Genomic DNA, 57,671 nt, shown 5'->3' with positions numbered 1-57,671 from the left:
CTCCGTCGACTCGCCCGGTGAGACCGAGGACGAACGCGCGCTCATCGAGCGCGACGTCATCGGTGAGCTGCGCCGGGTCGGGCTCGACCACCCGGACGTCCGGGGCACGCTGCACCTGATCGCCAAGGCGGAGCACGACTACTCGGCCTGGATCGCGGTCACGCCGAACGAGACCAGGCCCGTGGTGGTCGCGGCGAACGCGCAGCACGGTGTGCTCGCCCTGCACGACAAGGGCTTCGTGCAGCTGCACCCGATCCGGCCGGAGAACGCGCCGGAGGTCCTCGCGATGCAGCTGCCGGACGTCCCGGCGGGCCGCGGCGCGTCGATCAACGTGCACGAGACCGAGATCAACCTGCACCAGCCCGGCAAGGCGTCGCCGTCGATCTCGCTGCGCCAGCTGCTCGCCCAGCCCCGCAACGGCACGGCGAAGCTCTACGCGGCGACGCACAACGGTGAGGAAAGGCAGCGCGCCAAGACCTTCCTCACCACCATCGACTTCGAGGACGGCCGCTGGCTCGTGGTCAAGTACACCGACCAGAACCAGCAGACGTGGGTGCACGCCACCCCGGCGTCGCGCCAGATCATCACCGACTGGCTCAAGCGCCTCACATGACGGATTTACCGTCGTATAACCGGACTGCGCCAGCGTCGTGGCTGTGAGAAAGCCATTCGCCATCGCCGCCGCACTGGCCGCGACGCTGCTGTCCGCCGGTGTCGGCACCGCCCACGCCGAGACCGTCCCCGGTTGTGCCTCCGCCAAGCAGATCGGCGGCACGGGGTACGTGAAGTACCAGGGCGCGACCATCGCGTCGGTCAAGCAGTTCGCCGGGTGCGGCAAGAACTTCGCCTACACCTGGGTCTGGGACTCCTACGCCAAGAACCACACTTACCGCGTCTCGAACTGGATCGCGGTGATCGACGGCAACGAGGAGTACCCCGGCGGCGACACCCGCAGCGGTGCGAAGCAGGAGCTGTGGGGTGCCGGGGCGACGACGCTCGACAAGTGCACCCGCGCGGTCTCCAGCGTGACGGTGCCGGGCGGCGGCTACGTCTCGGGCTGGACCGACCTGCGCTGCTGAAGTTCACCTCGGGTTTCAGAGCCGGCCAGAACCGGCGACTAGAAACCGCGCATGACCTTCGACCGTCGTACGTTGTTCAAGGCAGGCGCACTCGGTACGGCCGCGGCGCTGGTGCCCTCGGGCATCAGCCTCGCGAAGTCCGACCGCCCGATCCTCACCCACGGCGTGCAGTCCGGTGACGTCACCTGGGACGGCGGCATCGTGTGGACGCGCGCGGACCGCCCCTCGCGGATGCTCGTCGAGGTGTCCCACGACCCGGAGTTCCGCCACTCGCGCCGCCTCCGCGGTCCGCTGCTCACCCCCGAGACGGGTGGCACCGGGCAGGTCAGGGTGTCGAACCTGCTGCCCGGCCGCCCCGCCCACTACCGCGTCACGGCCGAGGACCTGCACGGGCGCACCTGCAGCGCGCCCGTCACGGGCAGCTTCACCACCGCCCCGCTCGGCCGCGACGACGTGCGGTTCGTGTGGTCCGGTGACGTCGCGGGCCAGGGCTGGGGCATCAACCCGGACATCGGCGGCATGCCGATCTTCAAGGCGATGGCGGACCGCAGGCCGGACTTCTTCATCCACAGCGGTGACAGCGTCTACTCCGACGGTCCGATGCAGGAGAGCGTGACGCTCCCGGACGGCCGGATCTGGCGCAACGTCGTCACGCCGGAGAAGTCCAAGGTGGCCGAGACCCTCGACGAGTACCGCGGCCAGTTCGCCTACAACCTCCTCGACGACAACGTGAAGCGCTTCGCCTCCCAGGTGCCGGTCTTCGCGCAGTGGGACGACCACGAGGTCACGAACAACTGGTATCCGGGCGAGATCCTCACCAGCCCGCTCTACACCGAGAAGCGCGTGGACGTGTTGGCGCAGCGCGCTTTCCAGGCGTTCCACGAGTGGATGCCGATCGACCGGACGCGCGCGGTCGACGGCCGCGTCTACCGGAAGTTCTCCTACGGCCGCAACGTCGAGATCTTCGTGCTCGACATGCGCACCTACAAAGACAGGAACACCTCGCCCAAGGACCAGCCCGGCGTGGTCCTCGGCGCCCGGCAGGCGAAGTGGCTCGTCGACGGGCTCAGCCGCAGCACCGCCACGTGGAAGATCATCGCGGCGGACCTCCCGATCGGCCTGACCGTGCCGGACGGCACCGACATCGAGGGTGTCGCCAACGGCCTGCCGGGCGCGCCCAACGGCCGCGAGCACGAGATCGCGTGGGTGCTCAGGGAACTCAAGCGCCGCCACGTCAAGAACACCGTGTGGCTCACGGCGGACGTCCACTACACGGCCGCGCACCACTACTCGCCCGACCGCGCGGCCGTGGCCGACTTCGACCCGTTCTGGGAGTTCGTGTCCGGCCCGCTGCACGCCGGTGCGTTCGGCCCGAACGCGCTCGACCCGACCTTCGGCCCGCAGGCCGTGTTCGTGCACGCGCCGCCCGCCGCCAACACCACGCCGCTGGACGGGTTCCAGCACTTCGGCGAGGTCAAGGCGTCGCGGCACGAGCTCACGGTGTGGCTGCGCGACGCGACCGGCGCCTCCCTCTGGTCCAAAACGCTCAGGGCCGCCTGACGGGAGTCGTAGGGTCGGTGGGTGCCCATCTCGTTCGACACCACCGGCTTCCGTCAGCTCGACCAGAACACCTGGCAGCACCCCAGCGGTGACCAGGCCGAACTGGCCTACCACGGCCTGGTCCCCGACCTGCCCGCCGGGCTGGACGACCTGCCGAGGCTCAGGCACGACCTCGCTTTGATCCACGGCGAGACCGGCTGCCTGATCGAGGCGCACGTCGTCCAGCTCGGAGGGGCTCCGGCGCTGCTGCGGATCGTCAAGATGCCGCTGCCGAACCAGCCGAACGGGCAGGTGTTCGTCGCCTCTTTCACCATCCCCAAGGAGAGCTGCAGCGCCGTGTTGCAGCTAGGTGCGGCGGAACGCGGCATGACGGGCGCGCGGGAGGCGATCCTCGCGGCCGAGATCGGGTTCCAGAACTGGGTCAGGCCGCACCCCTACGCACCCGAGCTGGAGGGTGTGCTGCCGTTCCACGCGGGCGACGATCCCCGGCACGACCCCAGGTTCCCCGATCACCCGTTGACGCGCGTGCGGGCGTGGGCACATCACGTCGTCCGCACGGCACGGGTCGATCCGGGGTTCGCCTCGCTGCCGCCGTTCCGGGCCCAGGTGCCGCCACCGCCGGCCGAACCGGGCCAGACCCTCGTCACGGCGCTGCCGAGCCTGCCGGTCAAGGGTTTCATCGGCCTGCAGATCGGCGAGCGGACGACGTACTGGCGGACCACCGACCCGAAGCTGGGGGAGATGCTCGGCCGCGGGCTGATGGGCCGCTCGCCGCTCGCCGAGACCAGGTTCCGCGACATGCTCCTCATCGACGTCGAGACCGGCGAAGCGATGATTCCCGACCGCTTCACCACCAACGGCCAGATGACCGCGCACGGCACGCGCCTGGAGCAGGTCACACTGCCCGAGGCCGACGCGGCGCTCTCCGACGACGACGTGATGAACGCCTTCAAGTGGGCCGGCCGGATGGCGGGAGTGGCGGCGGAACGCGGTGAGTTCCTGTCTCTGGAACCGATCGAGAACCAGGGTGAGCAGGCCGATCCGCACATCCTGCTGGCCGTGCAGCCGCACGACGGCCGGCAGATGGTCATCGCCCAGTTCTCGCCGCCACCGACCGAGGGACCGCTGGCGGGGTCACCGAGCCGCAGCGCGCCCGCGACACCGGAGTCCGTCGAGGGCATCGGCGTGATAGCCGGGCTCGCGGTCAACGAGTGGCGCTCACATCCGCTGCGGATGGCGATCACCTACCGACGTCCGGCAGGCTGATCGCAAACATTTGCAACGCCCGACGTATTGTTTCCCGCTGTTTGTCGTGGTTTCGTGCAGCAACCCTGCAAGAGTTTGCGACAAGGAGGTCGCGATGCGTCGGGTCGTCGCCGCGCTCGCTGCACTGGTTCTGCTACCCCTCACACCCGTTCAGGCCGTTGCCGCACCACCGCAACGCCTGGCCGTGGGGGAGGTGGTGGACATAGCGCCCGGTGTGCGCGACGGGGACGCGAGACTCGCGTTGCCGCCCAAGCGGGACGACCTGCGGGGCGAACGCTTCTACTTCGTGATGCCCGACCGGTTCGCGAACGGGGACCCGGGCAACGACCGGGGGCGTTCGAAGGCCGCCGAGCACGGCTTCGACCCCGCTGACAAGGGCTTCTACCACGGTGGCGACCTCAGGGGCCTGCGCCAGAAGCTCGACTACCTCGACGGCATGGGCATCACGGCGATCTGGATGACGCCGATGTTCCTGAACCGCTGGGTGCAGGGTGACTCGGCTGGCTACCACGGTTACTGGACGCTCGACTTCACCAAGCTGGACCCGCACTTCGGCACCACGCAGGAGATGCGGGACCTGATCCGCGACGCGCACCGGCGTGGCATCAAGGTCTTCTTCGACATCGTCGCGAACCACACCGCCGACGTGATCAAGTACGCGGAGAACAAGACCCAGTACGTCTCGACCGGTGCACAGCCGTACCTGGACGCCGACGGCAAGCCGTTCGACATCGCGGACTACGCGGGTCGCAAGGACTTCCCGAAGCTCGACGCCCAGAAGTCCTTCCCGTACACCCCGGTCAAGGACGGCCAGACGAAGTACCCGTTGTGGCTCAACGACTCCACGCTCTACCACAACCGCGGCGACTCGACGTTCTCCGGCGAGTCGAGCGAACAGGGCGACTTCTCCGGCCTCGACGACCTCATGACCGAGCACCCGCGCGTGGTCAACGGCATGAAGGACATCTTCACCAGCTGGATCGACACGCTCGACATCGACGGCTACCGCGTCGACACCGTCAAGCACGTCAACCTGGAGTTCTGGCAGGCCCTCGCGCCGCACGTCAAGCAGTACGCGAACCGCAAGGGCAAGAAGGACTTCTTCGTGTTCGGCGAGGTCTTCGACTCCTCGCCCGAGAACACCTCGAAGTACACGACCGACGGCAGGATGCAGGCGACGCTGGACTTCCCGTTCCAGAGCAGCGCGCTGAACTTCCTGTCCGGCAAGGGCGCGCAGCGGCTCGGCGAGGTGCTGCTCGACGACGACCGCTACACCGACGCCGACTCCAACGCGTCCTCGCTGCCCACGTTCCTCGGCAACCACGACATGGGCCGCATCGCCTGGAAGATCCGCAACGACCGCCCCGGCATCTCGGACGCCGAACTGCTGGAGCGGCTCAAGCTCGGCAACCAGCTGATGTACCTGTGGCGCGGCAACCCGGTCGTCTACTACGGCGACGAGCAGGGCTTCGCGGGCACGGGCGGCGACAAGCTGGCGCGTCAGGACATGTTCGCCTCGAAGACGCCGGAGTACGCGGCGGAGAAGCTGGTCGGCTCCGAGCGCACGGGTGCGGTGGACAACTTCAACACCGCGCACCCGTTGTACCAGCAGCTCAAGGCGCTGGCCGAGCAGGTCGACCGCGACCCCGTGTGGCGTGACGGCAACCAGGTGCTCCGCTACGCCGACGGCGACGTGTTCGCGTTCAGCCGCATCCTCGGCCGCGAGCACCTCGTCGTCGCGAACGCGGGCACCTCGGCCGCGACCGTGACCGTGCCGGTGTCCTCTCCGGGCTTCGAGAACGCGCAGGTCCAGAACGGCCGCGTCACGGTGACCGTGCCGGCGCTGTCCTCGGTGGTGCTCAAGGCGACCAGTGACGTCGTGAAGTCGAAGCCTGCGCCCGTGCTGGTCGCCCCGGCGGCCGGGACGGTGCTGGACGAGCGCGTCGAGCTCAGGGCGGACGGCATCAGCGCGCCCAACGCGGCCGCCACGTTCGCCGCCCGGGTCGAGGGCTCCCGCGACTGGACCGTGCTCGGCACCGATGACGCCGCTCCTTACCGCGTTTTCGCCGACCTGTCGGCACTTCCGGGTGCGGTGGCCGGCAAGCGCGTCGAGCTGCGCGTAGTGGCGAAGTCCGGCGAGATCGGCGCGGACGGCGCGTTCGTGTCGCTCGTCGCCGCGCCACCGCTCCCGGACCCCGGCGCGAAGAACCCCGACTGGCTGGTCGTGCACTACGCGCGGGACGACTACGACGGCTGGGGCCTGCACGCCTGGGGTGACGTCGAGACGCCGACCGAGTGGAACGCGCCGCTGCCGTTCGCGGGGGAGGACGCCTACGGGCGCTTCGCCTGGGTCAAGCTGAAGCCGGGTGCCAAGTCGGTCGGTCTCATCGCGCACAAGGGCGACGAGAAGGACACGTCGGTGGACCGGTTCGTCGACCCGAGCGTGACGCCCGAGGTGTGGCTGAAGCAGGGCGACCCGGTGGTGCACGCGTCCGAGCAGGCGGCCACGGGCAAGGCGGTCGTGCACTACGTCGGCGACGCGACCGGCGCTGTCGTCCGCGTCGCCGGACGAGGCGACGTGCCGTTCGTCAACGGCGTCGCGGAACTCCCGCCCACCACCGACTTCTCGGTCGTGCGCGGCACGACCGTGGAGGCGTCGGGCAAGTTCACGAGCGGTCACGCCTGGGTAGCCGGTGGCAAGGTGCACGCCACGAAGGCAGCGGCCGAGAACCGGGCGGTGATCCACTACAACCGCCCGGACGGCGACTACGCGGACTGGACGATGTACCACTGGACGGGGTCCGCCGAGCCGTCACCGGGCTGGAACCAGTCGCGGGTGCCGGACGGGCGTGACCAGTTCGGCGTCTACTGGTCGGTGCCGCTCGCCGCCGGTGCTGCAGGGCTGAGCTACATCATCCACCGCGGCGACGCCAAGGATCCTGGCCCCGACCAGTTCCTGGACCTGGGGCAGAAGGGCAACGAGGTGTGGCAGTTGCAGGGTGACGAGACCTACCTGCTGCCGCCCGACGCCGGTCCGGCCGCCGACGACGACCTGACCAAGGCCAAGGCGATCTGGATCTCGAAGGACAGGGTCGTCTGGGACGTGCCGTCGGTGCAGTCCGACGGCTACCGGCTGGAGCACGGCGAGCGGGTGCTGCGGCTGTCCCCCACGACCGAGGAGGTGCCCGCGCAGTTCCCGCACCTCAAGGGCAAGCCGGTGTTCGCCGTCCGCGGGTTCGCCGACGAGGCGTTGCGGGACAAGCTCTCCGCCGTGCACGTCGACGCGGGTGGCGCGATCCGGCACCGCACGGGTGTGCAGATCGCGGGCGTGCTGGACGACCGCTACGCCGCCACCGCGACGAAGCTGACGTTCGGGCCGACCTTCGACCGCGGTCGTGCGTCGGTCAGGTTGTGGGCGCCCACCGCTCGGAACGTCAAGCTGCGGCTGTTCGACCAGCCCTCCGGTGAGCCGAGGAAGGTCGTGCAGCTCCAGCGCGACGACGCCTCCGGCTCGTGGACCGGCACGGGTGACTGGAAGAACAAGTACTACCAGTTCGAGGTCACCAACTGGCAGCGCACGGTCGTCGTCACCGACCCGTACTCCGTCGCGCTGTCGGTGAACTCGACGCACTCGCAGTTCGCCGACCTGAGGGACAGCGCCTCGATGCCGCAAGGCTGGTCCCGCGACGTCGCGAAGGGCATGGGCGGCGCGATCACCGAGCTGCACGTGCGGGACTTCTCGATCAACGACCAGTCCGTCCCGGCGGCGGACCGCGGCACCTACAAGGCGTTCACGCACCGCGACTCGACGGGCATGAAGCACCTCAAGGCGCTGGCGGCGGCGGGCATGGACACCGTGCACCTGCTGCCGACGTTCGACATCGCGACGATCCCGGAGAAGCGCTCCGACCAGGCCACCCCGGCCTGCGACCTGCCTTCGCTGCCTGCGGACTCCGAGCAGCAGCAGGCCTGCGTCGGTGCCGTCGCGGCGAAGGACGGCTTCAACTGGGGTTACGACCCGTTCCACTACGACGTGCCCGAGGGCTCGTACGCCACGGCGGACGCGCAGAACGGGCAGGCGCGCTCGAAGCAGTACCGCGAGATGGTGAAGTCGTTGCACGACAACGGCAACCGCGTGGTGGTGGACGTCGTCTACAACCACACGGCCGCCTTCGGCGACGCACCGACGTCCGTGCTGGACAAGGTCGTGCCCGGCTACTACCAGCGGCTCAACCTCGACGGCTCGGTGGCGAACTCCACCTGCTGCGCGAACACGGCGACCGAGAACGCCATGATGGGCAAGCTCGTCGTGGACTCCGTGGTGCGCTGGGCGCGCAACTACAAGGTCGACGGGTTCCGGTTCGACCTGATGGGCCACCACCCGAAGGCGAACATCCTCGCGGTGCGGGCGGCACTGGACGCGCTGACCGTCGAGCGCGACGGCGTGGACGGCCGCAAGATCGGCGTGTACGGCGAGGGCTGGGACTTCGGCGAGGTCGCGGGCGACGCCCGCTTCGAGCAGGCCACCCAGGCGAACATGGCCGGGACGGGCATCGGCACGTTCAGCGACCGGCTGCGCGACGCCGTGCGCGGTGGCGGCCCGTTCGACGACGACCCGCGCGTGCAGGGCATCGGCTCCGGACTGGCGGGCGACGTGAACTCCTCTCCCGCCAACGGGAACGTGGCCGCGCGGCTGGAGAACTACAGCGACCTGGTGAAGCTCGGCATGGCCGGCAACATGGCGTCGTACCGGTTCCGGTCGACGGCCGGACCCGAGGTGGCGGGCAGGGACGTGCGGTACAACGGCTCACCCGCCGGGTACACCGGGCAGCCGCTGGAGGCGATCACGTACGTCGACGCGCACGACAACGAGACGTTGTTCGACGCGTTGGCCTACAAGCTCAAGCCCGAGACCTCGATGGCCGACCGCGTGAAGATGCAGACGGTCTCGCTGGCCCCGGCGTTGCTGGGGCAGGGGCGGCCGTTCGTGCACGCGGGCACCGAGTTCCTGCGTTCGAAGTCGTTGGACCGCAACAGCTACGACTCGGGCGACTGGTTCAACCCGTACGACCCGTCGTTGCGGGACAACGGTTTCGGGCGGGGCCTGCCGCCGAAGGCCGACAACGAGTCGAAGTGGCCGTACGCGAAGCCGTTGCTGGGCATGGCGAAGCCGTCGTCCGCGGACATGAGGGCCGCGCTGGACGCGACCTTGGAGCTGCTGCGGATCCGCCAGTCGTCGCCCCTGTTCTCGCTGGGGTCGGCCGACCTGGTGCAGCAGAAGGTGTCCTTCCCGGCCGCGGAGCCAGGCGTGATCGTCATGCACGTCGACGACACGGTGGGACCGGACGTCGACCCGGCTCGTCGCGGTCTGGTCGTGGTGATCAACCCGTACCCGACCGACCGGGCCGTCACGCTGCCCGCCGGTGACTGGAAGCCGCTGACCGGGGAGAAGAAGGCGGGAGCAGCACGCTCCGTGGTCGTGCTGGAGCAATAGTCCCGCTGACAAACAGTTTTGTTCCAGATCAGTTTGGTACCGTCGAGCTCATGGGCACGACGGGGTGTACTGACCTGATGATGCTGCTGCATCGGACGGGACACGCGCTGGAGACGGAGCTGACGGCGAGGCTCGCGGAGATCGGACTGACTCCGCGAGCCCGCTGCGTGCTGTCCACCGCGCTGGACGCGGATCTCACGCAGACCGAGATCGCCGACGTGATCAGCATCGACAAGACGACCATGGTCGTGACGATGGACGCGCTCGAGTCCGCCGGCCACGCCGAGCGCAGGCCGTCGCCGACGGACCGGCGCGCCCGCGTCGTGGTCGTGACCGAGCAGGGCCGCGCGATCGTGGCGAAGGCCGACGAGGTGTACCGGGACGTGGTCGGCAGCGTGCTGGGTTCGTTGCCAGCCGACGAACGGTCCGGCCTGGTCAACGGCCTGACGAGGCTGGTCGAGGGCCGTCTGAGCACTCCTGTGGCATGTGAGAAGCCGCCGCGCAAACGTGCGCTGCGTCATGCCGTTGGATAGAAGATAGTCCCGTACAAAACTATCTGTTACGGTTCCTCTTATGACTTCAGGGGGATCGAGAACCGACTCGCGCTGGCTGGCGCTGATCGTGCTGTGCGCAGGGATGTTGATGATCGTGCTGGACCAGACGATCGTGAACGTCGCGCTGCCCGCCATCGCGGAAGACCTCGAGTTCAGCCAGGCGGGACTCGCCTGGGTCGTGAACGCGTACCTGATCGCCTACGGCGGTCTGCTCCTGCTCGCGGGTCGTCTGGGCGACCTGATCGGGCACAAGAAGGTGTTTCTGATCGGCCTGGGGGTCTTCACGGTGGCGTCGCTGCTGTGCGGGCTCTCGTTCAGCTCCGAAATGCTGATCATTTCGAGGTTCGTGCAGGGTGCGGGCGGTGCGCTCGCCACGTCCGTGACGCTGGGCATGGTCGTGACGATGTTCCCCGAGCCCAACGAGCAGAGGCGCGCCATCGGCGTGTTCAGCTTCGTCGCGGCGGCGGGCGCGTCTCTCGGCCTGTTGCTCGGCGGTGTGCTGACCGACGCCATGTCGTGGCACTGGATCTTCTTCGTGAACATCCCGATCGGCATCGTGGCCGCGGTGGCGGCCGTGCGCCTGGTGCCCGACTCGGTCGGCCTCGGCCTGCGCGAGGGCGCGGACGTCCTCGGCGCGCTGCTGATCGTCGCCGCCGTGATGCTCGGCGTCTACACGATCGTCAAGGCGGAGCACCACGGCTTCAACTCCGCGCACACGCTGGGGCTGGGCGCCGTCGCGCTGGCGTTGCTGGCGGGGTTCGTGCAACGCCAGCGGACCGCCGCGAAGCCGTTGCTGCCGCTGCGGGTGTTCAAGTCCCGCAACGTGACCGGCGCGAACCTGGTGCAGATCTCCATGGTCGCCGGCATGTTCGGCCTGTTCTTCCTCGGCACGCTGTACATGCAGCTCGTGCTGCAGTACACGCCGTTGCAGATCGGCCTGGCGTTCATGCCAGTCGCTGGCGCGATCGCGGTGTTCTCGGTGTCGCTGTCGGCACGCCTGAACACCCGCTTCGGCGAACGCAACATGCTGATCGTGGGCCTGCTGTTCATGCTGGCCGGCATGGTGGTGTTCACGCAGGTGCCGGTCGACGGCTCGTACGTCGCGCACATCCTGCCCGCCGTGGCACCGCTGGGCATCGGGCTGGGCCTGTCGTTCCCGGCCCTGATGACGCTCGCGATGTCCGGCGCCGCGCACGGCGAGGCGGGCCTGGCGTCCGGTCTCGTGAACACGACCGCGCAGGTCGGTGGCGCCCTGGGACTGGCCGTGCTGGCCACGACCTCGACCACCTACACGTCGTCGCTGCTCGCCTCGGGCGTCGACCGCCTGGAAGCCCTGACCTCGGGCTTCCACCTGGCGTTCTGGATCTCGGCGGCGCTCGTGTCGGTGGCGCTCGGGCTGGCGGTGTTCGTGCTGCGGCAGGTCACCGTCGACCGCGAGGCCCAGCCCGTGCTGGTGCACTAGTGATCGGCTAGCTCCACGCGCTTCAGGACGTCCTCGGTGCGGAGGATCGTGAACTCGCGGTCCTTCGCCTTGAGCACCTTGAGGAACCCCGGGCTCGTCTCGAACACGTAGACCTCCTCGAGGTCGTTGATCTTCTCCTTGGGCACCCACGGCGTGCTGACGACGGCGGCCACCGCGAGCGCGGAACCGGCCAGCAGCCAGGCGAACCACTTGAGCAGCCACCGCGCGTTGCGAATGGCCAGCACCATGGCCGCACCGATCGCGACGGCGCCGGCGGAGATCCACCAACGGTGGTACGTCAGCGTGTGGGACACCATCAGCGCGACGAGCACGATCAACGTGAGGAGCGCCGTCGTGCTCGCGCGTTCCGGATCCTTGCGGGTGCGCAGGTAGAAGAAGAACGTCGCCGGGGTGACGATCATCAGCAGCACCGTGCTGATGCGGTCGTCGGCCATGAACGTGCCGAGGAACAGACCGGGCGCGTCGTCCAGTTCCAGCGTGTGGAGCAGGGCGAACGCGGTGTGCCAGTCGTAGTGGGACACCGCGAGGAGACGGAGCAGGACGAACAGGACGGCGGCGCCGGTCAGAGCTGATCCGGTGTGCTGTGAACTCACGCGCAGAACTATGACGTATCCCGGGTCACAGCCCTCCCGACGTGCGCGGCTACCCTGTTCGCACATCCCGTACCTGTTTTCGAGGAGTCACACCGTCGTGTCCGAGCGCACCCTGGTTCTCGTTAAGCCCGATGGCGTTGCCCGTGGTCTCGTTGGCGAGGTGATCGCCCGCATCGAGCGCAAGGGCCTCAAGCTCGCCGCCCTGGAGCTGCGCACCGCCGACCGCGCCACCGCCGAGCAGCACTACGCGGAGCACGACGGCAAGTCGTTCTACAACGACCTCGTCGACTTCATCACCGGCGGACCGCTGGTCGCGCTCGTGGTGGAGGGTGTCCGCGCGGTGCCGGCCTTCCGCCAGCTCGCCGGTGGGACCGACCCCGTCGAGAAGGCCACGCCCGGCACCATCCGCGGCGACTTCGGCACCGAGGTCCAGTTCAACCTGGTGCACGGTTCCGACTCGGCCGAGTCCGCCGAGCGCGAGATCAAGATCTGGTTCCCGAACCTCTGAGGTTTCTCGGGTTCTGTCGGGGGGCGTGCCGGGGGTTACGGCCGGCCCCCGGTGTTGTTGGGGGGGGTTGGGGGGGGGGGGGGGGGGGGGGGGGGGGGGGCCGCCCCCCCCCCCCCCCCCCCCCGCCAATCTGATCCAAAGCCGGGTCCACGCCGCACGCGGGTAGATGGCACGCCTGTTGCGTTGGGCGGAGGCGCGTTGCGTAGAGGGGCGCACCCGGAGCCTTTGGTAAGGACGGCTCGCCTTCGGCTTCGCGTTCGATCAGGCGCTCGTCAATGTCTTGCGGGGATCAGCCGCGTCGAGGGCTGCTGCCCAGACCGCCCGGCTTGTCGCCGTTCAACGTCGTCCCCTCCGGGTAGCCGAGCGGCAGGTACATCCACACGTCGTCCCACCGCTCGGTGCCCACGGCGATCGCGTTCGGCATCCGCCCGCACTCCCGGAACCCGATGCGTTCGTACAGTTCGATGGCTCCGTGGTTGTTGCCCCGCACACCGAGCATGACGATCTCGATGCCCGCCGCGCGGGCGTTCTCGACGAGACCCTCGACCACGAGCTTGCCCAGGCCGAGCCCGCGGGCGGACGGGTGGGCCATGATCTGCTGCACCTCGGCCCGGTGCTGGAACACGGCCGTGGAACCGCGCCGCCACAAGCCCACCGCGCGCACGACACCGTCCACGACGGCCGTGCAGAAGGCCGCGTCGCCGTCCCGCACCTGCTTCAGCACGGTGTCCAACCAGGACGAGATGCGGTCGTAGGTCGGCGGTTCGTGGTAGCCGACGGCTCCGCCCGCCGCCACCACGTCGTGCACGACGGCGTGGATCTCGGCGCGGAGGGTGTCGTCGGCTTCCGAGAGCCAGTGCAGTTCGGGCATGGCCCTGATCGTAATTGCGTCGAGAATTGTCAGACCTGTTCGTTAACGTCGGGCGGGTGGACAACCTCGTTGAGGCCAAGGCTCTGACCAAGCACTTCGGGTCGTTCGAGGCCGTGCGCGGCATCGACGTCGAGGTGCGGCGGGGGGAGGCGTTCGGGTTCCTCGGGCCCAACGGGGCCGGGAAGTCGTCGACGATGCGGATGATCTCGTGCGTGTCGGGGCGGACCGGTGGCGAGCTGAAGGTGCTCGGCATGGATCCGGGGACCGAGGGGCCCAAGATCCGGGCTCGGCTCGGGGTGGTTCCGCAGCTCGACAACCTGGACACGGAGCTGACGGTCCGGCAGAACCTGCAGATCTACGGGCGGTACTTCGGTATGTCGCGGCAGAGGTGCCGCGAGAAGGCCGAGGAGCTGCTCGAGTTCGCGCAGCTCGTGGATCGGGCCGACCACGAGGTCGAGCCGCTCAGCGGTGGCATGAAGCGGCGGCTCACGATCGCGCGGTCCCTCGTGAACGACCCGGAGCTGCTCCTGCTCGACGAGCCGACCACCGGGTTGGACCCGCAGGCGCGGCACCTGTTGTGGGACAGGCTGTTCCGGCTGAAGCAGGACGGCGTCACGCTCATCATCACCACCCACTACATGGACGAGGCCGAGCAGCTGTGCGACAGGCTCGTGGTGATGGACGGCGGGCGGATCGCGGCCGAGGGCTCGCCCAGTGAACTGATCAGCCGGTACTCCACCAGGGAGGTGCTGGAGCTGCGGTTCCGGCCCGGCGCGCAGAAGCCCGACCTGGAGCGGTTCGCCGAGCGGGTCGAGGTGCTGCCGGACCGGTTGCTGCTCTACACGCAGGACGGGGAGGCGACCCTCCAGAGAGTCCACGAGCAAGGGGTGCAGCCGGTGCAGAGCCTGGTGCGGCGCAGTTCGCTGGAGGACGTGTTCCTGCGGCTCACCGGCCGGACGTTGGTGGACTGATGCAGACGCTGAGGGCTTCCTGGTTCGCGTTCGAGAAGACCTGGACGTGGTACCGGCGCAACTGGCGCGCGACGGCGGTGTCGGGCTTCCTCACGCCGGTGCTGTTCCTCGTGGCGCTCGGTCTGGGGTTCGGGTCGCAGGTGCAGTCGACGGCGCTGATCGGCGGCGTGCCGTACCTGCAGTACCTCGCGCCCGCGTTGGTCGTGGTCACCGCCGTGCAGGGCGCCACGTTCGAGTCGACCTTCCCGGTCATGTCGCAGTTCATGTGGCAGAAGTCGTTCATCGCGATGGTGGCCACGCCGATCACGCCGGCGCAGGTGCTCTACTCGCAGATGATGTGGATCGGCTCGCAGCTGTTCCTGCGGGCCGTGGTGTTCGTGGGCATCGCCTTCGCACTCGGCGCGGCGGCCGGGCCGGGCATCCTGCTCGCGATTCCGGTCGCGGCACTGGCGGGGCTCGCCTTCGGCGCACCGCTGGTCGCCTACAGCGCGACCTTGGAGAAGCCGGAGGCGTTCAACAACATCTTCCGGTTCGTGCTCATGCCGATGACCTTGTTCACCGGTGCGTTCTTCCCGGTCAGCCAGCTGCCGGACTGGTTGCTGCCGGTCGTGTGGCTGACACCGGCGTGGCACGGCATCGAACTGGCGCGAGGCCTGACGTTCGGCACGTTGAACCTCTTACCAGCGTTGGGCCACATCGCGTACCTCGGTGCGTTGGTCGGCGTGGGCGTCGTGCTCGGGGTTCGTTTCTTCCACCGAAGGCTGGCGGTGTGACATGACGCAGACCCTCGATCGCGCCGGTCAGGCGAAGTCGGCCAGCGTCGGGCTGTTGTGGCGTGTGATTCCGCCGGGGCTCTACGGCGGCAAGGCGAGCATGCTCGTCGAACGGGCCGCCGTGGTGAACCGGCGTGCCTGGTTCGTGCTGGTCGGAGGGGCGTTCGAACCTCTGCTGTTCCTGTGGTCACTGGGCCTCGGGTTCGGGCAGATGGTGTCGGCGGTGGCCGGGCCCGACGGGCGGCCCATCAGCTACGCGGCGTTCGTGGCGCCGGCGCTGCTGGCGGCGAGCGCGATGAACGGGGCCGTGTACGACGCGACGTTCAACGTGTTCTTCAAGTTCAAGTACGTGAAGCTCTACGACGCGATGCTCACGACGCCGATGGGGCCGATGGACATCGCGATCGGTGAGATCGCCTGGGCGCTGCTCCGGGGTGGCCTGTACTCGGCCGGGTTCCTCGCGGTCATGCTCGGGATGGGGCTGATCTTCTCGCCGTGGGCTCTGCTCGCGTTGCCGGCGGCGCTGCTGGTGGCGTTCGCGTTCGCGGCGGTCGGCATGGCGGCGACGACGTTCATGAGGTCGTGGCAGGACTTCGACCTCGTGCAGCTCGCGGTGCTGCCGCTGTTCCTGTTCTCGACGACGTTCTACCCGCTGTCGGTCTACCCGGGCTGGCTGCAGGCGGTGGTCACGTGGACGCCGCTCTACCACGCCATCGAGCTGATGAGGGGTCTCACGCTGGGCGTTGTCGGCTGGGGCATGCTCGGCCACGTCGCGTACTTCGCGGTCCTCGCGGCCGCGGGAACGGTGGTGGCGGCACGGCGGTTGGGCAAGTTGTTGCTGGACTGAACCGCGATTCGGCCGCCGCCTGTGGGGGCCGTTACTCTGGTCGTGTGAGTGTCGAGTCTGTTTTCCCCAGGTTGGAGCCTCTGCTGCCGCGGATCTCCAAGCCGGTGCAGTACGTCGGCGGGGAGCTCAACGCGACCGTCAAGGACTGGGACGAGGCGTCCGTGCGCTGGGCGTTGATGTACCCCGACGCGTATGAGGTCGGCCTGCCCAACCAGGGCGTCATGATCCTCTACGAGATCCTCAACGAGCTGCCGGACGTGCTCGCCGAGCGCACGTACGCCGTGTGGCCGGACCTCGAGGCGCTCATGCGCGAGCACGACGTCCCGCAGTTCACGGTCGACGGGCACCGCCCGCTGAAGGCGTTCGACCTGATGGGCATCAGCTTCGCGACGGAGCTGGGCTACACGAACATGCTGACGGCGCTGGACCTCGCCGGCATCCCGCTGCACGCGGCGGACCGCACCGAGGCCGACCCGATCGTGGTCGCCGGTGGGCACGCGGCGTTCAACCCCGAGCCGATCGCGGACTTCGTGGACGCGGCGGTGCTGGGTGACGGCGAAGAGGCCGTCCTCGAGATCACCGAGATCGTCAAGAACTGGAAGGCCGAGGGCTCTCCCGGCGGCCGCGACGAGGTGCTGACGAGGCTCGCCGAGACCGGCGGCGTGTACATCCCGCGGTTCTACGACGTGGAGTACCTGCCGGACGGCCGCATCCAGCGCGTCGTGCCGAACCGCGACCGCGTCCCGTACCGAGTCTTCAAGCGCACCACGATGGACCTCGACGCGTGGCCGTACCCGAAGCAGCCGCTGGTGCCGCTCGCCGAGAGCGTCCACGAGCGGATGAGCGTCGAGATCTTCCGCGGCTGCACGCGCGGCTGCCGCTTCTGCCAGGCGGGCATGATCACCCGCCCGGTGCGCGAGCGGTCCATCGAGGGCATCGGCGCCATGGTCCAGAAGGGCCTGGAGGCGACCGGCTTCGAAGAGGTCGGCCTGCTGTCGCTGTCCAGTGCGGACCACAGCGAGATCGCCGAGATCACCAAGGGGCTCGCGGACCGCTACGAGGGCACGAACACGGGCCTGAGCCTGCCGAGCACCCGCGTCGACGCGTTCAACATCGATCTCGCGAACGAGCTGTCCCGCAACGGAAGGCGCTCGGGCCTGACCTTCGCGCCCGAGGGCGGCAGCGAGCGGATGCGCCGCGTCATCAACAAGATGGTGTCCGAAGAGGACCTCATCCGGACGGTGTCGGCCGCGTTCTCCAACGGCTGGCGGCAGGTGAAGCTCTACTTCATGTGCGGCCTCCCCACCGAGGAGGACGAGGACGTCCTGCAGATCGCGGAGATGGCGAAGAACGTCATCCGCGCGGGCCGGCAGGCGAGCGGCCGCAACGACGTCCGCTGCACCATCTCGATCGGCGGCTTCGTGCCCAAGCCGCACACGCCGTTCCAGTGGGCCCCGCAGTGCGACCCGGACGTCGTCGACGACCGCCTGCGCAAGCTGCGCGAAGCCGTCAACAGCGACCGAAGCCTCGGCCGCAACATCGGCATGCGCTACCACGACGGCAAGCCGAGCCTGATCGAAGGCCTGCTCAGCCGGGGTGACCGGCGCATCGGCAAGGTCATCGAGGCCGTGTGGCGCGACGGCGGCCGGTTCGACGGCTGGAGCGAGCACTTCTCCTACGACCGTTGGACCACCATGGCGGCGCGGGAGCTGGAACCGCTCGGCGTCGACCTCGCCTGGTACACCACCCGCGAGCGCGAGGAACTGGAGGTCCTGCCCTGGGACCACCTCGACTCGGGCCTCGACAAGGAATGGCTCTGGGCCGACTGGCAGGACGCGCTCGACGAGCGCGAGCAGGACGACTGCCGCTGGACCCCGTGTTTCGACTGCGGTGTCTGCCCGGCGATGGGCACGGACATCGAGGTCGGTCCCACGGGCCGCAAGCTGCTGCCGATCTCCCCGGTCGGCGTCGGCTCGCCGGTGAAGAACCCCACGCTCACGCCGTGAGCGACGCTGGCGTCGTCGACCAGGTGCTCGGCCTCGTCCGGTCCCACGAGGACTGGACGAAGGCCGGCCTGGCCGGCGCCGTGCAGCACCTGGACCTCGGTGGCGTCACGTCGAGCGTCGACGAGGTCGAGGGCACGATCGTCTGGGAGCTCACGTTCGAGCTGTGGGAACTGGACCTCGACGACGAGGAACACCACGACTACGAGCAGCTGGAAGCACTGGCCCGACCGCGGATGGACGCGTTGCGCGAGTTGTTCGAGCAACGTGCGGAGGGCTGGCTGCCGGGTGCGATCTCCGTCGCCGAGCTCGACGAGTGGTACCCGTACGGCTACGTCGCGGGCTGGCACACCGCGGCACGGTCAGTGCAGATCGGGTGCGCGGTCCATGACAACGGGTTGCCGCTGATGGTCCAGCTCAGGGCCTACGACGTCACCGCGTGACGGCTGCCGGCGTCGCTGAAACCCCGTCGTCCAGCACGAGGATCGGACCACCGCCCGAGCCGTCGCAGGCAGGGAGCTACTTGGTGACGGCCGCGCGCGCGTCCACGAGGCCGTGGCCGTAGAACGAGTTGTACTCCGAGTACCCGGTGCAGAACGCGTCCTGCACACCCGTCCCGTTCAGGTCGTAGTCGGCGGGGCAGGCCAGCGTCTGCGCCTGCGCGTTCAGCTTGCGTCCCAGCGACACCGCGTCCGTCTCGGGGTGCACCGACGCGATGAGCGCCGCCACCCCGGCCGCGTGCGGAGTCGCCATCGAGGTGCCGCACGAGTAGTCGTAGCCGGACGGCACGGTCGACAGCACACACCCGTTCGGCGTGCGCGAGTCGCCACCCGGCGCCGTCACGTCGATCGCGCCCAGCCCGTAGGAGCTGTACCCGGCCTTGGTCTTGGTCGAGTCGACCGCGGACACGCCCACGACGTTCTTGAGCTGCGCCGGGAGCACCACGCACGTCGAGTCGACCGGCCGCGTCTGCGCATCGCCGTTCGTCGGTGACATCGAGTCACGCCCCGGCCGGGACAGGTCGGCGGCGGCGTTCCCGGCGGCGGCGACCGTCAGCACGTTGCGCGAGGTCGCGTAGTCGACGGCACGGCGGACGGCCTCGTAGACGACGCGCTGACCGGGCTCGTCCTGGCATGTGAACAGGTACGGGTCGATGAAGTAGCTGTTGTTGGTGATCGTCATCTGCTGTGCGGCGGCCCACATGAAGCCGCACACGGCGTACTCGGGGTAGATGAAGCCCTCGTCGTCCACGACCTTCACGGACGCGATGCGCACCCCTGGTGCGACCCCCGTGGTGCCACGGCCGTCGTCCGCGGCGGCGATGGTGCCGGCGACGTGCGTGCCGTGGGGGGAGGTCGTCGGGGTCCACGCGGACGGGGACGTGTCGGGCTTGCCGGTCAGGCACCCCGCGGACAGCTCGGGCGCCAGCGCGGCCACCAGGTCGGGGTGGCGGGCATCGACGCCGGAGTCCAAAACGCCCACGACGACGGACTTGGAGCCCGTGGTGATCTCGTGCGCGGCCGGGGCGTTGATGAGATTCATGTCCCACTGCTCGGCCGAGCGCACGCCCGAGGGCCGGAACAGCTCGGTGTCGTCCTTCTTGCGCTTCACCGACCGCTTGGCGATGCCCTCGGCCTGGGCGCTGTAGGCGCGCTGCGGGCCGATCCGGTCGAGGAAACGGGGGTCGGGCGAGGTGGCCACCGCGACCGAGATCTGCGGGTAGTAGACGGTGGTCAGGCCACACGCCCCGGTGATCTCGGAGTTTGCGCTCTCAGCGGGTGTGGCCTGCGGAAAGACCACCAGGTAGCGCAGCAGTGGGCCAGGCTGGATGCACGACGGCGCGGCGGGCGCCGGATCTGGTTCCGCGCCCGCGGGCAACGACGCCGCCAAGCACCCGGCCACGAGCAACGCGGTCATCGCCGCCGCTCGTGTGCGGTGGGGCAGAGGCACCAGGGACCTCCAGGTCGGCAGGGCGTCCAGTCAGCCGGACCGTAACCACGCGCAACGATCTAGACAAGCTGAACGTTCTGAATCAGGTTCACGGTACCGTCCTCATGGACGAACAGCCTGCGCCGATGGGACCGCTCACCCGTCGGAACACCACTCGGGAGCACCGCTGAGCCGCAACCTGCCGAACAACCCCTCCGCCGCCGCGGTGCAGAAACTGCGCCTGCGCTACACCAAGCGGGGGAGGTTGCGTTTCACTTCGCATCGCGACATCGCTCGCACGTTCGAACGCGCGCTGCGCAGGGCAGGCGTACCCATGGCCTACTCCCAGGGGTTCAGCCCTCACCCGAAGGTGTCGTGGGTCGGCGCCGCGCCGACCGGCGTGGCCAGCGAGGCCGAGTACGTCGAGGTCTCGGTGGTCGAGCAGGTCGACCCGGTGGCGCTCAGGGCAGCGCTCGACGAGGCGTTGCCGCCCGGCATCGACGTCGTCGACATCGTCCAGGCGCGCGGTGGCAACCTCACCGAGCGCATCGACGCGAGCGAGTGGAGGATCGAGCTCGACGGCGTCGAGCCCGATGAGCTGGCGAAGGCGGTGAGCGTCTTCCTCGCGGCCGAGTCCGTCGAGGTCGAGCGGCTCACCAAGAACGGCACGAAGATGCTCGACGTGCGGCCCGCCGTCGTGTCGGCGCTGGTCGAACCACGTTCGAGCGACGCCGGACACGATGACACCGCTTTGTCACGACCGTGTGGGATACTCATGACGGTTGTACGGCAGGTAACGCCTACCGTGCGACCCGACGACGTGCTGAATGCGCTTCGCGTCGTGGCCGATCTCGTGCCGCCGGTACCTGCGAGAGCAACCCGGATGGCGCAGGGACGCCTCGACGGCGAGGGCAGGCTGGTGGACCCGCTCCAACAGGACAGAGAGTCCTGACGAGCGCAGACGGTGTCTGATTGGTCCGGCCCCCGCCCGCGAAGCACACAGGAGGAGCGGCGCTGACAGCGGCGTCGTCGTGGGACCTGCGCAAGCGTGCGTCCAGTGAGGCGCCACGCCGCTGCGCGCGAGGCAAGGATTCCCGCCGCGAGCAGCGGCGGAGAGAGACCAAGAGAGGCCCCTGCGCGGCCGCGTCCTCACGGGACGCGCCCGGGGGTGGAGGAGCTGCATGTCGAACAAGGAACAGCCCGCCGGTGGTACCGGCGGGCAGGGTGTGGTTGCCGCGCGCCCTGAACTGGCGAACCTGCCGGACAAGCTGCGGGTTCACGCACTGGCGAAACTGCTGGACGTCAGCAGCAAGGACGTGATGACGGCGCTGGCGGACCTCGGTGAGGTCCCCAAGAGCGCGCAGTCGAGCGTCAGCCGCGACGTCGCGCTGAAGGTCGCCGAGACGCTCGTCGACTGGGACGACGTGGTCACCGGTGAGGTCACCGAGGACTACGAGGCGCCCGCGATCCCGGCGTTCGAGGCACCGGCGCTCGCGCCGATCTTCGCCGCGCCGAGCGCGGTCTTCCTGCCGCCGACGCCGATCGAGCGCCCCAAGGCGCCGCCGTCGCCGTTCGTGGTCGAGGAGGAGCCGGTCGTCGAGGAGAAGTCCGTCGGCGAGATCGCCGCGGACGAGCTCGACGCAGCCGAGGCGGCCGAGGCGGAGACCGACACCGAGGTCGACGGTGACGACGAGGCGGACAGCCGCCGTCGCCGCCGCCGTGGCCGCCGTGGCCGTGGCCGCGGCAAGGGCACCGACGCCGAGGGCGGCGAGGAGACCGACGAGGCCGCGGCCGAGGAAGGCTCCGACAGCGCCGAGAGCGACGACGCCGCCGAGGCCGAGGACGAGGGCGACGAGAGCTCGACCCGCCGTCGCCGCCGTCGCCGTCGCCGCAAGACCGGCGCGGAAGACGACGTGACGTCCGAGGACGACCCGCCGAACACGGTCGTGCACGTCCGCGAGACGCGGGACGCGCGCGACGACAAGGCCGACTCCGAGGCCGCGCAGAGCGAGGTGCGCAGCATCCGCGGCTCCACGCGCCTGGAGGCCAAGCGCCAGCGCCGCCGCGACGGTCGCGAGGCCGGCCGCCGCCGTGCCCCGGTCCTGACCGAGGCCGAGTTCCTGGCCCGCCGCGAGGCCGTGGCCCGCACGATGGTCGTCCGCGAGCGCGGCGACCGCACCCAGATCGGCGTGCTCGAGGACGGCGTGCTGGTCGAGCACTTCGTCACGTCGTCGGGCTCCGGTTCGATCGTGGGCAACGTCTACCTCGGCCGCGTGCAGAACGTGCTGCCGAGCATGGAAGCCGCGTTCATCGACATCGGCCGCGGCCGCAACGCCGTGCTCTACGCCGGTGAGGTCGACTGGGACGCCGCCGGTCTCGAGGGCAAGTCCCGCAAGATCGAGCAGGCGCTGAGCAGCGGCGACTCCGTGCTCGTCCAGGTCACCAAGGACCCGGTCGGCCACAAGGGCGCCCGCCTCACCACGCAGATCAGCCTCCCCGGCCGTTTCCTGGTGTACGTGCCGGGCGGCGGTGCCACGGGCATCAGCCGCAAGCTGCCGGACAACGAGCGCAAGCGCCTCAAGGACATCCTCAAGCGCGTCGTCCCCGAGGACGCCGGTGTGATCATCCGCACCGCCTCGGAGGGCATCTCCGAGGAGGAGCTCGGCCGCGACGTCACGCGTCTGCAGGCCCAGTGGAAGGTCATCAAGGAGAAGTCCGAGAGCACCTCCACCAAGGCGCCGACGCTGCTCTACGAAGAGCCGGACCTGCTGGTGAAGGTCGTCCGCGACCTGTTCACCGAGGACTTCGCCCAGCTCGTCGTCCAGGGCGACGAGGCGTGGGACGTCATCGACTCCTACGTCCGCCACGTGGCGCCGGACCTGCAGGACCGCCTGAAGAAGCACGTCGGCAACAACGACGCGTTCGTCGAGTACCGCATCGACGAGCAGCTGATGAAGGCGCTGGACCGCAAGGTCTGGCTGCCGTCGGGTGGCTACCTGATCATCGACCGCACCGAGGCGATGACGGTCATCGACGTCAACACCGGCAAGTTCACCGGGTCGGGCGGCAACCTCGAGGAGACCGTCACGCGCAACAACCTGGAGTCGGCGGAGGAGATCGTCCGCCAGCTCCGGCTGCGCGACATCGGCGGCATCATCGTCATCGACTTCATCGACATGGTCCTGGAGTCGAACCGCGACCTGGTCCTGCGCCGCCTGACCGAGTGCCTGGGCCGCGACCGCACGCGTCACCAGGTCGCCGAGGTCACCTCGCTGGGTCTCGTCCAGATGACCCGCAAGCGGGTCGGCACGGGCCTGCTCGAGGCGTTCAGCCAGACCTGTGAGCACTGCCGCGGCCGCGGCGTCGTCGTGTCCACCGAGCCGATGCACTCGCACGGTGGTGGCAACGGTGGCGGTCAGCAGCAGCCGCAGCAGAGCGGTGGCCGCAAGTCGCGCCGCAACAAGGGCGGCGGCGAGCAGGCGGCCGAGACGACCGAGGTCGTCGAGGCGGCCGTCGAGGCGCCTGCCGAGCCCGAGGTCGTCGAGGTCTTCGAGCCCGGCGAGCCGGAGGACACCTCCGAGGACGTGGTCGCCGCCGACCAGGAGCACGAGGCCCACGGCCGTCGTCGCCGCCGCCGGCGTGGCCGCGACAAGGAGCCGCAGGCCGTGGTCGACGCGGTCGTGGCCGAGGAGCAGGCGCTCAACGGTCACGTGCCGCACGAGGTCGCCGAGGACCCGGCGCCCGTCGAGCTCGAGCCCGTGGTCACCGAGCCCGAGGTGATCGAGGAGACGGCCGAGGGGCTCGTCGAGCCCGTCGCCGAGCAGCCCGTCGCCACGGGTCGCATCGGTGCCCAGCAGCCCGCCGAGCCGGAGCAGCCCGTCGCCACGGATCGCATCGGTGCCCAGCGGCCCGCCGAGCCGGAGCAGCCCGTCGTGACGGGTCGCATCGGTGCTCAGCAGCCCGTGGTGACCGGTCGCATCGGTGCCCAGCGGCCCCTTCCGGCCGTCGAGCCCGAGCAGGAGCCCGCCGCGGCCCCGCAGCCGGTCTCCGCGCCCGAGCCCGTCGCCGCGGCCCCTGTGGCCGTGGTGGAGCCCCCTGCGGCCCGTCCGCGGCGTCGCGCGGCCAAGCGCCCCGCCGGTGCCCCGGCGGCCGAGGTGCCCGCCCCGATCGTGGTCGAGGTGCCCAAGCAGCCCGAGGTCCAGATGCCCGCACCGGTGGTCACCACCACCCGCAGGCGCCGCGCCGTGTCGCGGCCCGCGGGACCGCCGGTCCAGGAGGACTGACGCGAGGAAGCGAGACCGGGGTCGCCTGCGGGCGGCCCCGGTTTTGCGTTGCGGGACAACGTTGTGGGGGACCACACAGGCTGCGGGAACGTGTTGAGGGCACCCCGGTTTGCTCCAGGAGTACCCACTCCCGTAACCTTGTTGACGGCCCGCCATCCGACGGGTCCTGTCGTGTGCCTCCTCTGGTGCCTAATGGTGGAAACACCGTCCCAGATTGGTCGGCGCACGGCCCGTCACCATCGAGTAGCAGGAGACTTCCGTCCTGATGTACGCGATCGTCAAGACCGGCGGCAAGCAGTACAAGGTCGCTGTCGGCGACATCGTCGAGGTCGAGAAGCTCGAGGGCGAGCCGGGCACCGAAATCTCCCTCCAGGCGCTGCTCGTGGTCGACGGCACTGACGTCACCGCAGACGCGGCGGCCCTGGCGAAGTTCTCGGTTACCGGCAAGCTGGTCGAGCACACCAAGGGCCCGAAGATTCGCATCCACAAGTTCAAGAACAAGACCGGCTACCACAAGCGACAGGGTCACCGTCAGAAGTTGACCCGTGTCGAGGTCACCGGCATCACCGGTAAGTGAGGACCTGACTTCTCATGGCACACAAAAAGGGTGCATCCAGTTCCCGCAACGGCCGTGACTCCAACCCCCAGTACCTGGGTGTGAAGCGGTTCGGCGGTCAGGTCGTCAAGGCCGGCGAGATCCTGATCCGCCAGCGCGGCACCAAGTTCCACCCCGGCGTCGGCGTCGGCATCGGCAAGGACGACACGCTGTTCGCCCTGCTGCCCGGTGCGGTGGAGTTCGGTTCGAAGCGCGGTCGCAAGACCGTCAACATCGTTCCGGTCGCGGTCTGAGGACCGTTTCCGCAACGTAGTTAGACCTCTGCGAGGGGCGGGCCCGGTCATCCGGCTCCGCCCCTCGTTGTTTGTCCAGACCGTTGGTTGCCCGCGACCGACGTTGGTTGTTCGTTTGAAGGGAAGTAGTTCCGTGGCCCGCTTCGTAGACCGGGTGGTGATCCACGCTGCCGCCGGCAACGGGGGCAACGGGTGTGCTTCAGTGCACCGCGAGAAGTTCAAGCCGCTCGGCGGCCCGGACGGCGGCAACGGAGGCAGTGGCGGCAACGTCATCCTCGTCGTCGACTCGCAGGTGCACACCCTGCTGGACTTCCACTTCCGCCCGCACGCCTCCGCCACCAGCGGCAAGGCCGGTGCCGGCGCGAACCGCGACGGTGCGAACGGCGAGGACCTGATCCTGCGCGTCCCCGACGGCACGGTCGTGATGACCGAGTCCGGTGAGATCGTCGCGGACCTCGTCGGCGAGGGCACCCAGCTGATCGCGGCGGCCGGTGGCCGTGGCGGCCTGGGCAACGCCTCGCTCGCGTCCAAGGCCCGCAAGGCGCCTGGTTTCGCGTTGCTCGGTGAGCCGGGCGAGACGCGCGACCTGGTGCTGGAGCTCAAGTCCGTCGCGGACGTCGGCCTGCTCGGCTTCCCGTCCGCGGGCAAGTCGTCGCTGATCTCGGTGCTGTCCGCGGCCAAGCCGAAGATCGCCGACTACCCGTTCACGACCCTGGTCCCGAACCTCGGCGTGATCACCGCGGGCGAGACCGTCTTCACGATGGCGGACGTCCCCGGCCTGATCCCCGGAGCGTCGCAGGGCAAGGGCCTCGGCCTCGACTTCCTGCGCCACATCGAGCGCACCGCCGTGCTCGCGCACGTCGTCGACTGCGCGACGTACGAGCCGGGCCGCGACCCGATCGCGGACATCGACGCCCTGGAGAAGGAACTCTCGGAGTACACGCCGGCACTCGGCGGCAACTTCGAGGACCGTCCGCGCGTGGTGATCCTCAACAAGGTCGACATCCCGGACGCCCAGGACCTCGCCGACATCGTCCGCCCGGAGATCGAGGCCCGCGGCCTGCCGGTCTTCGAGGTGTCGACGGTGTCCCGCCAGGGCCTGCGCGAGCTGACGTTCAAGCTGGCCGAGGTCGTGCGCGAGTACCGCGAGGCCCAGCCGAAGAAGGAGTCGACCCGAATCGTGCTGCGGCCGACCGCCGTGGACGACCAGGGCTTCACCGTGACCGAGGACCCCTCGGTCGAGGGTGGCTTCATCGTGAAGGGCGAACGCCCCGAGCGCTGGATCCGCCAGACCGACTTCTCCAACGACGAAGCCGTCGGTTACCTCGCGGACCGCCTCAACAGGCTGGGTGTCGAGGAGAAGCTCGTGAAGATGGGCGCCGTCCCCGGTTGCCAGGTCACCATCGGCGACCTGATCTTCGACTGGGAACCGACCACCCCGGCCGGCATCGCGATGACGATGACCGGACGTGGCACGGACATCCGTCTCGAGCGCAACGACCGCATCGGCGCCCACGAGCGCAAGGCGCTGAAGAAGGCACGCCGCGCGCCCGGTGAGTACGGCGACGACTTCGACGAGGAGTAAACCCGTGACGGCCCCCGTGGTCTCACAAGCTCGAACCGCGGTCGCTTCGGCGAACCGCATCGTGGTCAAGGTCGGTTCCTCCTCGTTGACCACGGCGGAAGGTGGCCTCGACCCGGCGCGTCTCGACGCGCTGGTCGACGCCCTCGCCGCCCGTGCCGCGGCGGGCAGCCAGGTGGTGCTCGTGTCGTCCGGTGCGATCGCCGCCGGCCTGGCCCCGTTGAAGCTCTCCCGCCGCCCCCGCGACCTCGCCACCCAGCAGGCCGCGGCGAGCGTCGGCCAGCTCACCCTGGCGCACGCCTACGCGAACTCGTTCGGCCGTTACTCGCTGACTGTCGGCCAGGTGCTGCTGACCGCGGACGACGTGGTGCGCCGCGCCCACTACCGCAACGCCCAGCGGACGTTCTCGCGTTTGCTGGCGTTGGGTGCCGTACCTGTCGTGAACGAGAACGACACCGTTGCCACCGAAGAGATCCGCTTCGGCGACAACGACCGCCTCGCCGCCCTCGTCGCCCACCTCGTGGGTGCCGACGCGCTGTTCCTGCTGTCCGACGTGGACGCCCTGTACTCGGGTGATCCGCGCAAGCCGGGAGCCGTCCGCATCGCCGAGGTGGCCTCGGCGTCCGATGTGGACGGTGTGGAGGCGGGCACCGCCGGTGCGTCCGGCCTCGGCACCGGCGGCATGGCCTCCAAGCTCGCCGCCGCCCGCCTGGCCTCGTCCGCGGGCATCCCGGTGCTGCTCACCAGCGCGACCGAGGCAGGTCGCGCCCTGACCGCCGCGGACGTGGGCACCGCCTTCGCCGCGACGGGTTCGCGCCTCACCGCTCGCCGCTTCTGGCTGGGCTACGCCACCGACGCCAACGGCCGGCTGCACCTCGACGACGGCGCCGTGGCCGCTGTGGTGGGCCGGCGTCGTTCGCTGCTGGCCGCCGGGATCACCGGCGTCGACGGCGACTTCGAGGCGGGCGACGTCGTCGAGCTGGTCAGCCTCGCGGGCGAGGTCGTCGCCCGCGGCGTGGCCGGCTACGACTCGGCCGAGCTGCCGTCGTTGATCGGCCGCAAGACCCACGACCTGCCGGAGGAGCAGCGCCGCGAGGTCGTGCACGCCGATGATCTGGTGCCCCTGCATCGCTAGTCTCGGGTGCATGGCCCGGATGCACGATGTCGTCATCGACTGCGCTCATCCCGCGTCGCTCGCCCGGTTCTGGGCGCAGGCGCTCGACGACCACGAGATCGCCCCGTACGACGACGCCGAGCTGACGCGGTTGAGCGCCATGGGCATCGACGACCCCGAGGACGACCCGTCGGTGCTGCTCGACGGGTCGCCGCGGTTCTTCTTCAACCGCGTGCCGGAGCCCAAGACGGTCAAGAACCGGGTGCACGTCGACCTGTGGTGCGACGACGTCGAGGCCGAGGTGGCGCGGCTCGTCGGGCTCGGGGCCTCGGTGGTGAGCCGCGACGGGGTCTGGTTCGTGCTGGCCGACCCCGAGGGCAACGAGTTCTGCCTCAGCTCAACCGAACACCCTTTGTCTCCGGAAGCGTGAGGATCACGAGGAACGTGATCACCGCGCTGACCGCCACGTACCAGAAGAAGACGGTGCCGCCCACGGCCTGGATGACCAGCGGGGCGGTACCGCCGAACACCGCGACGGTCAGGTTGTACCAAGCCCCGATGCCGAGCCCGCGCAGTTCGGTCGGGAACAGCTCGCTCATGATCGCCGGCGCGATCGACGTGATCGCCGTGTACAGCCCGAGTCCCACGGCGAACACGATCACGAGGTTCAGCAGACCCGGCCTGACCAGTGTCGACAGCGGCACGACCAGCAAGGCCATCGCCGCCGACCACACGAGCATCTGCGGTTTGCGGCCGTAGCGGTCGGCCATCCACCCCATCGGGTACTGCAGCGCGATGAACACGACGGTGCCGATCGACAGGGCCAGGAACACGTCGATGTCGTTGGCGCCCTTGGTCTTCACCGCGAACGGCGTCAGCGCGCTGAAGAACGTGTAGAAGCTCAGCGTCGAGAGCAGCGTGATGCCGATGAGCTGCCCGACGGCCTTCGGGTGCTCCTTCAGCGTCATCAGCAGAGGGTTGCGCAGGCTCTTGGCCTTGGCCTTGTTCTCCTCGAACTGCTCGGTCTCCTTGAGCTCCCGCCGCAGCCACAGCCCGACCAGTCCGAGCACGCCACCGATCAGGAACGGCACGCGCCAGCCGTAAAAGGCCATCGCGGCCTTGTCGAGGTTGCGGGACAGGAAGAACCCGAGCAGCGAGGCGATCAGCACCGCCGCGCCGGTCGAGATGTAGAAGAACGACGAGTACCGGCCGCGATGCGTGGCGGGCGCGATCTCCGCCAGGTACGCCGACGCGTTCGACACCTCGCCGCCCAGCGCCATGCCCTGCGCGATGCGGGCGAGCACCAGCAACGCCGGTGACAACCAGCCGACCTGCTCGAACGTCGGCAGCAGGCCGATCACCACCGAGCCACCGGACATCAGCACGATCGTGAACAGCATCGCGGTGCGGCGGCCCTTGAGGTCCGCGAACCGGCCGAGCAGGTAGCCGCCGAGCGGGCGGAAGAAGAAGGCGAGGGCGAACGTCGCGAAGGTGCTCAGCAGCGCGGCGGCCTCGTTGCCGGAGGGGAAGATCTGCGTGGCGAAGTAGATGCTGAAGGCCGTGTAGATGCCCCAGTCGTACCACTCCACCGCGTTGCCGGCGCTCGAAGCGACGAGTGTGCGCACGGGCAGTCGATGCGTCTCCAAAGTAACCGCCATAGACGCACTCAATCACACACGGCGACGAATTGGCGCGTACGTCTCGACTGGATCGTTGGTCAGGAAGTCCACGATCATCGCGTTGCACAGGGCGGGTTTCTCGTGCAGCAGACCGTGCGAAGTACCGGGAACGACCGCGAGCTCGGCTTGGGGCAGCGCCCGGTACATGGCGGTGGCGTGTTCCAGCGTCACCTCGTCGTCATCACCGATCATGATCAGCGTCCGGTTCGGCAGGGTGCCGAGATCTTTTTCGGTCAGCGCGGGTGAACGGTGGTGCATGGGCGTCAGTTCCGTGGCCGGGTCCCAGCCGTCGTGGTGGAAGACACCGCACACGACCACAAGGCGGTGCACGAGGTCCGGCCTGAGCACAGCGGTGAGCAGCGCCACCGTCGCACCGTCGCTGCAGCCGAGCAGGTGGGCGGGCCCGATCCGTTCCAGGAACTCGATCGTCTCCCGAGCCATCTCGGTGTGGTCCTGAGTGGCCTGGTCGACGCGATGTGGTGCGTGCAGGGCGAAGTCGGCGAGTGCGTCGAACTGGGGCCCGAACGCGGACGGGTCGGCTCCACCTGGATGCAGAAGTACGAGTGAGTCAGCCATTGCGAGTAGACCTCTCCCGTCGTTGATACTCATCGCCGTGCGATCTATTGGTTTGGTGACGTTGGTGGTCCGCGACTACGACGAGGCGATCCGCTTCTACGTGGAGGGACTCGGGTTCACGCTGGTCGAGGACACTCCGCAGGGCGACAAGCGCTGGGTGGTGGTGTCGGCGGGTGAGGGGGCGTCGCTGCTGCTGGCACAGGCTGGCACGGATCAGCAGCAGGCACGAGTGGGTGACCAGACCGGTGGTCGCGTCGGGTTCTTCCTCACCACCGACGACTTCGACCGCGACCACGCCCGCATGACCGCGTTCGGCGTGCACTTCCTGGAGACGCCGCGCGACGAGGTCTACGGCCGCGTTGCCGTCTTCGAGGACCTCTACGGCAACCGCTGGGACCTGCTTCAGCCCGCCCGCGCCTGACCGGGCGACACCCCGACGATCCGCTTGAACGCCCGGCTGAACGCGGCCTCCGACTCGTAACCGAGGCCGCGGGCGATCTCGCTGACCGTGCTGTCGCGGTCCTTCAGCCGGTTCATCGCGACGTGCATGCGCCACCGCGTGACGTACCGCATGGCCGGTTCGCCGACGAGCTCGGTGAACCGCGCCGCGAACGCCGACCGCGACATGGCGGTCTGGTGCGCGAGGCGTTCGACGGTCCACGGCTGCGCGGGATCGCGGTGGATCAGCGCGAGCGCCTCCCCGATCTGCTGGTCCTGCAACGCGCCGAGCCAGCCGGTGCGCGCGGCCGGGTCGTTGGCGAGCCACGAGCGGATCGTCTGGATCACCAGCACATCCGCGAGCCTGGTGATGACCGCCTCGCCGCCGGGGCGCACGGCCTGTGCCTCGGCGGCCATCAGATCGATCGTGGCGCGCATGTCGTCGGCGCGGCGCACGTACAGCACGTTCGGCAGCACGGTGATGAGGTGCTTCGCGGCCGGATGGTCGAAACGGACCGCACCACACACGAGGTGCGTCACCGCGCCGCCGCCACCGTGCCGCAGGATCGCGTAGTTGTCGGTCTCGAACTCGTGCGGCAGCGTCGTGACGACCGGCGACTCCGCCTCGCCGTAGAACAGCCGGTGGCGCTGCCCACCCGGGACGAGCAGCACGTCACCGGGTTCGAGCGAGAAGACCCGGCCGTCGACCTCGACATCGCACCGGCCGCTGGTTAGGACGTGGAACCACAGGCAGTCCGCCATGTCGGGCATCGTCGCGCCCCACGGCTCGGTGAGCTCGTTGCGGCAGTAGAAGGTGCCGGACATCCTCAACAGGTGCAGTGCCTCGCCCAGCGCGTCCGTCATGTCGTTGATTCTGGACGAACGAGCAAGTCCGCGCGATGAATCGTCATTGAGAGTCCTGCGCTCAGCGGTCAGAGTGAGCGCCATGGGGACAACCACGCTGATCGCAGCCGCCGCTTCCGGCCTGATGGCCGGGCTGTTCTTCGCCTTCTCCGTCGCCGTGATGCCCGGCCTCGCCGACCTGCCCGCCTCCGCGGCCCGCGAAGCGATGCGCCGGATCAACGTCCGGATCCAGAACCCGTTGTTCCTCTTGGTGTTCCTCGGCAACGCCGTGGTGTGCGGCATCGAGGTTTTCCAGGGCAGGATCGCCGGCGGCCTGCTCTACGTCGTCGGCTGCGTCCTGCTCACGATGGTCGTCAACGTGCCGATGAACAACCGTCTCGAGCAGTCCGACGACGCCTACTGGCCGCAGTACCTGCGCACGTGGACGCTCTGGAACCACGTGCGCGCCGTCGCCTGTCTCGCCTCGACCGTCACCCTGCTGCTCGGATTCTGAGACCGCGCTTGGGCCGCATCGCGGCGAGTCCGGTCGGCGTGAGGCGCTGGGGGAGCAGCTCGGGCTTCGGCCGTTCCAGCAACACTTTCAGCATCACGGTCAGCTCGGTCGTCGCGAGCCCGGCCCCGACGCAGCGGTGCGGGCCGCCGCCGAACGGCAGGAACTCGTGCGGGGCAGGCTTGGTCTCCCAGCGGTCCGGGTCGAACCTCAGCGGATCCGGGAACACCTCGGCCAGCCGATGCGTGACGTACGGGCTGTACAGCAGGAACGTACCCTGGCCGATCTTCTTCCCGGCGAACTCGAACGCCTGCGTCGCGACCCGCGCCGAGACGACCGCCGGCGGGTAGAGCCTGAGGGTCTCGTTGACCACGTTGCCCAGGTAGTCGTCGTCCTGCTGCGCACGCTCCCAGACCCCGTTGTGCCGCAACAGGTTGAACACCGCCCACGCCATCGCGCCACTGGTCGTCTCGTACCCGGCCGCGATCAGCGTGACGATCTGGTCGCGCACCTCCAGGGCGCTCAGCCCGTCACCCTCCACGAGAGAGGTGAGCACGTCACCGGCCGTCTTGCCCTGGCGCGTCTCCTCGATCGCCCGGTAGACCCGCGCGTCGACGGCCCTGCGCGCCCGCATCGCGTTGCGCCAGGCCGGCGCCCTCATCGTCCTGAGCAGCGTGACGACAGCCGGGTTGCGGTCGATCAGGTTGATCAGCACCTGCAGGTGCGCGCCGAAGAAGTCCGACTCCTGAGCCAGCTCCTCGCCGAACAACGCGTGGATCGTGCTGCGCCGGATCGCCCGGCGGAACTCCTGGTAAGCATCGACGGTCTCGCCCGGCCGCCACGCGTCGATCGTCGCCTCGGCGTTGGCCCGCATGACCGGCACGTAGCTCGCGATCTGCCGGTGCGCCAGCGCGGGCTGCACGAACCGGCGCCGCCGCTTGTGGTCCTCGCCGTCGCTCACGATCAACGACGTGGGCCCGTCCACCGGCACCAGCGACTGGAACGCCCGCTCCACCTCGAACAACTCGGAGTTGGCGAACACGAACCGGTTCGCCTCGGGCCCGAGGAGGTAGGTGTACGGCCCCATCCGCACGACCGGCCCGAACCGCCGGTACAGGCTCGCGAGGAGATCGGCCTGCCGGTACCGCACGACGTCCGGAGTCATGCCGACGACAGTGCCACACGGCAGGGCCGTTCCGGCACCGTCAGTTCGTCACCGCCAGCGCGAACGGCAGCACGGCGGACACCCCCTCCTTCCTGAGCATCCGAGCCGCCACCGTCATCGTCCACCCGGTGTCGATGTGGTCGTCCACCAGCAGCACCGGACCGTCCACACCGGACACGTCCGGCGTCTCGCCCGCCCGCACGAGACCGGCCAGCCGCTGGGCGCTGTTGGCCCGGTGTGTCGACTCGCCGAGCCACACGGTGCCGAGGAACGGCAGCCGGCCGATCGAGGCGATCTTCTGCCCGAAGCTGCCGACGAGCTGCGGACGCCTGCGCGAGCCGACCGTCACCACGCCGACCGGCCGTTCGTCCCAGTCCCACGCCGTCAGCACCTTCACGCACGCCGCGAACACGTCGTCCGGGATCTCGCGGTCGGCGCCGTCCGCCAGCAGGGCGCGCAGCCGGTTGCCCCAGCCGATGTCGGTGAGCCTGCCGAGCGCCCGGCCCGTGGCCGCCACCTCGGTCGCGGGGATCTTGCCGGACAGCGGGACGCCGATCGCGCTCATGCCCGTCGGCCACATCTTGCGCGGCGCCACGTCCAGGCCGGGACGCAGCAGCCGTTCGCGAGCCGCCTCCGCCGCCACCTCGGACACCTCGACCGACAGCCGCTCGCCCGTGCAGTTGTCGCAGCGGCCGCACTCGTGCGAGGTCGGGTCGTCGAGCTGGTCCTGCAGGAACTTCATCCGGCACGCGTCGGTGCGCAGGTAGTCGATCATCACCTGCTGCTCGGCCTTGCGCGCCTGGGCGATGCGCGCGTACCGCTCGCCGTCGTACTCCCACGGCCTGCCGGTCGACTCCCAGCCGCCGCGCACGCGCCGGACCGCGCCGTCGACGTCCAGCACCTTCAGCACCACCTCGAGCCTGCCGCGCGACAGCTCGACCATCGGCTCCAGCGCCGCCGTCGAGAGCGGCCTGCCCGCCCCGTCGAGCGCGGACAGCACCTGCCGCACGACCACCTCGGGAGGGAACGCCAGGGACGCGAAGTACGCCCAGATGTCCTTGTCCTCGTGGCCCGGCAGCAGGACCACCTCGGCCCGTTCGACACCGCGGCCCGCACGGCCGATCTGCTGGTAGTACGCGATCGGGGAGGAAGGCGCGCCCACGTGCACGACGAACCCCAGGTCCGGCTTGTCGAAGCCCATGCCGAGCGCGGAGGTCGCGACGAGCGCCTTGACCTTGTTGTTCAGCAGGTCCTCCTCGGCGCGCTCGCGCTCGGAGGGTTCGGTCTTGCCTGAGTACGCGGCCACCGCGAAACCGCGCGAGGCGAGGAACGCCGCGATGTCGTCCGCCGCCGCGACCGTGAGCGTGTAGATGATCCCGGAGCCCGGCATGCGGTCGAGCTGCTCGGCGAGCCACCCGAGGCGCGACTCCGCGGTCGGCAGCAACGCGACGGACAGCCGCAGGCTGTCGCGGTCCAGCGGCCCGCGCAGCACCAGCGTGCCCTCGTCGGCGCCGAGCCCCAGCTGCTCGGTGACGTCGTGGACCACCCTGTTGTTGGCCGTCGCCGTCGTCGCCAGCACCGGCACGCCCGCCGGCAGCTCCGTCAGCAGCGTCCGCAGCCTGCGGTAGTCCGGCCGGAAGTCGTGGCCCCAGTCCGAGATGCAGTGGGCCTCGTCGACGACGAGCATGCCCGCCGACGCCGTCAGAGACGGCAGCACGGCATCGCGGAAGTCGGGGTTGTTCAGCCGCTCCGGACTGACCAGGAGCACGTCGACCTCGCCCGCCGCGACCTGCTCCTGCACGGCGTCCCACTCGCCGGGGTTCGCCGAGTTGATCGTCACCGCGTGCACACCGGCCCGCGCCGCGGCGTCGATCTGGTTGCGCATCAACGCAAGCAACGGCGACACGATGACAGTGGGACCCTCACCGAGCTGACGCAGCAACGCCGTCGCGATGAAGTACACGGCCGACTTGCCCCAGCCCGTGCGCTGGACGACGAGCGCCCTGCGGCGCTGGGCCACCAGGGTGTGGATCGCGGTCCACTGGTCCTCGCGCAGCACCGCCTCCGGGCCCGCCAGTGCCCGGAGCCGTTCCTCCGCCAGTTCTCGCAACGCGATGTCGTCCATGAGGCGCAAGCTTGCCAGGCTGTGCTTGTCGGCCGCTGCTCCGCAGACGGCGGCGAGTTCGCCGGGAAGTCGGTCGTCCGGCCGAATCGCTCGTGCCGAATCGGGCTTCGCCGAACCCGGCACGAGCGGTTGACCGGACGACCGACGCGAACTCGCTGTGTCGTCATCCATGGCGGCAAGCCTGCCAGGCGGGTCTGACAATTGTGATTGTCGCTGGTCGTAAGCTGTGTGGCGTGACTGATGACCTGCGCGATCAGGTGCACGCGGCAGCTCGCCGCGCCCGTGTCGCCGCCGACGAACTAGTCCTCGCCACCCGCGAGCGCAAGGACACCGCGCTGCTCGAGATGGCCGCCGCTCTCCGCAAGCGCGCGCCAGAGATCATCGAGGCCAACCAGAAGGACCTCGAAGCCGGCCGGGCAGCAGGTCTCCCGGACAACATCCTGGACCGCCTCACGCTCGACGAGGCCCGCATCGACAGCGTCGCCACCGGCCTGGAGACCGTCGCGGGGCTTCCCGACCCGGTCGGCCAGGTGATCACCGGCGGCATCCTCCCGAACGGGCTGGAGCTCAAGCAGGTCCGCGTCCCGATGGGCGTCGTCGGCATGGTCTACGAGGGCCGCCCGAACGTCACGGTCGACGCCGCCGGTCTCGCGCTGAAGTCGGGCAACGCCGCGCTGCTGCGCGGTTCCTCGACCGCCGAGCACTCCAACACCACGCTCGTCGCCGTCCTGCGCGACGCACTCGAAAGCGTGAACCTGCCGGCCGACTGCGCGCAGCTCCTGCCGTGCCACGACCGCGCGTCCGTCACCCACCTCATCACCGCCCGCGGCCTCGTGGACCTGGTGATCCCCCGCGGTGGCGCGGGCCTGATCAACGCAGTGGTCGAGCAGGCGACGGTTCCCACGATCGAGACCGGCGTCGGCAACTGCCACGTGTACGTGGACGCGAACGCCGATCTCGACATGGCCGAGGCGATCGTCCTCAACGCCAAGACGCGGCGCACGAGCGTGTGCAACGCGGCGGAGTCCCTGCTGGTGCACAAGGACGTCGCGGCGGAGTTCGTCCCGCGCATCACCAAGGCCCTGCAGCAGGAGAACGTGACCATCCACGGCGACGAGCAGTTCGCTCGGCAGTCCGACGTGGTCGCCGCCAACGACGACGACTGGGGCACCGAGTACCTGAGCCTCGACATCGCCGCGAAGGTCGTCGACTCGCTGGACGACGCTGTGAAGCACATCGCGACGTACGGCTCAGGGCACAGCGAGGCCATCGTCACGAACGACGTCGCGGCAGCACGCAGGTTCACGGCCCGTGTGGACGCGGCGGCGGTGTTCGTCAACGCTTCCACGGCCTTCACCGACGGCGCGGAGTTCGGCATGGGCGCGGAGATCGGCATCTCCACGCAGAAGCTGCACGCCCGCGGCCCGATGGGCCTGACCGAGCTGACTTCCTCTAAATGGGTCGTGTGGGGCGAAGGACACACGCGCCCGAAGGCGTAGCTCTACGTTCGGAGACATGGCTCCCACGTATCCGTTCTCCGAAGCTGACGGCCTGACCCTCGACCCGACCTATGAACGTCTACGGCGTGATGAGCCCGTCACGCGCGTGACGTACCCGTACGGCGGCGAGGGTTGGCTCGTCACGTCCTACGAAGAGACGAAGTTCGTCCTGGGCGACCCGCGGTTCAGCCGAGCGCGGACGGTCGGCCAGGACGTGCCGCGAATGCAGCCCATCATCGCGCCGGGCGGGTCGATCCTCACCCACGACGGCGCGGACCACTCGCGCATGCGCCGGCTGGTGTCCAAGGCGTTCACGGTGCGCCGGATCGAGGAGCTGCGGCCGCGCGCCCAGCAGATCACCGACGAGCTGCTCGACCGCCTGGACAACCCTGGTGACCTGGTCGAGGGCTTCAGCATGCCCTTCCCGATCACGATCATCTGCGAGCTGCTCGGCGTGCCGTTCGAGGACCGCGAGGACTTCCGCCGGTGGTCGAACCAGGCGCTGTCCACGATCGGTGGCTACACGCCTGAAGAGGCGATGGACGGCGTGACGAAGCTGTACGCCTACTTCACCGAACTCGTCGCAAAACGCCGTGCGCACCCCACGGACGATCTGATCAGTGCGCTCGTCGCCGCACGGGACAACGAGGACCGGCTGACCGAGGAGGAGCTCGTCCGGTTCGGCATCACGTTGCTGGTCGCGGGCCACGAGACCACGGCGAACATGCTCTCCAACAGCGTCGTGACGCTGTTGGAGCACCCGGAGGCCCTGAAGAGCCTGCGTGAAGCCCCCGACAAGCTCCCGAACGCCATCGAGGAACTGCTGCGGTACATCCCGCTGGGCAGCGGCGCCGGCTTCCCCCGCATCGCGACCGAGGACGTCCAGGTCGGCAACGCGCTGGTGAAGGAAGGCGACGCCGTGCTGGTGGTCCTGTCGTCGGCGAACCGCGACGAGGCGGTGTACGCCGACGGCGCCGAGCTGGACCTGGAGCGCGAGGTCGGCCAGCACCTGCAGTTCGGCCACGGCATCCACTTCTGCCTCGGTTCGCAGCTCGCGCGGATGGAGCTGCAGGTCGCGCTGGGCACGCTGCTGCGCCGCATGCCCGGTCTGCGACTCGCCGAGCCGGTCGAGTTCCGCAAGGGATCGCTGGTCAGGGGGCCGCTGAAGCTCGTCGTGGCCTGGTGAGAAAAATCTTGGGCAAGTCGCGTAATGGGGAAGCGGTCCGCGCGTTCCTCCAGTGCGCGCGGCTCTGCTTCGGGGTGGGCCGCGACCCGAACGGCTCGTCCTCCCCCTGAGCCGTGCGGTGTGATCAGCACGACCGGCGCTGGGCCACGGGAGCGGCCCGGCGCCGGTCTACGCTGTCTCGATGCGCATCGGCGTCATGGGTGGCACGTTCGATCCCATCCACCACGGCCACCTCGTGGCCGCCAGCGAGGTGCAGGCCAGGTTCGACCTGGACCGCGTGATCTTCGTGCCGACCGGTCAGCCCTGGCAGAAGGCGTCGCGGGAGGTCTCCGCCGCCGAGGACCGCTACCTGATGACGGTCATCGCCACGGCCTCCAACCCCCGGTTCTCGGTCAGCAGGGTCGACATCGACCGCGAGGGCCCCACGTACACCGTGGACACGCTCACGGACCTCAAGAAGCAGTACCCGGACGCCGACCTGTTCTTCATCACGGGCGCGGACGCGCTGGAGCAGATCCTGTCCTGGAAGCGCGCGGCGGACGCGTTCGAGCTCGCCCACTTCATCGGCGTCACCCGTCCGGGCTACACGCTGAACGACCGCCACCTGCCGCCCGGCTCGGTGTCGCTCGTCGAGGTCCCGGCCATGGCGATCTCGTCGACCGGATGCCGCGCGCGTACTGCATCCGGGCAGCCCGTTTGGTACCTGGTCCCCGACGGTGTCGTCCAATACATCGCGAAAACAGGCCTGTACTCCGAGTCGTAACCACGTTCGAGTGGATTTTGCGTGCATCCGAGCGCTCGGGGAGCAACAATCAGCGGGTTGTTGCTGGTTCGTGGAAGGCAAGACTTTGGCTACAGGCACCGTGAAGTGGTTCAACGCCGAAAAGGGCTTCGGCTTCATCGCGCCCGACGACGGCTCGGCTGACGTCTTCGTGCACTACTCGGAGATCCAGTCCAAGGGTTTCCGTTCGCTCGAGGAGAACCAGAAGGTCGAGTTCGAGGTCGGACAGGGCCAGAAGGGGCCGCAGGCCCAGCAGGTCCGCCCGCTCTAAGGCTTCGGCACCGGTGAAGGCCACCTCAGGGCGCTGAGGTGGCCTTCGTCATGCGTGGGCGTGAAGTACCTGTTGGCGCGCGCCGGTACCCTCAGTAACTCGTGTGGGCGTATCGACGCCTGCCGGAAGTCAGAGGAGTGACGTGGCAGCCACCGACGAGGCACGACGGCTGGCGCTGGTCGCGGCGAACGCAGCGGCCGACAAGAAGGCGCACGACGTGACGGTGCTCGACGTCTCCGACCAGCTCGTGATCACCGACGTGTTCGTGATCGCGTCCGCTAACAACGAGCGGCAGGTCGGCGCGATCGTCGACAACATCGAGGAGAAGCTGCGGGAGGCCGGCACGAAGCCGGTGCGCCGCGAAGGGGCCCGTGAGGGCCGTTGGGTGCTGCTGGACTTCGTGGACGTCGTGGTGCACGTCCAGCACACGGAGGAGCGCAGCTTCTACGGCCTGGAGCGGCTGTGGAAGGACTGCCCGCGCATCGAGTTCGAAGCGGACGTCCCCGCCGAGTCCACGGCTGAATGAGGTAGCTGATGGCCCTGAGCCGGCTCGTGCTGTGGCGGCACGGTGAGACCGACTACAACGCGACAGGTCGTCTGCAGGGTCATCTGGACTCGGCGCTCACCGAGACCGGCTTGAACCAGGCCAGGTTCGCCGTGCCGGTGCTCGCCGGGTTCGAACCGGAGATGGTGGTCGCCTCCGACCTGCAGCGGGCGCGCAACACCGCCGGGGTCTTCACGTCGTCGACGGACGTCCCGCTGCGGATCGACGAGCGGCTGCGCGAGACCCACCTGGGCAAGTGGCAGGGCCTGAACGTGGCCGAGGTGGAACGGGAGTGGCCGGGCGCCGTCACGGTGTGGCGCACCGACCCGACCTTCGTCCCGCCGGACGGCGAGTCGCGCGTCGAGGTGGCCGAGCGGGCCATCAAGGTGGTGCACGAGGTGGACGCGGAGTTCTCCGGCACCGTGCTGCTGTGCGCGCACGGTGGCCTGATCAGCGCCCTGACCGGCCGGCTGCTCGGCCTGCCGGTGGAGAACTGGTCGCAGCTCGGCGGCATCTCGAACTGCCACTGGACCGTGTTCACCCGGCGCAACGACCTCTGGCGGCTGACGTCGTACAACGCGGGCACCACGCGTTGAGACTGCTCGTCCTCGGGGACTCGCTGTCGTTCTTCGGGCCTTCCGGTCCGCTGCCCGCTGACCATCCACGCCTGTGGCACAACATCTGTGCCGAGGCGCTGGGTGGAACGGCGGAGCTGGCGGCCGGGTTCGGCTGGACGGCGCGGGACGCCTGGTGGGCGTTGACCGGGGATCCGCGGATCTGGTCGTTGCTGCCGCGTACGGACGTGCTGGTGTTCGCGGTGGGCAGCATGGACACGCTGCCCTCGCCGTTGCCGACGTACCTGCGCGAAGGGCTGCGCTACGTGCGGCCGGACTGGCTGCGGCGGTGGGTTCGTGCGCGCTATCAGTTCGTGCAGCCCCGGCTGGCGCCTTACACGCGCGCGTCGCTGCCTCCCGCGCTGACCGCGCGCTACCTGCGGGACATGCTGCAGTCCGTCCGCAACCTCCAGTACACGATGCCGGCGGTCGGGATCGTGCCGTCGGTGCATCGCGCGGCTACGTACGCCTACGCCCATCAGGGCCACGCGGCTGCGGTTGCGGCCGTGCGTGGCTGGGCCGCGGATGCGGGTGTGCCGTTGCTGGACCTGCCCGCCGTGATCGGGGAGCACGTGCGGTCCGGTGCCGGGAACCCGGACGGGATGCACTGGGGCTGGGAGGGCCACGAACTCGTGGGCAAGGCGATGGCCTCCCTGATCTCGTCCGTGGCGTTGAGTCCCTCGGAGGAGTGAGCCCCGTAGGCTCGTCGCTCGTGCGCATCTCCATCGTCACCGACTCCACGGCATACCTGCCCGAGGGGTTCGCGAAGCGCCATGCGATCACCGTGGTGCCGCTGCACGTCGCGGTGGACGGTGCCGGACGCCTCGACGGCGTCGACTTCGGCCCCTCCGAGCTGGCCGGTGCCCTCGCCGAGCACCGCAGGGTGACCACATCGCGTCCCACGCCCGGTGAGATGGCCGACGTGTACCGCGAGGTCTTGTCATCGTCAGACGCGGTCGTGTCCGTGCATCTCTCTCGTGAGCTGTCCGGGACGTGGGAAGCCGCACGACTGGCGGCGGAGGAAGTCGGTCCTTCCCAGATCCGCGTTGTCGACTCGCGGTCGACGGGCATGGGGCTCGGGTTCTCGGTGTTGCGCGCGAGCGCTGCCGTGGCCGCCGGGTGCTCGCACGACGAGGTCGAGGACGCCGCCTCCTCGGCCGCCCGCCAGACGCGGATGTTCTTCTGCCTCGAGACGCTGGACTACCTGCGCCGGGGTGGCCGAATCGGTACGGCGGCGGCGCTGGTGGGCACCGCGCTGGCCGTGAAACCGTTGCTGCACATGGACGACGGCCGGATCGTGCCGCTGGAGAAGGTGCGCACGATGAGCCGCGCGGTGGGCCGTCTGGTCGACCTGGCGGCGGCTGCGGCGGGCGACGGTCCCGTCGGCCTGGCCGTGCACCACCTGGCCGCTCCCGAACGCGCCGCCGAACTGGCGACCCGCCTGGACGAACGGCTGCCCGGCTCGACGGGATGCGTGATCTCGGAGGTGGGCGCGGTGATCGGCGCGCACACGGGTCCAGGCGTGCTGGGCGTCGTGGTGCTGCCGGGAGGACCCGACAGCCTCCCACAGACCCCCGACAATTCCCCGTCCCCGCCCCGCGAGTGATCGCGACCTGTCCACAACCCGCGAGTAATCCACAGCCTCGGAGCTCACCCCACCTCCCCACCCCTCCCGCTCCGTAACGTCCCTCGCATGTTCCCCCGCTCCCACCAGGACTCCCTCCCGACCGAACGCCTGGCCGCACTGGCCGACAAGGTGAGAGCCGACCCGACCCTGGTCTACGCACGATCAGAGGACTCGGACGAGCACGGCCCGCCCCGCCGCCGCTTCCGCCTGCCGCGCCTCCCGCGTCGCGGTCTGCTCGCTCTCGGCGTGGCCGTGGCGTGCACGGTGATAGGCCTGGGCAGCTGGTGGCAGAGCCCCGCCGCCGAACCGGCCCCGGACCTGGCCCTGGTGAGCACCACGGCCCCGGCCCCCGAACTGGTCGTGGACGTGGTCGGCGAGGTGGCCACCCCAGGCCTGGTCACAGCACCGTCAGGCGCTCGGGTGGCCGACGCCATCCGCCTCGCCGGAGGCATGAAGCCGGGCACAAATCTCCACAACCTGAACCTGGCCCGCAAACTCACCGACGGCGAACAGATAGCGGTGGGCATCCCACCCCCGCCCCCGGCAGGAGCGCCGCGGGCCGGCGGGGTCCAGCAGAAGCTGAACCTGAACTCCGCCACCGCGACCGAACTGGACGGCCTGCCCGGCGTGGGCCCGGTGACGGCTCAACGCATCGTCGAGCACCGCACCCGCAAGGGCCCGTTCGCATCGGTGGACCAGCTCCGCGACGTGGAGGGCATCGGCGAATCGAAGCTCACCAAGCTGGCCGACCTGGTCCACACATGACCCTCGCGACGAAGGCCGTGGCCCTCTACCACCGCACCAGGGCCCAGTACCGCCACCTGACCAGCCCGCACCACTTCCCACCCGACCCCAACCACCTCGCCCGCCCACTGGCCCTCGCGTTCCCGCTACACCGCTCCCGAACCCCACCCCGCCGCCGGCGCCGCCCACTGACCACCGCTCTCCGCCACCGCCTGGCCGCGTCCTTCCCGCCACCCCCACCACCGCACCCAACCCCGCCCGTCCCGCCACCCACCGCACAACGGCAGTGCCGCATATGCGCCGCAACCGTGCACCACCCCTGAACCCGCGCCGCACCAACCAAACCGGCCGTGCCGCCTCGCCGCCCAGCCCCGCCGCAACAGCCCAGACCTGTTGCCACAACAAGAACCGCCACACGGCACCGACCTCGATCTGCCACACCACGCACCCACCCGGCGAATCCCGCTTCATCACCGAGGCCAAGGGCTACCGCCCGCCCTCGCCGTCGGTCCACCAGATCGAGCCTCACGCGCCCGAAGTGTTCTGAGCCGCGACCCCAGCCCTGGACTCACCTGGACCGCCTCCCGGCCGCGATCCCAAGCCCATATATCGGCCCGGCTCGGCCCCACAAGCGCTCCGCAGCCGGCGCCACTCACCGATCGGAGTCAGCCATGCCGTTAGTCCGCATCAGCCGTCACTCGCGTATCGCCACGGCCCGGCACCGCTTCACAGCCAGCCACTCGCAAGTGCAGCCGCGATCCGTGCCGTGATCCCAGCCCGGCCCGCGACGCGACCCAAGGCCCGGCACAGCTTTCCGATCGGAGTCAGCCATGCATCAGCTCGCATCAGCCGTCACTCGCGTACCGCCGCGGTCTGGCACCACTCCACAGCCAGCCACCTCCAAAGCAGCCGTGATCCTGGCCCCGCTTCCGCCCCGCGAAGTGACCCTCAACCCGGCACCACTCACCGATCGGAGTCAGCCTTGCCTTCAATTCACGTCACCCGTCACTCACGTATCGACGCGGCCTGACACCAGTCCACAGCCAGGCACCCCCGAGCAGCCGCGATCCGGGCCGAGATCACCGGCCCGGCCCTTCCCGGCGCCGCGAAGCGCCCCACAACCCGGCACCACGCACGGATCGGAGTCGGCCATGCCTTCAGTCCACGTCACCCGTCACTCACGTATCGACGCGGCCTGACACCAGTCCACAGCCAGGCACCCCCAAGCAGCTGCGATCCGGGCCGAGATCACCGGCCCGGCCCTTCCCGGCGCCGCGAAGCGCCCCACAACCCGACATCACCCACCGATCGGAGTCGGCCATGCCATCAGCTCGCATCACCCGCCACCCGCGCATCGACACCGCCTGGCACCAGTCCACAGCCAGGCACCCCCAAGTCCAGCCGCACTCCCTCCCGCGCCACAGCCCAAAACCTCCGCGCCCACGCCAAGGCAGCCCCACCCCTGACCCAAGACCTCCCACCACCCAGGGGAGGCCCAGGTGGCCCGCAAACACCCGGTAGCCCACGACTACCGCCTGGTCCCGGCAGCCGCAGCAGTCTGGACCACAGCCGTCGCCGGCCTCTTCGCAAGCTGGCAGGCGGCGGTCCTCACCGGCCTGGCGGCAGGAGCAGTCGGCCTGATCGCGTGGCGAAGAGCCTGGTGGACCAGGACCTGCGCGATAGCCCTCCTGATCTCCGGTCCGATTGCCGCGGCCTGGGTGGGCGGCCACGTGCTGCGAGCCGAGTCCCACCCGCTCCGCCTGGCGGCAGGCGAAGGCCGCAGCACCACCCTCACCGTCGAACTCACCACCAGACCGAAGGGAATCCGGGCCGCGGGCTTCGGCGGAACCCAGGCAGGCGTCGAGAACGTCGTGATCAGAGCGACGGCGAACGGTGCCCAGCTGGTGCTGCTGGCCCCGGCGGAGAAGTGGCGAGATCTGTTGCCAGGCCAGAAGGTCACGGCCAAAGGCACTCTCGCGCCCTCCAGGGGCGGTGACCTGGCATCGGCGTTGTTGCGGGTGCGCGGTCCGCCGCACAACCCCCAGCCGGCGCCGGTCTGGCAGACCTGGGCCGACGGACTCCGCGACGGCCTGAGAGAGGCGAGCACGGTCCTCGGCGACGAGGAAGCCGGGCTTCTGCCGGCCCTCGTGGTGGGCGACACCGAGCAGATGGTGCCGCGCATCGTGGAGGAGTTCCGGACGGCCGGCCTCGCCCACCTGCTCGCGGTCAGCGGCGCGAACCTGGCCATCGTCTGCGGGGCGGTCTACCTGCTCACCAGACGCCTCGGCCCGCGTCCGGCGGCCTTCGCCGCACTGGTGGCGCTGGCCGGGTTCGTCGTCCTGGCAGGGCCGGAGCCGAGCGTGCTCAGGGCCGCGGTCATGGGTGCCGTCGCGTTGCTGGCGCTGGTGCTGGGCCGGCAACGGTCCGCGGTGCCGAGCCTTGCTACGGCCGTGCTCGTCCTGGTGCTCCACGATCCGGCGCTGGGCGGTGATCCGGGGTTCGCGTTGTCCGTGGTGGCGACGGCGGCGTTGGTGCTCGTCGCGCCGAAGTGGGCGCTGGCGCTCAAACGGCGTGGCGTGCCGAACGGGCTGGCTGAGGCGATTGTTGTGCCGATGGCCGCGAGCCTGGCCACGGCTCCGCTGGTGGCCGGGCTCTCCGGGCAGGTGAGCCTGGTGTCGCTGGTGGCCAACCTCGTCGCCGGGCCGGTGGTCGCGCCCGCGACGGTGCTGGGTGTGCTGGCGGCGGTCGTCGCGCCGCTCTCGCCTCAAGCGGCCGAGGTCATCACCCACGTCGCCGGGCCTGCTGTGAGCTGGCTGATCACGGTCGGGCGGCAGGCGTCGGCCGTGCCCGGTGCGGCGGTCGGCTGGCCGGACGGGTGGGCCGGTGCGCTCGCGCTGACGGCGGTGACCGCGGTGGTCGTGTTGTTGCTGCGGTTCAAGAAGACGCGGACGTTGGTCGTCGCGGTCCTCGTCGGCGGGTTCGTGGTGCTGGTGCCGCTGAGAGTCGTGGCTCCGGTCTGGCCGCCCGACGGGTGGAAGGTCGTTAGCTGCGACGTGGGCCAGGGCGATGCGCTGGTCCTGGCGACCGACGACGTGGACACGGCGGTGCTGGTCGACACCGGGCCCGACCCCGGTGCGGTCGACCGGTGCCTGAAGACGTTGGGAATCAAGCGGATTCCGCTGGTGGTGCTGACGCACCTGCACGCGGACCACGTCGGCGGACTCGACGCCGTGCTCACCGGGCGTGCGGTGGGGGCGGTCGCGGTCGGTCCGCTCAAGGAGCCCACGTGGGCGTGGAGGGAGGTCGGCGAACGGGCACGTGCTCACGGCGTGCGGGTTGTGGAGCCGAAGGCGGGCGAGCGGTTCGCCCTGCCAGGACTGGAGTTGGAGGTGCTGGGGCCGAGGCGGCCGCCGATCGCCGAGGCCGGGAACACGACGGTGAACGACTACTCGCTCGTGCTCAGGGCGCACACGCGGGCGGGCCGGGTGTTGCTCACCGGTGATGTCGAACTGGCCGGCCAGGCGGCGTTGCTGGTGGAGCGGGACCTGAGCGCCGAGGTGCTCAAGGTGCCGCACCACGGTTCGCGGTACTCGCTGCCCGCGTTCCTCAAGGCCGTGCGGCCTCGGGTGGCGCTGGTGAGCGTCGGCGCGGGCAACAGGTACGGGCACCCGAGTCCGCACGTCATCGACGTCCTGCGGACGGGAGGTGCGTTGGTGTTGCGCACGGACGTGGACGGCGACCTGGCGGTGTTGCCGGGGAACCGAATCGTACGAAGGAGAAGAGATGGTCTGGGTCAGGTTGTTCAACGCGCGTTACCCGATCCCCGGTGGCACGCCGGGTCTCGCGTGGGCGCTGTGGCAGACGAACTACACGGCGACGCCGTGGCCGCACGACGAGCTGAAACCCGATTTCGGATACTACATCTGCGAAACACTCGGCGACGGCACACGCGCCGTCACGCACAAGGCGGTGATCACCCACGCGCTGCCGCCGACGAAGGCGGCGACACCGGAGGAGGCGTACGACCTCGTGTCGGAGCGCGTGTTCGACGACGCTCTGCGGGTCGCGCCGGACGTGTGGCACGACTACCACTACAACGCGCTCAAGGCGGAAGCCCCGTGGCCGCAACGGATTGTGGCGTGGCGCGCGACCGTGGAACCGGCTGGGCCGCACGTGGTGGAAGGCCTGCAACGGTTTCCGCGCACGGGCTGGCTCAAGACGGACGCGATCTCGTTGTGAGCCGGGCCGTCCGGACGTGCGACGGCTCGGAGACGCGAGCGCGTCTCCGAGCCGGGGGAGGTGGTGGTTAACCCAGTGCCTTGATGACGGCCTCGGCTGACGGCGGGACCGTCGCGCGCGGGCCGATCGTGTCGCCGAGCGCGTCGAGGGTCTTGAGGCCGTCGCCGGTGATCAGCAGCACGGTCTCGGCGTCGGGGTCGAGCTGGCCCGACTCGAAGAGCTTCTTCGCCGTCGCGACGGTCACGCCGCCGGCGGTCTCGGCGAAGATGCCCTCGGTCCGGGCGAGCAGCTTGATGCCCTCGACGACCTCTTCGTCGGTGACGTCGTCGATGGCGCCGTTGGTGCGGCGCACCGCGTCGAGCACGTACGGGCCGTCGGCCGGGGCGCCGATCGCCAGCGAGCGGGCGATGGTGTCCGGGCGGACCGGGCGGATGACGTCGTGGCCCGCCTTGAACGCGGCGGAGATCGGGGAGCAGCCGGTGGCCTGCGCGCCGAACACCTTGTACGGCGTGGCTTCGACGAGGTCGAGCTGGCCGAGCTCGCGGAACGCCTTGTCGACCTTGGTGAGCTGCGAGCCGGACGCGATCGGCACGACGATCTGGTCGGGCAGGCGCCAGCCGAGCTGCTCGGCGACCTCGTAGCCGAGCGTCTTCGAGCCCTCCGCGTAGTACGGGCGGACGTTGACGTTCACGAACGCCCAGTCCTCGTTCTCCGCGGCGAGCTCCTGGGCGAGGCGGTTGACGTCGTCGTAGTTGCCGTCGACGGCGATCAGGGCGCCTTCGTAGACGGCGCTCATGAGGATCTTGGCGCGCTCGAGGTTGGAGGGGACGAGAACGACTGACTTCCAGCCCGCACGGGCGGCGGCCGCGGCGACGGCGTTCGCCAGGTTGCCGGTGGACGGGCAGGCCAGCACCTTGAAGCCGAGTTCGCGGGCGGCGGCGAGCGCGACGCCGACGACACGGTCCTTGAACGAGTGCGTGGGGTTGCCGGTGTCGTCCTTCACCCAGATCTTGCGGACGCCCAGGGCCTTGGCGAGGTTGTGGGCCTCGACCAGGCGGGTGCCGCCGGGATCGGTGTTCGGGTGCTGTTCCACAGAGGACGGAACGGGGAGGAGGCCGCGGTAGCGCCAGATCGACCTGGGGCCGGCCTCGATGTCCTCGCGCCGGATCTTCCCGAAGTCGTAGGCCACTTCCAGCGGCCCGAAACACTCGAGACAGGCGTACTCAGGAGCGAGAGGGGTTTCGTTGCCACATTCCCGGCACAGCAGTGCCCGGGCAGGGCCGAGGTCGAACTTCGTGCTCGTGGGCACAGTGACAGCAGTCATCGCGAGGTATCTCCTCATCTTTCCCGCGAAATCGAACGGGTCGGAATTGGCACCGTGATCGTCTGCATCGTGCTGAGCACAGAGCTCTGCACATGGCGCTGACGCCGGTTGCCGGGGCTTCTTCGGGCCGTTCCCTCTGCCCCTCTGGATGAGCGGTGTTCAGTTGTGGTCACCAAGCTACGGCAACAGTCCGTCGCGCATCCACCGACGTCCACGATCCGGGACGTGGGAAGATGCGGAGCGTGAGCGCACCGGAGTCACTGCACCTCATCGTCGGTGAGGAGGAGTTGCTGGTCGAACGCGCTGTTCGGGCGGCTCTCGAGGCCGCACGAGAGGTCGATCCGACCGCCGACCTGACCCGCGTCCAGGTGACTGATCTCACGCCTCCCGAGCTGGCCGAACTGGTGAGCCCGTCGCTGTTCGCGGAGGGTCGCGTGATCGTCCTGCAGAACGGGCAGGACATCAGCAAGGAGGTCGCCGACATGGTGCTCTCCTACGTCAAGGCACCCGCGGACGGCGTCACGCTCGTCGTCGTGCACACGGGCGGTGGTCGCAGCAAGGCGGCCAAGGACCTGCCCGGCCAGCTGAAGAAGGCCGGCGCCGCGGTCACCGAGTGCGCCAAGGTCACCAAGCAGGGTGATCGCGAGGCGTTCGTGCGCAACGAGGTGCGGCGTGCGGGCGGCAAGATCGACTCCGAGGCCGTCGCCACGCTCATCGACGCCGTGGGCACGAACCTGCGCGAGCTCGCCGCGGCCTCGTCGCAGCTCGTCTCCGACACCGACGGCAAGGTGACGGTCGAGGAGATCCGCCGCTACCACCAGGGCAAGGCCGAGGTGACGGGGTTCGCCGTCGCGGAGAAGGCCGTGGTCGGTGACCGGGCGGGCGCCATGGAGGCGTTGCGCTGGGCCATGCAGCTCGGCGTGCCGCACGTGCTGGTCGCGGACGCGCTGGCGGACGCGGTGCGCACGGTCGCGCGCGTGTCCGCGGTGGGCCGCGCCGACCCGTTCAGCCTGGCCGGGCCGCTCGGCATGCCGCCGTGGAAGATCAAGAAGGCGCAGGCCCAGTCCCGCGGCTGGGACCAGTCGGGTCTCGCCGACGCCATGCAGGTGGTCGCGGGGCTCAACGCCGACGTGAAGGGCGTGGCGGCCGACGCCGACTACGCGCTGGAGCGCGCCGTGCTCCGGATCGTGGCCGCGCACAGCCGCCGCTGACCCTCCGCCGGATCACTCCCGGCGCGGGATCCCGATCAGGTACTGGGCTCCCGTGAAGCCGGGTTCGACGCCGATCGTCCACTCGAACGACTCGGTGCCGTCCAGGCCGTCGACGATCCGCCGCAGTTCCGCGCGTCCGTACATCCGCAGGAACGACACGACGCTGTCGAAGAACATCATGAACGGCAGCACCGGCACGACGTAGGTCAGCGCCAGTCGCAGCAGGTACCGCGGCAGGGGGTTGCGCTGGAACGGTGCAGCGAGCAGCACGGCCAGTGTGAGGAAGAACGGGAAGACGAGCACGTAGAGCCACGACCGCTTGGTGTCCACGACGACCATCGGCTGCCGGGTGTCGACGGCGTTCTGCAGCATCCGGGTGGCCAGCGCGGGCGGGAAGTGGTGGAAGGCGCCGTAGATCGTCCGCGTTCCTTCCAGCCGGCAGTCGGTGGCGTCGACGGGCGTGGGCACGTGGTCCACCGAGCAGCACGGGTCGGGCAGCCGGCGCCGGTTCCGGGCGGCGGCGCGCTCGAACGCGGGCACGTTCGGCACGAGGTCCGTCAGCGTCACCTGGGTGTGGACGCCCTGCGCGTGCAGCCGCCGCTGGATCAGCGGCACCGGCCCGCCCGAACCCGCGCAGAGATCGACGATCCGGTGGTTCGCTCCCGACCGCAACGCCAGCGCCAGCGGCCGCGCGTACTCGCGTGCGGCGTCCGTCAGCCGGTAGATCGTCATGATCGACTCGGTGTGCAGGGTCCGCAGCACGGGCGGGGTGCCGTCGAGGTCGTGCAGCTCGAAGAAGTCGATCCGCGGAAACGATTCCATGGAGCTACGCCTACCGTGCCCGGGGCCACATGCGAAAGGGCTCCACCTCCGGTGGGGAGGTGGAGCCCTTTGCAGAAGCTCGAAGCGCTACGAGCGAGATCAGCCCTCGAGGGAGTTCGCGCGCAGGGCCATCGCCGACTTCTTGTTGGCGGCCTGGTTGGCGTGGATGACGCCCTTGGTGGCGGCCTTGTCGAGCTTGCGGGACGCGTCCTGCAGCAGCTCCAGGGCCTTCGCCTTGTCACCGGCCTCGGCAGCCTCGCGGAACTTGCGGATGGCCGTCTTCAGGGACGACTTGACCGACTTGTTGCGAAGGCGGGCCTTCTCGTTGGTCTTGATCCGCTTGAGCTGGGACTTGATGTTCGCCATGCGACATCACCCTTCTTGTCGAAACCGGAGTTCGTGACGCGCTTTGTCGGCACCGGCCACAAGGGCCAGGTCTCCTCCACGGCGGAGAGCCGCGCGTTCACGACGACGAAGGATATCAGGCCAGCTCAGCGCACCGTGAAGGTGGCCTTCTCGGCACCCACCACCGCCTCGTAGCCGCCACGGGCGACCTCGCGCCGTCCGTCTCCGTCCACGTCACCGACGGTCAGGGCCAGCTGCGAGAGCTTGAACGACACCTCGACCTGCTTCGACTGACCGGCAGCGAGTTCCACGCGGGTGAAGCCCACCAGACGGGCGTCCGGGGTCAGCACCGGTGAGGCCGGCTGGCGCACGTAGACCGGCACCACCGCGGTGCCCGCACGCGTACCGGTGTTCGCCACCGTGAACTTCACCACGCCGTTCGAACGGTCCACCGACACCGAGGTCCCGGAGGTCGTGAACGACGTGTACGACAGCCCGTGCCCAAACGCGTAGAGCGGGTCGTACTTCGCACCCGCCGAGGTGTTCGCACCCGGCAGCTGGTCGTAGGTCAGCGTCGGGTCACCCAGCGCCTTGGGCCACGAGATCGGCAGCTTGCCGCTCGGGTTCACCGCGCCGAACAGCACGTCGGCGATCGCCCTGCCGCCCTCGCTGCCCGGCAGCCAGCCCGCGACCAGCGCGTTCGCGTCCGCCGCCGCGCCGAGCACCTGCGGGCGCGCGGTCAGCAGCACCACGACCACCGGCTTGCCGGTCGCCTGCACCGCGTCCACCCACGCCTGCTGCTCGGCCGTCAGCACCGGGTTCTCCGTGTCGGCCGGACCCTCCGCACCGGGCTTCTCACCCAGGACGACGACCACCGCGTCCGCGCCGTCCGCCTCGGCTACCGCCGCGGCCTGAGTCGGGGCGTGCACGACGGACGCACCGGGAACGGCCTCACGAACACCGGTCAGCACCGTCGCGGTCGGCGGCAGCGGCGAGTCGTCCGGCACGCCCTGCCACTCGACGGTCCAGCCACCGAGCTGACGACGCACGTCGTCCGCGGTCTCACCGGTCACGACGATCTTCCTGGCGGACGTCGGCAGCGGAAGCACGCCGTCGTTCTTCAGCAGCACGGTGCCCTCGGCGGCGGCCTTGCGCGCCAGGTCCCGATCCACGTTCACGACGTTGCCGTCGGCCTTGGCCGGGTCCACGTACGGCTTCTCGAACAGCCCGAGGTCGAACTTGAGCTTCAGCACCCGCCGCACGGCCTGGTCGATCCGCCCACGAGACACCGAACCGTCCCGCACGTTCGCCAGCAGCAACGACGTGAACTCGGCCGCGTTCGACGGCTCCATCGCCATGTCCACACCGGCGTTGACGCTCATCGCGATCGCCGTCTTGTAGTCGGGCGCGACCTTGTGCCGGTCCACCAGGTACCTCATGTCCTGCCAGTCCGAGACCGCGACACCCTTGAAGCCCATGCGGTCGCGCAGCTGCGTCTGCAGCATGTACTTCGAGGCGTGCACCGGCACGCCGTTGAGCGAGCCGGAGTTGATCATCACGGTCTTCACGCCCGCGTCGAACTGGGCCTGGAACGGCGGCAGGACGAGGTCCTGCAGCTGCCGGATCGGGATCTGCGCCGCCGCGCGGTCGTGCCCGTTCGCCGGCGCCGAGTACCCGGCGAAGTGCTTCGCCGTCGCGGTCAGCTGCGCGGTGTCGTCCACCTCGGACTGCTGCCCGCGCACGTTCGCCGCCGCCAGCTGCCCGGACAGGAACGGGTCCTCGCTGTAGGTCTCGTAATACCGGCCCCAGCGCGTGTCCCGCGCGATGTCCGAGACCGGTGCGAAGTTCCAGAAGACACCCGTGGCGCGCAACGCCTTCGACGCCGACACACCGATCTTCTCCTGCAACGCGGGGTCCCACGTCGCGCCGAGCCCGATCTGGTGCGGGAACATCGTCGCGGAGATGACGTTGTTGTGCCCGTGCACGCCGTCCGCGCCGTAGATGATCGGGATCTTCAACCTGTTCTTCTCCAACGCATAGCGCTGGATCGCGTTGTTCATCTCGGCCCACGCCCTGGGCGTGTTGTCGAGCGGCGCGTCGCCACCGCCGGACAGGATCGAGCCGACGTGCGCGTCCGCGAGCACCGCCTTCAGGCAGGACTCGACCAGCGGCCCGTTGACGTTGTTGCAGTCACCGCGCAGCTTCCCGACGCGGATCTGGGCCATCTGCCCGATCTTCTCCTCGAGCGTCATCCTGCGCAGCAGGTCCTCGACCCGCCGTTCGGTCGACGCCCGGCTGTCCAAGTAGATCTCTCGACCTGCCGCGAGACCGCCCACCGGGGTCAGCGACGCGATCACCACAGCCACACCCAGCACGCCGAGACCGGCGCGTTTGCGGGAGAACAAAGACAAGACTCCTCCACGTTCCCGGTGCGCCCGCCGCACACCATCGCGTGGAGGAGTCAGTCGGAACACCCCCGAACGGATGAACTGAATGACAGCGTTTTCATGCTGGTGAAACGCCTGTTCAGCCGCCCAGGATCGTGCGCGTCAGCAACTGTTTTTCGTCCGTCATCTCAGCCAGCGCGGCCGAGATCGTCGGTTCGTCGAGCCGGACGCGCTCGACACCGGGTTGCTCGTCCAACGCGAGCAGCGTCGCCCGCCGCACGAGCTCCTTCACGAACGACGCCGTGACGCCCTCGCTCGCCGCCACGATCGCCGAGGCGTCCGGAAGATCGAGATCCGTGCGGGACGCGTAGAGCCGCAGCAGCCGTTCGCGTGCCTCCGCGTCGGGTAACGGCACGTGCGTGGCGAGGTCGATCCGGCCGGGCCGCTGGGCGAGGGCCTGCTCCATCACGTCCACGCGGTTCGTGGTGAGCACGAACGTCACGTCCGCCTCGGAGCCCACGCCGTCCATCTCGTTCAGCAGCTCGAACAGCGCCGGGTTGCCGAACTCGGTGTGCCGCCGGTCCTCCGCGATCAGGTCGACGTCCTCGACGACCACCACCGACGGCGCGAGCTTCCGCGCCATCGACGTCGCCACCTTCAGGAGCTTGAACATCGCGACGCCGCTCAGCACGATCACCGTCGAGGACTCCAGCCGTCCCATCAGGTACCGGATCGTGTGCGTCTTGCCGGTGCCGGGCGGGCCGTGGAGCAGCAGTCCGCGTTTCAGGTGCTGCCCGTGTGCTCTCAGTCGTGCGCTTTGTTCTGCCGTGCGCACGACATGGCGTTCGATGGCGTCGAGCACACCCTCTGGCAGAACGACGTCCTCTGGCCGTAACGAAGGTCTCGGCAGGAACGTGAGCAGCTGGTTCCGCCGGTGCTCGCTCAGACCGAACGCCATCACCTTGCCCTGGAACAGGTTGTGGCGGGCGATGTGTCCTTCGACAGCCTCACGCGTGGCCGTCGCTATCTCTCTCGATCCCGCCAGCACCTGCAGCGAGCACTGGGAGTCGCAGTCCTCGCCCGGACCCTGCAGTGCGATCACCACCGGTTCGCCGTCCGGTGACCGGGAGAGGACCAGTCCGAGCTGCACCGCCTCGACCGCGGTGTCGGGGCCGGTGGCCACCGTCGCGTAGTCGACGGGCCCGAGCCCGAAGCTGCCGTCGTGGACCGCCCCGCTCAACATGTCCACGAGGTACTGGAACGCGCGCCTGCCCGCTATGCCGAACCACTCCGCCCCCGGTGAGTGCTCGGCCAGGTACGTCTCGATCCCGCGGTGGACGTTGACGTGTTCCCAGGCCATGAACTTGGCCGTGACCGTGGGAACCTGTGCCATCGGAATGCCCATGTGCCCGGAGACCATCCGGACCAGCGTCGACTCCGCGCCGTCGGAGACCAGTTTCCTGGCCTCCTCCAGCAACCCCTGCAGAGCCGACGCGAGCGATCGTGCGTCAGATGTGTGGAGATCCGTCATCGATTCCACCGTACGCACTAACCCTCTGGCCCGGCCTCGGTGTTTTCCTCAGGATTCTTCGGTGGCCTGCCCCGACGCGGCATCTTCTTTGCCTCATTGGGCAGTCGGCCGGCCTCCGCCAGCGCACGCCGCAGCAGGAACTCGATCTGCGCGTTGGTGCTGCGCAGCTCGTCGTTCGCCCACCTGCTCAACGCGTCGTGCACCGCCGGATCAAGCCTGAGCAGAACGCTTTTACGTTCAGCCATCAGGTGTAGAGCGACCCGGTGTTCACCACGGGCTGAGTGGAACGGTCACCGCACAGCACGACGAGCAGGTTCGAGACCATCGCCGCCTTGCGCTCCTCGTCGAGCTCGACGACGTCGTGGTCGGCGAGCCGCTCCAGGGCGAGCTCGACCATGCCAACGGCGCCCTCGACGATCCGCGTCCGTGCCGCCACGACCGCGCCGGCCTGCTGCCGCTGCAACATGGCGTGGGCGATCTCCGGCGCGTACGCGAGGTGGGTGAGCCGCGACTCGATCACCTTCACGCCCGCGGACTGCACGCGCGCCGAGATCTCGATCGCGAGCGTCTCGGTGATCTCGTCCGCGTTCTCCCGCAGCGACAGACCCGTCTCCTCGTGGTTGTCGTACGGGTAGCTGTTGGCGATGTGCCGTACCGCGGTCTCGGTCTGGATGCCGACGAACCGAACGAAGTCGTCGACCTCGAACCGTGCGCGCGCCGTGTCCTCGACCTGCCACACGACGACGGCCGCGATCTCGATCGGGTTGCCGTCCGCGTCGTTGACCTTGAGCGTCGCCGTCTCGTGGTTGCGGATCCTGGTCGAGATCTTCTCCCGCGTGGTGAACGGGTTCGCCCACCGCAGACCGTCCGTGCGCACCGTGCCCACGTACCGGCCGAGGAACTGCAACACCCGCGCCTCGCCCGGCGCGACGGTGAAGAGACCCTTCAAGATCAGCGACCCCGCCAGGAACAGCAGGACCATGATCACGATGATCGCGGCGGACGGGTCCCTGCCGTCCGCCGCAGTGCCGATCACGCCGTCGACCAGCAGCCACACGCCCACCGCGTACACCGCCAATCCCGCGAAGAACACCGGCAGACCCGACAAGTCCTGTGCGCGCTTCTCACGCACCACCGGTGCAGGCATCTGCACCGTCGTCTCCACTGTCGCGCTCATCCGGACCCCCTATCGAAGTAGTATCTAAGTGATATCACTTTTCCGACGTGACCGCCAGTTAGGCTGGATCGCATGAGGGCGAAGAAGCAGCGCGTGGCGGCGTACGGGGTGTGCATCAACGAGCGCGACGAGATCCTCCTGGCGCGCTGGCTTGGCCCAAAGGGCAAACGTTGGATCCTGCCGGGAGGCGGCATCGACCACGGTGAGCACCCGTACGACGGGGTGGTCCGGGAGATCGAGGAGGAGACCGGGTACCTCGCCGAGGTGGTCCGCCTGCTCGGCATCGACTCCGAGCTCCGGGAGGAGCCCGACCGCGACTACCACGCGCTTCGCATCATGTACGAGGTGCGGATCGTCGGCGGCGAGCTGCGCAGCGAGGTGGGTGGCACGACCGACCTCGCCCAGTGGTTCCCCCTCGCAGACATCGGACAACTGGAGCGGGTGCCGTCGCTGGACACCGCCCTCGGTTTGTACCGAACTACCCCACCTGCCGGAATCTTGCGCTAACTTGGGTCTGCCGCCGCCAGCGACCCAACATCGGAGTTGGCGAATGATCCGATCACTGGCCGCAGTGGGCGCGGCCGCCCTGCTGTCGTCCTTCGTCCACGTGCCCGCCTTCGCTGCCGTCGTCGGCGTGTCGACCGTGTCCTCCCTGCAGGCCGCGCTCGACACCGCCCGCCCCGGCCAGCGCATCGTCCTGGCGGAGGGCGTGCACGCCGCCGAGAAACCCGTCAAGATCACGAAGTCGGGCATCACCGTCGCCGCGGCGAACGTCGGCCGCACGGTGTTCACCCGAGGCGGCTTCGAACTCGGGGCCGTTCGAGACGTGACGATCGAGGGTTTCGTCTTCAACGGAACCAGCACGATGACGGTCCCGGTCGAGGCACAGGCCACGCGCATCACCCGCAACACCTACAACGGGGACAAGAGCGGCGCCTCGCTCACCGTGAGCGCCAACGACGTCGAGGTGGACCACAACACGTTCTCGAACCGGACCAACGAGGGCGTCTACCTGCAGATCACCGGGCCGGGCAGCGAGATCGCCCAGCGGACCAAGGTGCACCACAACTACTTCTACAACCACTCGTTCTCCGGTTCGAACGGCGGTGAGTCCATCCGGCTCGGCTACAGCCACAAGCAGTCGAAGTCGGCGTACGCGGTCATCGAGCACAACCTGTTCGAGAAGGCGAACGGTGATCCCGAGGCCATCTCCGTGAAGGCGTCGGACAACACGGTCCGCTTCAACACGATCCGCGACAGCAAGGGCTACATCGTCCTGCGCCACGGCAACCGCACCACTGTCGAGGGCAACCTGCTGTTCGGCAGCGGCATCCGGTTCCACGGGAACGACCACAAGGTGTTCAACAACTACGTGCAGAACACCGGGGACCGGGCGATCGTGTTCGGCAAGGGCTCGGAGACGGACAGCGGTCCGACCTCCACGTCGCACGACCGCCCCGACCGCGTGACGGTCGCGTTCAACACCCTCGTCGGGTCGGGCGCCGTGGTCGACAGCGACACGGGCACTTACGCGCCCAAGGACTGCGTCCTCGCGAACAACGTCATCCAGGGTTCGTCGTCGAAGCTGGTCGACATGATGTCCGGCTCGACCGTCAGGTACGAGGGCAACATCGTGTGGGGTGGAACCGCCGGCATGCCGAACGGCTACCGCACCGTCGACCCGAAGCTGGTGCGCGATGCGAACGGTCTGCTGCGTCTCGCCTCCGGGAGCCCGGCGGTCGAGACTTCGGCGGGCACCTACTCCTATGTGACGCGTGACTTCGACCTGCAGTCGCGCGTGGGCAAGCCCGATGTCGGGGCGGACGAGTACAACTCGTCGGCGGTGCGGAAGCCGCTGACGAAGGCCGACGTCGGGGTCTCCGCGCCCTGACGAACGCATTTGTCCTGGTGATCGCACGTTTCGCGGTCACCAGGACCCCCCGATTTGGAGATCGAAACAGGCCCGTGTAATGTTCTCCATGTCAGAGCGAAGCGGGCCGGAAAGACAGACCGGAACGAGCCTGGCAAAAACCGGAGAGATAAAGCCTCCTAGAGGCCGATTTGACACCGGCGAGCAAGACCAAATAAGCTTCAGCAACACAAGCCCCGGAAGTAAGTCAGCGAAAAGCTGATTTGACTGCGGTGTGCGCGTGTTCTTTGAGAACTCAACAGCGTGCCGAAACACAGCCAGTAATATATGAATTACCTCCTCGTCGAGGTAGTTCCTTTGAGGCAAGACTAGATTGATGCCAGACATATTCCGTCTGGAGCGA

50 protein-coding genes and 1 riboswitch (1 of these 51 running past the window's edge) are annotated in these 57,671 nt (G+C 69.3%); of the genes, 35 read left to right on the top strand and 15 right to left on the bottom strand.

The window, feature by feature from the left end; translation table 11 throughout:
- From ORI60_RS14415 to ORI60_RS14385, 7 genes are all read left to right on the top strand, one after another.
- On the top strand, positions 1-613 hold the 3' portion of the coding sequence (locus ORI60_RS14415; protein ID WP_266037707.1) for an ESX secretion-associated protein EspG. 86 nt of this gene lie to the left of the window's left edge; only the last 613 of its 699 coding nucleotides appear in the window; its start codon lies off the left edge, out of view; the stop codon is at positions 611-613.
- 43 nt (positions 614-656) lie between these two features.
- Complete coding sequence (locus tag ORI60_RS14410) at positions 657-1,079, top strand: hypothetical protein (protein WP_266037706.1); 423 nt, start codon at positions 657-659, stop codon at positions 1,077-1,079.
- A gap of 51 nt (positions 1,080-1,130) precedes the next feature.
- Positions 1,131-2,639: an alkaline phosphatase D family protein gene (locus ORI60_RS14405; RefSeq protein ID WP_266037705.1), complete on the top strand. Its 1,509-nt coding sequence runs from the start codon at positions 1,131-1,133 to the stop codon at positions 2,637-2,639.
- Between the two features lie 21 nt (positions 2,640-2,660).
- Positions 2,661-3,905, top strand: coding sequence for a hypothetical protein (locus ORI60_RS14400; protein ID WP_266037704.1), 1,245 nt, complete (start codon positions 2,661-2,663; stop codon positions 3,903-3,905).
- Between the two features lie 94 nt (positions 3,906-3,999).
- Complete coding sequence (pulA, locus tag ORI60_RS14395) at positions 4,000-9,399, top strand: pullulanase-type alpha-1,6-glucosidase (protein WP_266037703.1); 5,400 nt, start codon at positions 4,000-4,002, stop codon at positions 9,397-9,399.
- A gap of 50 nt (positions 9,400-9,449) precedes the next feature.
- Positions 9,450-9,932 (top strand): MarR family winged helix-turn-helix transcriptional regulator, encoded by a 483-nt coding sequence (locus ORI60_RS14390; protein WP_266037701.1) that lies wholly within the window; start codon positions 9,450-9,452, stop codon positions 9,930-9,932.
- Between the two features lie 40 nt (positions 9,933-9,972).
- Entirely contained in the window at positions 9,973-11,415 is a 1,443-nt protein-coding gene (locus tag ORI60_RS14385; protein ID WP_266037700.1) for a DHA2 family efflux MFS transporter permease subunit, read from the top strand.
- Here the strand turns inward: ORI60_RS14385 and ORI60_RS14380 are convergent.
- Positions 11,412-12,029, bottom strand: coding sequence for a hypothetical protein (locus tag ORI60_RS14380; protein WP_266037699.1), 618 nt, complete (start codon positions 12,027-12,029; stop codon positions 11,412-11,414). The two genes, ORI60_RS14385 and ORI60_RS14380, sit on opposite strands and share 4 nt — an antisense overlap.
- Before the next feature lie 97 nt (positions 12,030-12,126).
- On the opposite strand from ORI60_RS14380, the gene ndk reads away from it, so the two are divergent.
- Positions 12,127-12,537 carry a nucleoside-diphosphate kinase gene (gene ndk, locus ORI60_RS14375; RefSeq protein WP_266037698.1) on the top strand — a complete coding sequence of 137 codons (411 nt, stop codon included), beginning with the start codon at positions 12,127-12,129 and terminating at the stop codon, positions 12,535-12,537.
- 289 nt (positions 12,538-12,826) lie between these two features.
- Here the strand turns inward: ndk and ORI60_RS14370 are convergent, their stop codons facing one another.
- Positions 12,827-13,408 (bottom strand): GNAT family N-acetyltransferase, encoded by a 582-nt coding sequence (locus ORI60_RS14370; protein ID WP_266037697.1) that lies wholly within the window; start codon positions 13,406-13,408, stop codon positions 12,827-12,829.
- 56 nt (positions 13,409-13,464) lie between these two features.
- Here ORI60_RS14370 and ORI60_RS14365 point away from each other — a divergent pair, with 56 nt between their 5' ends.
- Genes ORI60_RS14365 through ORI60_RS14345 form a run of 5 tightly spaced genes read left to right on the top strand, consistent with a single transcriptional unit; the run spans position 13,465 to position 18,445 of the window.
- Positions 13,465-14,379: an ABC transporter ATP-binding protein gene (locus ORI60_RS14365; protein ID WP_266037696.1), complete on the top strand. Its 915-nt coding sequence runs from the start codon at positions 13,465-13,467 to the stop codon at positions 14,377-14,379.
- Positions 14,379-15,152, top strand: a complete 774-nt coding sequence (locus ORI60_RS14360; protein ID WP_266037695.1) for an ABC transporter permease — start codon at positions 14,379-14,381, stop codon at positions 15,150-15,152. The genes ORI60_RS14365 and ORI60_RS14360 overlap by 1 nt, the downstream gene beginning before the upstream one ends.
- A 1-nt stretch (position 15,153) precedes the next feature.
- On the top strand, positions 15,154-15,999 hold the full coding sequence (locus ORI60_RS14355) for an ABC transporter permease (RefSeq protein WP_266037694.1): 846 nt from the start codon (positions 15,154-15,156) through the stop codon (positions 15,997-15,999).
- A 44-nt stretch (positions 16,000-16,043) separates the two neighbouring features.
- Positions 16,044-18,005 (top strand): TIGR03960 family B12-binding radical SAM protein, encoded by a 1,962-nt coding sequence (locus ORI60_RS14350; protein ID WP_266037692.1) that lies wholly within the window; start codon positions 16,044-16,046, stop codon positions 18,003-18,005.
- Entirely contained in the window at positions 18,002-18,445 is a 444-nt protein-coding gene (locus tag ORI60_RS14345) for a hypothetical protein (protein ID WP_266037691.1), read from the top strand. Before ORI60_RS14350 ends, ORI60_RS14345 begins: the two co-directional genes overlap by 4 nt.
- A 76-nt stretch (positions 18,446-18,521) precedes the next feature.
- On the opposite strand, the gene ORI60_RS14340 is transcribed toward ORI60_RS14345, so the two are convergent.
- On the bottom strand, positions 18,522-19,952 hold the full coding sequence (locus ORI60_RS14340) for a S8 family peptidase (RefSeq protein WP_266037690.1): 1,431 nt from the start codon (positions 19,950-19,952) through the stop codon (positions 18,522-18,524).
- Between the two features lie 205 nt (positions 19,953-20,157).
- Between ORI60_RS14340 and ORI60_RS14335 the strand changes: the two genes are divergently transcribed.
- The 7 genes from ORI60_RS14335 (at position 20,158) to ORI60_RS14305 (ending at position 28,189) form a co-directional block, all read left to right on the top strand.
- Positions 20,158-20,883, top strand: a complete 726-nt coding sequence (locus ORI60_RS14335; protein WP_266037689.1) for a TIGR03936 family radical SAM-associated protein — start codon at positions 20,158-20,160, stop codon at positions 20,881-20,883.
- Between the two features lie 229 nt (positions 20,884-21,112).
- Entirely contained in the window at positions 21,113-24,214 is a 3,102-nt protein-coding gene (locus ORI60_RS14330) for a translation initiation factor IF-2 N-terminal domain-containing protein (protein ID WP_266037687.1), read from the top strand.
- Positions 24,215-24,479: 265 nt separating this feature from the next.
- Positions 24,480-24,791: a 50S ribosomal protein L21 gene (rplU, locus tag ORI60_RS14325; protein WP_030479431.1), complete on the top strand. Its 312-nt coding sequence runs from the start codon at positions 24,480-24,482 to the stop codon at positions 24,789-24,791.
- Between the two features lie 14 nt (positions 24,792-24,805).
- A complete protein-coding gene (gene rpmA / locus ORI60_RS14320) occupies positions 24,806-25,063 on the top strand; it encodes a 50S ribosomal protein L27 (RefSeq protein ID WP_266037684.1) in 258 nt (85 codons plus the stop codon).
- Between the two features lie 133 nt (positions 25,064-25,196).
- On the top strand, positions 25,197-26,648 hold the full coding sequence (gene obgE, locus ORI60_RS14315; protein ID WP_266037682.1) for a GTPase ObgE: 1,452 nt from the start codon (positions 25,197-25,199) through the stop codon (positions 26,646-26,648).
- Between the two features lie 4 nt (positions 26,649-26,652).
- Positions 26,653-27,780 (top strand): glutamate 5-kinase, encoded by a 1,128-nt coding sequence (proB, locus tag ORI60_RS14310; protein WP_266037681.1) that lies wholly within the window; start codon positions 26,653-26,655, stop codon positions 27,778-27,780.
- A 10-nt stretch (positions 27,781-27,790) separates the two neighbouring features.
- On the top strand, positions 27,791-28,189 hold the full coding sequence (locus tag ORI60_RS14305; protein WP_266037680.1) for a VOC family protein: 399 nt from the start codon (positions 27,791-27,793) through the stop codon (positions 28,187-28,189).
- Here the strand turns inward: ORI60_RS14305 and ORI60_RS14300 are convergent.
- Entirely contained in the window at positions 28,152-29,417 is a 1,266-nt protein-coding gene (locus ORI60_RS14300) for an MFS transporter (RefSeq protein WP_266037679.1), read from the bottom strand. The genes ORI60_RS14305 and ORI60_RS14300 overlap by 38 nt on opposite strands.
- Positions 29,418-29,429: 12 nt before the next feature.
- The gene (locus ORI60_RS14295) at positions 29,430-30,014 is read right to left on the bottom strand and encodes an alpha/beta fold hydrolase (protein WP_266037678.1); all 585 of its coding nucleotides are present in this window, start codon (positions 30,012-30,014) and stop codon (positions 29,430-29,432) included.
- 52 nt (positions 30,015-30,066) lie between these two features.
- Here ORI60_RS14295 and ORI60_RS14290 point away from each other — a divergent pair, with 52 nt between their 5' ends.
- Positions 30,067-30,435: a VOC family protein gene (locus ORI60_RS14290; RefSeq protein WP_416234413.1), complete on the top strand. Its 369-nt coding sequence runs from the start codon at positions 30,067-30,069 to the stop codon at positions 30,433-30,435.
- Here ORI60_RS14290 and ORI60_RS14285 read toward each other — a convergent pair.
- On the bottom strand, positions 30,417-31,316 hold the full coding sequence (locus ORI60_RS14285; protein WP_266037676.1) for an AraC family transcriptional regulator: 900 nt from the start codon (positions 31,314-31,316) through the stop codon (positions 30,417-30,419). The two genes, ORI60_RS14290 and ORI60_RS14285, sit on opposite strands and share 19 nt — an antisense overlap.
- A gap of 82 nt (positions 31,317-31,398) precedes the next feature.
- On the opposite strand from ORI60_RS14285, the gene ORI60_RS14280 reads away from it, so the two are divergent.
- Positions 31,399-31,809 carry a DUF1772 domain-containing protein gene (locus ORI60_RS14280; protein WP_266037675.1) on the top strand — a complete coding sequence of 137 codons (411 nt, stop codon included), beginning with the start codon at positions 31,399-31,401 and terminating at the stop codon, positions 31,807-31,809.
- Here the strand turns inward: ORI60_RS14280 and ORI60_RS14275 are convergent.
- Both ORI60_RS14275 and ORI60_RS14270 read right to left on the bottom strand, forming a co-directional pair.
- The gene (locus ORI60_RS14275) at positions 31,787-32,971 is read right to left on the bottom strand and encodes a cytochrome P450 (RefSeq protein ID WP_266037674.1); all 1,185 of its coding nucleotides are present in this window, start codon (positions 32,969-32,971) and stop codon (positions 31,787-31,789) included. The genes ORI60_RS14280 and ORI60_RS14275 overlap by 23 nt on opposite strands.
- Positions 32,972-33,011: 40 nt before the next feature.
- On the bottom strand, positions 33,012-35,096 hold the full coding sequence (locus ORI60_RS14270; RefSeq protein ID WP_266038017.1) for a RecQ family ATP-dependent DNA helicase: 2,085 nt from the start codon (positions 35,094-35,096) through the stop codon (positions 33,012-33,014).
- A gap of 233 nt (positions 35,097-35,329) precedes the next feature.
- On the opposite strand from ORI60_RS14270, the gene ORI60_RS14265 reads away from it, so the two are divergent.
- The 10 genes from ORI60_RS14265 to ORI60_RS14220 all read left to right on the top strand — a co-directional run bounded on the left by ORI60_RS14265 (position 35,330) and on the right by ORI60_RS14220 (position 46,672).
- Entirely contained in the window at positions 35,330-36,595 is a 1,266-nt protein-coding gene (locus ORI60_RS14265) for a glutamate-5-semialdehyde dehydrogenase (RefSeq protein ID WP_266037673.1), read from the top strand.
- A 16-nt stretch (positions 36,596-36,611) separates the two neighbouring features.
- Complete coding sequence (locus ORI60_RS14260; RefSeq protein ID WP_266037672.1) at positions 36,612-37,781, top strand: cytochrome P450; 1,170 nt, start codon at positions 36,612-36,614, stop codon at positions 37,779-37,781.
- A 181-nt stretch (positions 37,782-37,962) separates the two neighbouring features.
- Positions 37,963-38,544 carry a nicotinate-nucleotide adenylyltransferase gene (nadD, locus tag ORI60_RS14255; RefSeq protein WP_266037671.1) on the top strand — a complete coding sequence of 194 codons (582 nt, stop codon included), beginning with the start codon at positions 37,963-37,965 and terminating at the stop codon, positions 38,542-38,544.
- Between the two features lie 85 nt (positions 38,545-38,629).
- Entirely contained in the window at positions 38,630-38,833 is a 204-nt protein-coding gene (locus tag ORI60_RS14250) for a cold-shock protein (protein WP_030468099.1), read from the top strand.
- Positions 38,834-38,975: 142 nt separating this feature from the next.
- Complete coding sequence (rsfS, locus tag ORI60_RS14245) at positions 38,976-39,359, top strand: ribosome silencing factor (protein WP_090071141.1); 384 nt, start codon at positions 38,976-38,978, stop codon at positions 39,357-39,359.
- 8 nt (positions 39,360-39,367) lie between these two features.
- Positions 39,368-39,973 (top strand): histidine phosphatase family protein, encoded by a 606-nt coding sequence (locus ORI60_RS14240; protein WP_266037668.1) that lies wholly within the window; start codon positions 39,368-39,370, stop codon positions 39,971-39,973.
- Complete coding sequence (gene octT, locus ORI60_RS14235; RefSeq protein WP_266037666.1) at positions 39,970-40,683, top strand: diglucosylglycerate octanoyltransferase; 714 nt, start codon at positions 39,970-39,972, stop codon at positions 40,681-40,683. Before ORI60_RS14240 ends, octT begins: the two co-directional genes overlap by 4 nt.
- A gap of 20 nt (positions 40,684-40,703) precedes the next feature.
- Positions 40,704-41,597: a DegV family protein gene (locus ORI60_RS14230; RefSeq protein ID WP_266037664.1), complete on the top strand. Its 894-nt coding sequence runs from the start codon at positions 40,704-40,706 to the stop codon at positions 41,595-41,597.
- Positions 41,598-41,684: 87 nt separating this feature from the next.
- Positions 41,685-42,383 (top strand): ComEA family DNA-binding protein, encoded by a 699-nt coding sequence (locus tag ORI60_RS14225; RefSeq protein WP_266037663.1) that lies wholly within the window; start codon positions 41,685-41,687, stop codon positions 42,381-42,383.
- A gap of 1,478 nt (positions 42,384-43,861) precedes the next feature.
- Positions 43,862-46,672, top strand: a complete 2,811-nt coding sequence (locus ORI60_RS14220; RefSeq protein WP_266037662.1) for a DNA internalization-related competence protein ComEC/Rec2 — start codon at positions 43,862-43,864, stop codon at positions 46,670-46,672.
- On the opposite strand, the gene thrC is transcribed toward ORI60_RS14220, so the two are convergent.
- Positions 46,669-47,925 (bottom strand): threonine synthase, encoded by a 1,257-nt coding sequence (gene thrC, locus ORI60_RS14215; RefSeq protein WP_266037661.1) that lies wholly within the window; start codon positions 47,923-47,925, stop codon positions 46,669-46,671. The genes ORI60_RS14220 and thrC overlap by 4 nt on opposite strands.
- An 11-nt stretch (positions 47,926-47,936) precedes the next feature.
- Positions 47,937-48,080: riboswitch (SAM riboswitch) on the bottom strand.
- Between the two features lie 78 nt (positions 48,081-48,158).
- Here thrC and holA point away from each other — a divergent pair.
- On the top strand, positions 48,159-49,136 hold the full coding sequence (holA, locus tag ORI60_RS14210) for a DNA polymerase III subunit delta (protein ID WP_416234402.1): 978 nt from the start codon (positions 48,159-48,161) through the stop codon (positions 49,134-49,136).
- 12 nt (positions 49,137-49,148) lie between these two features.
- Here the strand turns inward: holA and ORI60_RS14205 are convergent, their stop codons facing one another.
- The 6 genes from ORI60_RS14205 to ORI60_RS14180 all read right to left on the bottom strand — a co-directional run bounded on the left by ORI60_RS14205 (position 49,149) and on the right by ORI60_RS14180 (position 55,398).
- Positions 49,149-49,958, bottom strand: a complete 810-nt coding sequence (locus ORI60_RS14205) for a hypothetical protein (protein ID WP_266037659.1) — start codon at positions 49,956-49,958, stop codon at positions 49,149-49,151.
- Between the two features lie 99 nt (positions 49,959-50,057).
- A complete protein-coding gene (gene rpsT / locus ORI60_RS14200) occupies positions 50,058-50,324 on the bottom strand; it encodes a 30S ribosomal protein S20 (RefSeq protein ID WP_030479455.1) in 267 nt (88 codons plus the stop codon).
- Positions 50,325-50,449: 125 nt separating this feature from the next.
- The gene (locus ORI60_RS14195) at positions 50,450-52,714 is read right to left on the bottom strand and encodes a glycoside hydrolase family 3 N-terminal domain-containing protein (RefSeq protein ID WP_266037656.1); all 2,265 of its coding nucleotides are present in this window, start codon (positions 52,712-52,714) and stop codon (positions 50,450-50,452) included.
- Positions 52,715-52,829: 115 nt separating this feature from the next.
- On the bottom strand, positions 52,830-54,221 hold the full coding sequence (locus tag ORI60_RS14190) for an AAA family ATPase (protein WP_266037654.1): 1,392 nt from the start codon (positions 54,219-54,221) through the stop codon (positions 52,830-52,832).
- Between the two features lie 17 nt (positions 54,222-54,238).
- A complete protein-coding gene (locus tag ORI60_RS14185; protein ID WP_266037653.1) occupies positions 54,239-54,466 on the bottom strand; it encodes a hypothetical protein in 228 nt (75 codons plus the stop codon).
- Positions 54,466-55,398, bottom strand: a complete 933-nt coding sequence (locus tag ORI60_RS14180; RefSeq protein WP_266037652.1) for an SPFH domain-containing protein — start codon at positions 55,396-55,398, stop codon at positions 54,466-54,468. Before ORI60_RS14180 ends, ORI60_RS14185 begins: the two co-directional genes overlap by 1 nt.
- A 72-nt stretch (positions 55,399-55,470) precedes the next feature.
- Between ORI60_RS14180 and ORI60_RS14175 the strand changes: the two genes are divergently transcribed.
- Positions 55,471-55,905: an NUDIX hydrolase gene (locus ORI60_RS14175; protein WP_266037651.1), complete on the top strand. Its 435-nt coding sequence runs from the start codon at positions 55,471-55,473 to the stop codon at positions 55,903-55,905.
- Between the two features lie 43 nt (positions 55,906-55,948).
- Positions 55,949-57,289, top strand: coding sequence for a polysaccharide lyase 6 family protein (locus tag ORI60_RS14170; protein WP_266037650.1), 1,341 nt, complete (start codon positions 55,949-55,951; stop codon positions 57,287-57,289).
- The last annotated feature ends 382 nt before the right edge of the window (positions 57,290-57,671 follow it).

The organism is Lentzea sp. NEAU-D7, assembly GCF_026242055.1.
GTDB lineage: Bacteria > Actinomycetota > Actinomycetes > Mycobacteriales > Pseudonocardiaceae > Lentzea.
Note: the sequence above shows the minus strand (reverse complement) of the source record. Positions and strands in the feature narration are given on the sequence as shown.

Bases quoted from the DNA above. Each gene is read 5' to 3' on its own strand.
- ORI60_RS14280 (WP_266037675.1), top strand. From the start codon at position 31,399: ATGGGGACAACCACGCTGATCGCAGCCGCCGCTTCCGGCCTGATGGCC.
- rplU (WP_030479431.1), top strand. From the start codon at position 24,480: ATGTACGCGATCGTCAAGACCGGCGGCAAGCAGTACAAGGTCGCTGTC.
- ORI60_RS14370 (WP_266037697.1), bottom strand. From the start codon at position 13,408: ATGCCCGAACTGCACTGGCTCTCGGAAGCCGACGACACCCTCCGCGCC.
- ORI60_RS14205 (WP_266037659.1), bottom strand. From the start codon at position 49,958: ATGGAATCGTTTCCGCGGATCGACTTCTTCGAGCTGCACGACCTCGAC.
- ORI60_RS14360 (WP_266037695.1), top strand. From the start codon at position 14,379: ATGCAGACGCTGAGGGCTTCCTGGTTCGCGTTCGAGAAGACCTGGACG.
- thrC (WP_266037661.1), bottom strand. From the start codon at position 47,925: ATGACTGCTGTCACTGTGCCCACGAGCACGAAGTTCGACCTCGGCCCT.
- ORI60_RS14170 (WP_266037650.1), top strand. From the start codon at position 55,949: ATGATCCGATCACTGGCCGCAGTGGGCGCGGCCGCCCTGCTGTCGTCC.
- rpsT (WP_030479455.1), bottom strand. From the start codon at position 50,324: ATGGCGAACATCAAGTCCCAGCTCAAGCGGATCAAGACCAACGAGAAG.
- ORI60_RS14300 (WP_266037679.1), bottom strand. From the start codon at position 29,417: ATGGCGGTTACTTTGGAGACGCATCGACTGCCCGTGCGCACACTCGTC.
- ORI60_RS14270 (WP_266038017.1), bottom strand. From the start codon at position 35,096: ATGGACGACATCGCGTTGCGAGAACTGGCGGAGGAACGGCTCCGGGCA.
- ORI60_RS14385 (WP_266037700.1), top strand. From the start codon at position 9,973: ATGACTTCAGGGGGATCGAGAACCGACTCGCGCTGGCTGGCGCTGATC.
- ORI60_RS14330 (WP_266037687.1), top strand. From the start codon at position 21,113: ATGTCGAACAAGGAACAGCCCGCCGGTGGTACCGGCGGGCAGGGTGTG.
- ORI60_RS14225 (WP_266037663.1), top strand. From the start codon at position 41,685: ATGTTCCCCCGCTCCCACCAGGACTCCCTCCCGACCGAACGCCTGGCC.
- ORI60_RS14295 (WP_266037678.1), bottom strand. From the start codon at position 30,014: ATGGCTGACTCACTCGTACTTCTGCATCCAGGTGGAGCCGACCCGTCC.
- ORI60_RS14275 (WP_266037674.1), bottom strand. From the start codon at position 32,971: ATGACTCCGGACGTCGTGCGGTACCGGCAGGCCGATCTCCTCGCGAGC.
- ORI60_RS14285 (WP_266037676.1), bottom strand. From the start codon at position 31,316: ATGACGGACGCGCTGGGCGAGGCACTGCACCTGTTGAGGATGTCCGGC.
- ORI60_RS14180 (WP_266037652.1), bottom strand. From the start codon at position 55,398: ATGAGCGCGACAGTGGAGACGACGGTGCAGATGCCTGCACCGGTGGTG.
- ORI60_RS14390 (WP_266037701.1), top strand. From the start codon at position 9,450: ATGGGCACGACGGGGTGTACTGACCTGATGATGCTGCTGCATCGGACG.
- rpmA (WP_266037684.1), top strand. From the start codon at position 24,806: ATGGCACACAAAAAGGGTGCATCCAGTTCCCGCAACGGCCGTGACTCC.
- ORI60_RS14260 (WP_266037672.1), top strand. From the start codon at position 36,612: ATGGCTCCCACGTATCCGTTCTCCGAAGCTGACGGCCTGACCCTCGAC.
- holA (WP_416234402.1), top strand. From the start codon at position 48,159: ATGCGGAGCGTGAGCGCACCGGAGTCACTGCACCTCATCGTCGGTGAG.
- pulA (WP_266037703.1), top strand. From the start codon at position 4,000: ATGCGTCGGGTCGTCGCCGCGCTCGCTGCACTGGTTCTGCTACCCCTC.
- ORI60_RS14405 (WP_266037705.1), top strand. From the start codon at position 1,131: ATGACCTTCGACCGTCGTACGTTGTTCAAGGCAGGCGCACTCGGTACG.
- nadD (WP_266037671.1), top strand. From the start codon at position 37,963: ATGCGCATCGGCGTCATGGGTGGCACGTTCGATCCCATCCACCACGGC.
- ORI60_RS14355 (WP_266037694.1), top strand. From the start codon at position 15,154: ATGACGCAGACCCTCGATCGCGCCGGTCAGGCGAAGTCGGCCAGCGTC.
- ORI60_RS14305 (WP_266037680.1), top strand. From the start codon at position 27,791: ATGGCCCGGATGCACGATGTCGTCATCGACTGCGCTCATCCCGCGTCG.
- ORI60_RS14185 (WP_266037653.1), bottom strand. From the start codon at position 54,466: ATGGCTGAACGTAAAAGCGTTCTGCTCAGGCTTGATCCGGCGGTGCAC.
- ORI60_RS14175 (WP_266037651.1), top strand. From the start codon at position 55,471: ATGAGGGCGAAGAAGCAGCGCGTGGCGGCGTACGGGGTGTGCATCAAC.
- ORI60_RS14240 (WP_266037668.1), top strand. From the start codon at position 39,368: ATGGCCCTGAGCCGGCTCGTGCTGTGGCGGCACGGTGAGACCGACTAC.
- ORI60_RS14190 (WP_266037654.1), bottom strand. From the start codon at position 54,221: ATGACGGATCTCCACACATCTGACGCACGATCGCTCGCGTCGGCTCTG.